Origin of the sequence: Pseudomonas sp. MAG002Y (assembly GCF_019400845.1) — a bacterium.
GTDB lineage: Bacteria > Pseudomonadota > Gammaproteobacteria > Pseudomonadales > Pseudomonadaceae > Chryseomonas > Chryseomonas luteola.
Map to the genome: position 1 here is coordinate 1 of NZ_WOEJ01000012.1, position 55491 is coordinate 55491.

Here is a 55491-nt window from a genome sequence, read left to right on the forward strand (position 1 = left end):
GCGGGCATCACGACGAGCAGGCGCGTCAACGTGATTGGCGACCGCTATGCAGAAATCCTGCGCCGTGAACGCATTGAGAAGCTATTTAGTGATGCTGAGTGGAATGCCCTAAAGGACATGCTTGCCGGTGTTTGCAGCGAACCGGCTGCGCTGATCCGTGGCAGCCTGTCCATGGGGTGGGAAGACGCGATTGAGGATGGCCTGGCGGATAAATGGGACGTTGATCCTGTAGGGTTGAGTCGCAAGCTTGCCGAGCTTAACTATCTGCAGGAAGTGTGTGTAATCGAAGCGGTTGAGCGCTGGTGGCGGAATCAGGACAATGCCGGCACCGCTTGATCTAACGGGTAGACGCTTTGGTCGTCTTCGTGTACTGGCTGCGAATGGACGAGTGAAATTCGGACGTGAGCAGACTGCGTGGCTCGTGGTGTGCAATTGCGGTCGGCAGGAGACGCTGGCCCAAAGCCTACTCACCCAGCGCGGCTGGCGCGAGTGCTCCTGGTGTCAGCGCCCGGAATGCGTGATCTGTGGTAACAAGGTCCCTTCGGATAGACCACGCAGCAATGCGTGTTCTGATGCCTGCGCTTCTACCCAACGTCGCAGGACCAATCTGGAGCACTATCACCGACGGGCTGCTGATCCTGAGTTTAATCGCCGTCGCCATCAGCGTTTGCTTGAGCGGATGGCGCGGGATACTAAGCTGGCAAACCGGGTTCGCCAGATACAGCGTACATCCGGTAAACGCTGGCGCAACGATCCCGTCAATCGAGAAACCATCAGGCAGTACATGGCGGCGCATTACGCTGCCAATCGTGTAGAGATTCAGGCGCGCCGACGAGCTCGACTGGACGCCATGACACCTGAGCAACTGGCCCATTGGCGGGTTCGTATTCGTACCTATCAGCGGCTCTATGCTAGGCGCTACCGCGACCAGATACGTCGTGATCCCGAGCGACATCGTGCCTATCTGGATCGGATGCGTGAATATCGACGACGTGGTGCGCTTGAAGCATTAAAACAGAGTGCTGCTAACGTTGACTAGGCACTGGCCCAACTATAAAAGCTTGGAGAGAAGCGAGAAATTTTAGTAGTGGATGGTTCGATGATGTCATGTCTTTATCCTTGTGGTCTGATGGCAGCTTCTGAGTCAGCGGCTCGCTCATGGCGGGGACTTCCTAAAACACAGGCAGCCAAGACTTTTCCCATTTTACTACGCCGCCTCCTTTTCCTCTTTTCAGAGGCTTGAATCTTCGCTGATACCTCTTACCTTGATATTCGACAATTTGTCTGGAAGCGGCTTCTGGGTAAAGAAGATCAAGGCTCTCCTCTAAAATCTCGTGTGGTGTTTTCGGCATAGCTCCATTGACACGTAAATAGGCAATGACATCCGCCAGTTTCGCTTCAGCCTTATCTACCTCCTCACGAGTGCCACCTTTTTCAAAGCTATCCAGTGCCCCTTCTAGGGCCTCATGTGCATCGTAGTAATCTTGTGGTGAATATTTCATGCTGCATAGTTTTCTTTTAACTCGGAAGCTCCAAACATTTGTACCATGTCCGTACAAGGGTAGGCCCTATATCTATTCGATCTCCGTGCGGATTAACCAGCTTGGATCAACATGGATGAACGCAGGGATGGCCAGCCACATGCGAATGCTCTGCGCGATGGCATAGAGTTCGTGCGTGTCGATTTCGCCAATGCAGGTGATCAACCCTGGGTAGATCTGAGTGGGATCATTCTGGCCGGGTATGCAGTCAGCCCATACCAGCTCACCGCGGCTATTGATCCAGAAAAACAGCCCATCCTCTACATTGGCCACGGTTCCCGAGGGCAACGTCAGGAGTGCTTCTTTCAGTCGCAACGCCTCTCGTTCCATCTGTTCACGGGATGCCGCTGTAACGGCCATAACCTCAGCCACTGTCAGCTCGATCCTGGTAGCCTTTTTAACCCTTGCTTCGAGTGCTTCGAAGCTCTCGCTGAACGGGGCGGGAAGGGTAGCTGAGCCTATCTGGATACGGCAGTGGCTGATATCACCTCTTGGACTCAGGACCTTTTGGACGATTACGGCGGGGCGTGTGCACATGATGTTCTCCTTGGCTTGGCTGTATACCCAAGGTCTCACGAGTTCTCGATGATGCAAGTTCGCCCACGCAGCATCGAAGCGCTGGGTTCAGACAAGCTGCACGTCCTTTGCCGCAGAGGCAGGTATCATTGGGCCGCTTGTATCAGGAGTCCCTAAACCTATGGAAATCATGTCCAGCGCCAGCCCTACACTGTCCTTAAACCTTGCCAATCACCCTGCCGAGTATCGAGCCGCGCTTGAAGCCCAAAAGGCCGAGATGTTTGCGTTCTGGCAGCAGAATCGCGAGCGCAGCTATGCCGAGGCGGGGAGGATTTTCAGCGAGAAGGAAAAACGCAAGGCGGGCTTTCGGGCCTGGGCAGACGCCCAGATCGAGGCGCTTGAGCCGCAGCAGTATCGCAACATGGTTCGCACCGAGCTGAACCGGCTGGTGAGCGGAAAGCCACGTACAGAGTGAACACGGGTTGCTTGGCTCCTGGCGCTCAGGAGCTGCCCCGTAAAATAGCTTGATCTAGATGCGAGGCATGTAATACTGTAAATGTATACAGTATTGGGTTGTACACATGGCAAAGAAAACTGCGTCGGCTCCACCTGCTCCCAAGCCCTATGAAGTGCTGGCGATGCGTCTTCAGCGCGTGATTAACAGTCCAGCGGCTCAACGCTCTAAAACAGCCCTGCTTGAACGACTGGAAAGCGATCCGGATGACGCATGGGATCGGGTCATGGAGGAATTGGGTGACACTGACAACGTGACCCTGGCTTTTCGCGATGATGGCAATGTCCAGATCTTCTGGACAGTTCCACAGGAAGGCTGACCGTACATTCTCTCGATCTTTGGTCGAAGCTACTCTCTCAACTACGCACCGTCCAAAGCTGATCCAGCCGGGTGGTGTAGCTCTGGCTCATCAGCTCGCGCCGCATGGCCCAGCCGGGTTGAGCCGTAATACGCGCAGGGCGGAGCATGCCTTTGCCGAACTTGCGGTTGATGGTATCCATGGTACTCATGAGGCGATCGGCACCTGCTGACTGCTCGGGCTGGAACAGGTCCATGGAGTATTCGCCACGCTGCTTGAGGTCCATCAGGAGGATCTCCGATTTCGCATAGCCATAGCCTTCGCGGTAGATGTGTTTCAGGCCGTGCAAGGCGTACTGGACCAGTACACGGGTGTCATCGGTGGGGTAGGGCAGGTTCAGGATGACGCTATTGGAGTAGCGCTCCTGTGGCGGGCCGTGCATACCCGTCTGGATGCCTACACGCATAACCTGGCAGAGCGACTGCTGCGCTCTTAGTTTTTCTGCCGCCCGAGCCGTGTAACTGGCCACCGACTCGGCCAGAGCGGAAAAGGTGTACTGGCGCTGACCAAACATTCGGGACGTGCAGATCATCTGCTTGGGTGGTGCCACCTCTTCCAGATCGATGCATGAGATGCCGCGCAGCTCGCGCACTGTCTTTTCCAACACGACGCTAAACATCTTGCGAATCGACCAGGCGTCGTACTGGGCGAGGTCCCATGCCTTCTCGATGCCCAACAGCTTGAGCTTTTCCTCAAGCCGTCGCCCAACGCCCCAGACGTCACCGACATCGATGTGCTGCAGCGCCCGGTTGCGGCGGTCGGGGTCTCTCAGATCCAGTACACCGCCAGTGGACTTGTACCAGCGTTTGGCTGCATGGTTGGCCAGCTTGGCCAGTGTTTTGGTAGTACTGATCCCAACACCTATAGGGATGCCGGTACATTTGTACACCCGCGCCTTGATTTCCCTGCCAAGCTTTTCAGGACATTCCTGTATTCCTGATAGATCTAAAAATATTTCATCTATAGAATATATTTCGCAGGCCGGGCTAATAGATTCTATGCATGACATGACTCGTGCGCTAAGGTCGGCATACAACGCGTAATTGGAGCTAAACACTTGAACTCCAAGGCGTTTTAGCTCGTCCCTGATCTGGAAATAGGGCGCACCCATCTTGATCCCTAATTTCTTGGCCAAGGCGCAGCGGGCAATAACGCAGCCATCGTTGTTGCTTAAGACGACAATCGGAGTGTGTTTTAAATCAGGCCTGAATACTCTCTCGCACGATGCGTAAAAGCTATTGCAATCTGCCAGACAATAGATTTTATCAAACATGACCGCGATGTGTCCGCAGACTGCATCGCACAACGCCCCAGACCTCAAGGTCGTCGCCTTCAAGGATCAGCCGGGGCTGGTAGAGAGGGTTATCGGAAAGAAGCGCCAGCGTTTCGCCGACCTTACCGAGGCGTTTAACAACTGGCTCGCCATTGATGGCAGCAATGATCACATCACCCTGTACCGCATCTGCTGATCGATCAACGACCAACAGGTCACCGTCGTGGATACCACTCCCAATCATACTGTCGCCATGGGCACGCACCAGATAGGTATGGGGTGCCTGGATCTCAAGCAGATGGTCCAGCGATATGCGTTCCTCGATGTGGTCCTGGGCGGGACTGGGAAAGCCTGCCGGAACGCGATACCCGTAAAGCGGGAGGGTTAAATCCGTGGCCGAAAGCGGGCCTAAAAGGGTGATGTGGTTGGGTTGCATGACGACATCCGAGCGACATGGTTATGTGTATTTATATACAGCATGTACATGCGAACAGTTCCCGTCAATGTTTAGACAAGTGTTTCAGAGCCTCCGAGTGTAATCCGCTATGCCTAAAAGTGAATACTTGATGAGATTTAATGTAGGTATCAAGACTGATGGCGTCTAAATGACATCAAAATAGCGCACGTGCCAGATTGCTCTCGGTAATCGCATTTTTTGAAGACACCGACCATAGGATATCTGTATGTGCCGGCTCGACAGATACCAAAATACCGGGCTTATAGAAAATATCCTAATGTAGGTAGTAGCCCTATATCCTCATAAGTTGAAATATGCTTATTCTTGGATAGGCAGGAAAGCTGTCTATGCGCCCAGATGGAGTTTGGCAATGAAGCTGCATAGTATCCGACTAAGTAATTTTCAATCCTTTGGTGAGCCCACGCTAATCACGTTTGAGGATGCAACCTATCTGATCGGGCCTAACGGAGCAGGTAAAACCGCAGTATTGCAGGCTTTATGTCGACTTTTCTCATTCGACCCTTTACTTCGCAGAGTAAAGCGATCCGACTTTTATGTGCCTTGTGATGAAGTGGAAGTGCCAGAGGAGCGCTCGTTGTGGCTTGAGGCTGACTTCCAGTTTCCAGAGCTTCTTACAGAAGAAGTTAACTTTACAGTTGCTCCTCATTTCGCTCATATGCGCTTGGATTCAGCAGACGGTATTCCGCGAGTCAGATACCGGCTCGAAGCAACAATGGGGATCGCTGGGGACATTGAAGAATCATTATTCTACGTCCTAGATGTCAATCATGACGGTAGTCCTTTGTCTACCGTTGCCGTAACCCGTGCTCATCGCAACGCGATACAAATGCACTATCTGCCAGCACGACGCGATCCTGCAGACCATATAGCCTATGGAGCTAATGCGCTACTTGGACGGTTGCTACGCGCTGTGAATTGGGAGGCAGATCGTGAGGCCGTAAAGGCACTCACAGATCAAATCAGCGAGTCACTGTCTGATAATTTGTCCATCAAAGCTTTCAGCGAAATATTGAAAAAAACTTGGAAGAGTCTTCATCGAGGTACGTTTTTTTCAGATCCTAAGCTTACTTTTATAACTTCAGAGATAGAGTCGTTACTTCGCCACATGTCCGTCTCCTTCACCCCTGGACATGATGAAAGTTTGGTTGACTTCTGTCGATTGAGCGACGGGCAGAAATCGATGCTCTATCTCTCGCTGGTGCTTTCATCTCATGCTATAGGACGAGCTGTTTTAAACGGTGAGTCAACAGCATTTGATATAAGCAGGTTGAAGCCGCCTTCATTTACCTTGATCGCTATTGAAGAGCCCGAAAACAGTCTTTCTCCACATTATCTTGGACGAATTGTTAATGCGTTGAACACATCGATTGGCGGAGCGGACTCCCAAGCACTAATCGCCACCCATGCTCCTTCAATGCTTCGTAGGGTTGAGCCCGAACATATTCGTTACTTACGTCTTGATACCAATCGAGTCACCAAGGTGACGACAATTCAGCTACCCGAAAATGATGGAGAAGCGCGTAAATTTGTAAGGGAAGCCGTACAGGCATTTCCAGAAATCTATTTCTCCCGTTTAGTCGTCTTGGGAGAAGGGGATAGCGAAGAAATAGTGCTTCCCAAGATTCTACAGGCTAAAGGTGCTCCTGTAGATGAGTCGGCGATCACTATTGCTCCCCTGGGCGGACGGCACGTCAACCATTTTTGGCGACTGCTAAGCGCGCTGGGAACACCTTATTTTACGCTGCTAGATCTAGACGTTGGCAGGTATCAGGGCGGTTGGGGACGTATCGGCTACGTTGATGACCAGTTACGTCTCCATTCTGAAGCAAATCAGCTTCCAGACTGGCCTCTTCCAAAATGGAATGTCGATGGGTTTTCTGTGAGAACTCATAATTGGTTCGAAGATAGAAAGGTCAGCTTATTTGCTGAACTGGAAAAGCGTAGGGTGTTTTTTTCTGAGCCTCTTGATCTCGATTTTTCCATGATGAAAGCTTATCCCAAGGCTTATGGAGTAGATCCCGCTGCTCCAGATGAGGCGACTCTAAAAGCTGTACTCGGCAAAAAACGACATCAGCCGGAACAATACAACACCGAAGAGCAGGAGCTTTTTGCCAGCTATCATTCAAAGTTCAAGCTGGGTAGTAAACCAGCAGCACACATCGCTGCTCTTGCTGAGCTGACTCCTGAGGATCTGCTAGCAACCTTGCCCGATTCGCTTAATCGCCTCGCAGATGCAGTGATAGCAGCGCTGGAGGAGCTTCCAGAATGACACGCCAAGATGCATGGATGCCGGCAGACGGTCTGACGCTGGAGAAAAACGCATTGCTTGCAGTAATGGAACCTCACCGCTCTCTAGCCCTAACGGCTGGCCCTGGTGCAGGTAAGACAGAAATCCTTGCTCAGCGAGCAGATTTTCTGCTGCGTACAGCGCTGTGTCCGTATCCCAAAAGAGTTCTTGCTATTTCGTTTAAGGTAGATGCAAGCCAAAACCTTAAAGATCGGGTGCTCAAACGTTGTGGATCTGATCTGGCGTCACGATTTGATAGTTACACGTTCCACGGATTTGCGAAACGAATTATTGATCGTTTTCGGCCGGTGCTTGAGGGAGCTGATGCGCTTGATGCTAACTACAAGATTGGATCTGAACATATAGAGCACAGTCAGATAACTTTTGCTCAGCTCATACCGTTAGCTACTAAAATACTGTCGGCATCATCTATAGCGCGTAATGCTGTATGCCAGACCTACAGCGATGTGTTCCTCGATGAGTTTCAGGACTGCACAACTGAACAGTACCGCTTGCTCAGGCTCGTCTTTATGAACAAGCCGATTCGCTTGACTGCTGTAGGTGATGTTAAGCAAAAAATCATGGGGTGGGCTGGCGCCATGGATGGGATCTTTGCCGACTACGCAAATGAGTTTAATGCTGTCCCCCTTCACCTTTTCAGAAACTTCAGATCAAAGCCGGCTCTGCTCCGCATGCAGAATGAGATTATCCGTGCGCTTGATCCTGCAGCTGTAATGGCCGGTGAACTTATCGCAGGTGAGGAAGGAGACATCTGGGCTCGTAACTTTGAGAACTCGCAGCTAGAGGCAAGCTACATAGCGGATTTGGTCTACAAATGGCATACAGTAGATCTAATTCCACTACGAGAGATTGCTATCTTGTTCTCTAAGCAGGTCAATGATTACGGCGCGTTGATCATGCAACACCTCGATGCGAAAGGGATTCCTTACCGAAACGAATATGAGTCGCAAGATCTAGTCAACGAACCTGTTGCCAGACTCATTGTTGACTACCTTTCATGTCTCTACCGCTCTCGTCAGCCCAAGTGCTGGACTCGTCTTATAGAGCGGCTCACGGTTATTGACGATGAGAACGCAGACTTAAAAGCGCAGGATAAATTTGAAAAGATGTATTCAAAACATCTCAAACACGTCAGAGCCCGAGCATGCTCTGAGAATCCTTATTTGGGCTGGTGGGAAATTGTCCAAGAGTTTATGGATCAGGTAGGCCTACCCATGTTAACTACATTGTCAGCTGATTATGAACAAAGATCACGGCTTAATGAGGTTATCGTCCAGGTTAACCAACAGCTCACCGCTCACTTTGAAAGAGGTTCTGATCTCTTGGCAGCGCTAAATAACTTTTCAAGTGACGAAACGATACGGCTTTTAACGATTCACAAGAGTAAAGGTCTGGAATTTCATTCAGTCATAATGCCAGCGATTGAAACCCAAACATTTTGGGGGAAAGCTTATGACGAGCGCTGCGCGTTCTTTGTAGGAGTGTCACGAGCCAAGGACCGACTTATGATTACCAGCTGCGACAGGCGTTTTCGTCCGCTTGGTAATCCGCCGCGTTGGCAGGAGCGGCGTAGCCCTCATGGTGAGTTCATAAGCTACATTACTCCGTTTTTATCGAAAAATGCCTGAGCTATGGCCAGTAATATCCAGCTCAGTCTGTTCGCTCAACTTGTCGGCCCTTGCTAAGTTACTGGGGTACATTGTTCTTCATTGATTGCGGTCCACGAATACTGCCAGCCCTTGCGCTGCATGAACCAGCCTACACCGACATCACTGCGGCCCTTGAGCCATGCCAGTGTTGGGTCTGCCTCAATGCACGTCCAGCCGTCCGGCCTCTGTTCCCACACAGCGCTGGCCACAAAGTTCGAACCTTCGACTTTCAAAACCTTCCTATGCAACACCTCTAATCCCGCTCATGTTTCAAACAATGTGTATTGTGCTTTTTCTCTTTCAGGGCGTCATTCAGGGACGGCCAGATAGCACAGGAAACCAAATGCCATAGCTGAGGAAATACCCATTCCAGCCAAGAAAAATGCTAATGCCATTTCTGGCTCCAATTAGGTGCTGGTTGGACACATGAGTCTTTTTAACCTGCTAAGGCGCATTCTTCACGATCTCGCCGGTTTCCACAAAATGATGCAAATAGGGTAGTAACTCAGCGACCTGCTCACGTGTTAAGTGCATTCGCGTGTTAATGACAACATCATCCGGTAACGGGAAAGGAACCCATCCAGTTGTTTGGTGTGTGTGTATGCCGTACTCCATTGCCCGTGAAGCCATGATCTTCGGGTCGCTATCGTCACAACCCAGCCAGATAGCATCTTCTTCGGCAAGGCTGCTCTTTTGCAGGCTGCACTTGACGCCGTATCGGTCTTCAAACGTGACCAGATCAAAGCCCCGTAAGGTATGCTCAATTTTCATAGCTCAACACCATGTGAGTTTAAGGAAACCCTGCTGTCATCTGCTCACCCGTTTCCAGATTGACCGACACGCAGTGCTTGCTGGTCTGCCCGTAGCGCAACAGCTCCCACACAATACTCATGCCTGCCGTGGTGACGGCGCGGTTAATCAGGCAGTCCTGTGTGGCAATCGACTCGGCGGCTGAACAGGATTTACGCAAGTCGTCTTCCAGCGTAGCGATCTCGGGAAAAACGTCCACCACACACGGATAGCGGCGGCGGTTCTGCTCATGCAGCGCCCCGAAAACAGCCTGCCCGTGCCGGTGGCCATTGCCAAGGTCCAGCCACATGCACAGCCGCTTGCCGTACCCGATTCGGGATATATCACGGCGAGCCGAGGGCAGGTCTACCGCCGAAATAATCAGGTCAGCCCCTTCAATGGCGGAATAGGTCTGTTTGCAGGGGAAACGGTGGGGAAGGCCCGTCCATGACAGGCCCAGCATCAGGTTGTAGCGGTTGGCAAGGCTTATGGCCTTGTTTTGCCCTAGATCACAGGGCCAGAAGCGCTGGCGCACCAGATTTGGCTCACGCACAACGCTGTCGTCAATAATCGTGACGTGCAGTCCTGCGGGATGACCCAGCGAGACCAGCGCGTGATGGAATGCAGCAAGGGTATCCACGACCTCACTGCCATTGCCGCCCGCGCCAATGACCACGATACGCGGTGCTTTCGAGCACCAGTGATCGGGTGTCTTGAACACGGTGGGTTCAGGATATAGAGGCGTAGCAGCACTCATAGGGTAGCCTCCTGTGTGATGGCCTCACGCAGGGTGAGCACCTGCATGTTCTGTCGGCGCAGTACCGGCACCAGTTTGGCGGCTGGAAAGGTCTTCTTGCATGAGAGGTCACGGTAGAACTGGATCAGCTTGGCAAAGCTATCAAGCCCCTTGATCGGACAGAGACCGCCCTGATGAGTGTTGGTGCTTTCCAGTACAAAGCGCTGCCACTGCGGGATGTTGGAAAGCTCAATCTCTCGCGGCAGATGGACGTTGCCGCTACAGAATGTGCCACCGGAATACACATTGCCCAGCGGCGGGTAGAACAGCTCGGTATCCAGCGTTGGGCGGTTGCTGCCCTTGAACGCAAAGCAGCGCAGTTCGACTCCCGCCTGTGCCACATAGATCAGGCCGGGGAGGGGGGCGCTAATCATCTCGTTGGGAAAGGGGATATCCAGTACCTGCCGTGGGGTATACCAGACGATCAGGTTGCGTCCACGCATGAGGATGCCCGGATCAATGAACTCGGCCTCGCCGGATTCCTCCTGCAACAGATTCAGCAATGCCTCCTTGTCCGATGCACTGAATGCCCGACCTGCGCCCAGTGTGAACTGTTTGCCGCCTTCCAGCGCCAGCACTTCATGGCTGGTGAGGTCGAGCCTGCCGGTTTCCTTGTGGTGATGAACCAGCAGGGCCTTTGAACTGATCTGCTCATGAAACATGCTTGAATTCCTCCAGTACGGTATCGAGTTTGTCCAGCAGGTAGAGGCATTGCTGGGTTCGTCGCAGGACGGGCAATACCTGTATTTCCAGACTCTCATGGGAAAGCGGGAATGCAACAAACAACCCGCAGGCGTTCTGCGCGTACCCTTCGAAGTGATCGCGGGCATCGTCTTCCAGCAGGGAGAATCGGCCACCGGCTACCGAGGCGTAGAGGGTCTCGAAAAAGCCTACGCTGTCTTCGGCGGAGGTCTCAAACTCACGTTCGTTAAAATCAAAGCCCGACTCTGCCGCTGCGATGCACACTTCAAGCGCTTCCCTGAGTGTGGCCAGCACTGCTGCATAGGCGGGGGCGGTGGCTAGGGAGTCGTCTATCTGCCGGATCAGCGTCTGCATCTCGGCCTTGTGGTCACAGCCTGTACGGTGGTCCAGACGGAAATTGCAGTGCTGATCAAAGTCATGCAGCTCAAGCAGAATCGCGGCGGCACGCGCATAGGCGTCTTCGTCAGGCTCGCCGTCCAGACCCAGTGCCCAGTCTTCAAACGGCAGGTTTTCGCTGGGCGTGTCCTTGAGATAATCCAGCAGCTCCGCCTCTCCCCACACGGCAAGGCTCTCCTTCAACGCCATGTAGGCTTCGCTGTGCAGATGCGAGTACACACCCTCGGGTCCGATAAAGCTCATGGGGGTATGAAACGGCACCAGAAACCAGCTCATGGCATCCAGCGTCTTGAAGATCAGGACATTGAGTTCTCGACAATCCTCACGGTCCAGCGGAATGGACAGGTCGATCTCGTTGAACTCGCTGGCGTACAGGACGAACTTTTCGTTCTCGATAGTGGCCTCGAAGTGCCACCTGAGCTTTTCCCCCTCAGTCATCAGTACATCCTGCAAAGCCGTCTGACACAGCGCCAGCAGTTGAGGCATACACGCTGGCCCGTCTGCAAGCTCAGGCTCTACATCCTCAAGCTCAACCAGCTCCTGCCGGATGCAGGCAGCGGTCAGGCGAGCAACGAAAGGCTCATCAATGACGGGCTGGCTCAGTTGCCTGACGCGCTTTTTGATTCCTGGAATCAATCCCTTCTTCTGAATCAGCATCCGCTGCTCAATGGCCGTGACCGCACGCTGCGTGAGCAGGTGCAGACCATAGGTGTTGGGGTACACCGCCAGCACTTCCAGCGCCTTGACGTCGATCAGCCCGCTGTCAAAGGCATCACGACAGAGCAGGGCATGGCCTTGACTATCCACCCGATAGGATTCATGCGTCTCAAACGCCGTGCTGACCGCCTCGCGCATGGCCAGCGAGACCGCTGGCAGCATGAGCGGCGTTAGCGTGGCAGCGGGGAACGAATAGTGCCCGGTACTGATGGAGCGTTCAGGAGTGCCCATAGCGTTTTCATCTGCTGGTGAGTAAGAGAAGGTCCATTGGTTCGTGACGCCATGTGGGCAGCGAGATCGCCGCTGCCCCATGCGTCCAAGATTTCCAGTGGATCAACCTTTGGCTCCAAACGATGCTTGCCGGAACTCGTAGACATGGCGGTCTCCCTCGATGATGGGTTCGACGATCTTGGCCCCTAGCAGGCGCGGGTAGCTTCGAGCGTAATGGCGCAGGACTTCTTCGGGCGAAAGCTCAGGGTTCGGGTCTGGCAGGTCTTGGCCGCTGGAACGGAAAATGCGGGTGAGCGTGAGAATGGATGCAGGCATGGTCGGGTCCTCAGAAATGGTCGGCAATGGAGAAGGGGGTGTCCGCCACTGCGGGTGGCGTGACGGATTCACGTTCATCCTCACTGGCGTCATCAACTGTTGCTGCTGCTGTTGCTGGCGAGGTTGCGGCGGGGGTAACAGGTGCAGGAGCCGCTACCGCCTTGCTGCCTGCCTGTTCCCTGATCTGGCGCAAGGCTTCAAGCGTGGCGGTGCCTTCGGCTACCACGGCGCTCACCTGCGCGAGCTTGGCGGTTAGCGCGGCTTCCAGTTCTTCCGGTGTGCCGGTAGCTACCAGTGGGCGGGTCATCAGCGCGTGGACTTGTTTGATCTCATCGCTGGCGTTGTCCTCGACAGGGCCGAGGTTGGCTGACAGGACCAGCCGAACGCGGCCCTCGCCTGCACCGGAGGCTTCGATGTTGATACGACCTTGGGCGGTGACAGCACTGGCAATGGAGGTGAAAAAAGTCATGTGAGGCTCCTTTAGTTATGGGTTCAGGCGGCTACGGAGGGGCTGCTGTCAGCCGCTTTTGCCGGTGCGGGCGTGAGGAAGACGGGGAGGTAGCCCTGCCATGAGAAGCCGTCTAGCGGAACGAGCATGGCCTCGACCAGTTCCTTCCGCTTGCTTGAGGTGAGCTTCTTGAATGCCCCCTTGCCGTGTGTGTTTTCGTAAGCCGCGATAAACCCTGAACGCTCGCAATCCGCTACCAGTTCGTCCTTGGTCAGAATGTCCAAGTATTCGCGGGTAACGCTGAACGTCTGGCGCGGATCAAGGCTGTGGCGTTTGATCAGCTCGCCTGCCAACAGGCCGGATTCATGGTTATCGAACTCGTCATTGGTAACGGTGCGACAGAAGGCGAGACCCGAAAGCTGGACCAGTACGGCCAGCAATTTGGCTTCGTCATGCTGCGCCAGCTCGGCTATCCATTTGACGCGCTCACGAACCATCGAAGGGCGTGGGGGAAGGCCCTCGGACTTGAGCATCTTGTCTGCAAGTCCTGCTTCAATGTCGCGGCTCAGGTCATTTACCACGCTTGAGATAGCCTGTGCGTAGCCGTAGGCCGGAGCACTGGTAAAGTGCCCATGTGCGAGTTTGACATGGGCCTTGTGTGCCACGCGGCGCAGGGCTGTGCGAAGCGTCTTGGGCTTGCTGGATGAGGGCTTGGCCTTGGGCGCGGTAGTGATTGACGTTGCGCCAGCCGTGCCCGTAGTTGTCGTGGGTACGGGTAGGGGCTGAGTTGCCGCCTTCACTGCCGCTTGGTAGTCGCTGACTTTTTCTTCATGACATGCGCTGTTGAAGCAATAACGGCCTACCAGTGAGCCTTCCTTGCCGTTGCGGGTATCAAGGATGACGCCGTAGCTGGCGCAGGACAGGCAGGCTGTTGCCTGCTCTTGCCCCACACCCTTGCTGCCGTCCGTAGCAATAATCTGGTAGCTGTTGGCCGGAACCTGATCGGCGCGGTGAACGGTGCCGTATTCAGCCTTGGCCTCTTCGATAGCGGCATCCAGATGAGCCTTTACCTTGTCACCCCAGCAGGTGAGGTTCTGGCACTGGCCTGAACCTACGCTGGTATCAAAAAGGTCTGCATAAGAAGATGAGTTGTGCGAGCAGCCCACGCACTTGGCGGTATCGAACACTGCCTGATCGAGCCTGCGGGTGAGCTTTATCAGGCGGTCCCGCGCCTCGGTTACACCGACATTGCCTTCTATGATCTTGGCCAGCACCATGTCCTGATCGTGGTGTTCCAGGGGGCACAGCAGTTCGGCATGGCCGAGCTTGATCTGGCCGTCCAGTAGCGCCTTTTCCACCGCACCGCTGGCATGGGTTAACAGGATACGGGCGCTGAGTTTGGAACGGCTCCATCCGAGCAGCCGCATCACCTCGTCGTGGTCGTTCTCGCACTGCACCAAGAGCGCCGCCGCCGCGTTGGCTTCTTCAATCGGCGTCATGTCCGAGCGCTGTACGTTCTCGGTTACAGCCGCCACGCGAGCTTCGTCGTCGCTAAGCACACGAACGAGACAGGGAATCGACGCCACGCCCAACTCACTGGACGCCAGCCAGCGTGTTTCGCCTGCCACCACTTCGTAGTCGTGGTCTGGATCATTGCTGACGGGACGAACAAGGATCGGCTGCAAGACGCCTTGTTGCCGGATGCTTTGCTTGAACGCCTCGTAGCGCTCGGCATTACGCCCCTTGCGCGGCTGGTTGGAGTTGCGGCGGATACGGGCAACCGCGAGGTGCTTGATTTCGACCGATTCAGACATGGCTGACCTCTATTCAGACGGTGGGTTTGTTCCTGCTTCCTGAATCCAGCGTCTCATCGAAATCGGGTTATGCAAGTGCCGAAAAGGCACTTTAAGGCATTAATTTTTAAAGTTTTTTGGGCTTCCAAAGAGGATTTTTACGGGTACAGGCTGTACAGCCAAAAATACCCTTTAGGGGCGCTTTTAATCGGGGCGGCAAAAGGTTTGTGCATTCTGTACAGCGCCGCTTTGGGTAAGGCGGTTAGCAGGTTATCTCAGAAAATCAAGGTATTTATTTACTACCAATCCGGCTACTGCCTACCCGCGCGGGTAGGCAGTACGCCGATGGCTAGGGCTTACCTCGCTTTACACTGGCAGTCCTTTCCATCCATGCGTGAGGGCGGGTAATGCCATTCATTCTTGTTGCACTGCTGGCGTGGGGTATCTGGCTCTGGAGCGGCGATGCAGAGCAGGCTGCACAGGTGAACTACTCGGCCCAGCGCAATGAAGCGCAGGACAGCATCCTCGTCGGCCTCACTGCCTTGAACGATCCAGCCGTCAACGCGTTCGTGAACGAATGGCGCAGCGCCTATCCCTCGCCAACCCCTGAGCAGTTATCGCGGCTGCGTATCGCCGAGCAGAACATCCGCAACAACCCCAGCGTGGCCCTGACGTACACCGTGAACTGGAAAAACACCCATGCGCTGTGCGGGCAACTGACCACGCCGCTTGGCGATATCGAGTGCACACCTGGACTCTAACAGGAGGGTTTAGTCATGACCGCATCACGAGAACTGATCTGGACCGTGCTGGTTAATGGTGTACAGGTTGGCCAGATTGAGGACAGCCGCTATCAGTGGCTGATCCAGCAGAGCCGCCGTGACCGGCGCCTGTATCTGGCTCAAGCGGTAGAGGTGCTCAGGTATGCCTTACGCATGTTCACCCTGTTTTTCCGGGCTGTGCCTCTCTTTGCCTTCTGGGCGCTGCTGGGCCTTGGCCTGCTGGCGCCAGACGACTTCCAGTTATTGATCTCCCGTGGCCTGCCGGCTCTGCTGTCATCCCCGCTGACATCTGTCGTCATGGTGGCCGTTGGGCTTTCATGCGGCATCGCCACGCTGTTGCGCCGTGGTGTGCGCAATGTCTTCAACGACCGCCGCGATGAACTTCTGCGCCGGTATCTGAAAGTGGCCATCCCGGGCGAGCTGGTGCTCGTCTGCTGGGATGCACGCTCTGCACTACACCCTGTGTCACCCACCCCATAAAACGAGAGAAGGAGGATGTTATGGCTATTGGTATTGGTATTCCTGAAGCACTGACCCTGACCGGCATCTGTACGGTCATGCTGCCCATGCTCACCGCATGGATCGTTGGCGGCGAGTGATCCGCGCCATCACCAAGGTACGCCCTGCCAGCAGCCGTATCGCTGAACAGGGCATCCCAACCCAGCGAGGTATTGTCGTGACACATCTGAACAAGCTCGATCCTCACTTTCGAGGAAAGGAACCGGCCTGTTTTCTGCTGACGGGGCCAACGGCCTATGGCAAGTCAACGCTCCTGGCACTTCTGGCTGATCCAAAGGTTGCTCTACTGGTTGATCCATTAGGCTCGAAGAACCGGACGTGGTCGGAGCCTGAGCACATCGGTGTGCGCCTCATTGCATTTGATCACGTGGCCTATCTGCCCAATGCCGCCGAACAGGTAGAAGCTGCTGCGCGCTGGTGTGCTCGCCATAACGCCACTCTTCTCCTGTGTGAACAGACGCGAAGCGTGATCGAGGAGCGCGGTATCACGCTGCCTGACAATGTGGTTGAGCTGCATCTGTGCGGCACGATAGGGCAGGCTGATATTGAGTTCCGCCAGGGTACGCATGCACAGCGTCTAACGCCTCTGCAGGCTCGGCCGCGGATCGAGGCCTTGTTTGCCTGAAAAGCTCCCGACGAGATGACTTGCATCCCGAAAAACCCGTGAGAGGGTGGTTTTACACCCACTGCTCAGGAGGCCCAGCTATGAGCATTCAATGCAACGCAGAGCTTTTTCCGGAAACGCTGGAAGCTCTCGTGGATCCGGTCGTGTTTGAAGGCGAGCACCGCTGCAAGTTCGGCCATTCCACTGTTGTGGTGAAGCTATTGCCATCCTGGAGCTCCGACACGGGTTTATGGACGGTGGGGTGGTTCTGTCTGGTTGATCGCTCCGTGGACGAGTGGATGCCGGGCCAGCGAATACATGCCGGCTGGCCATGGTACAGACCTGCCCAGCAACCCTGCTCCCGCAGCTACGACATCGCATGTGCGGTAGCGGCAAGAGCCGCAAAGATCGTACTCGAGCAAATGCTTGAGTTCACAGGCAGTGAAGACGTGAACACTTCGGTCAGGCAGCTGCAGGACCGGATCGAGAAGCAGGCGATGCAATGGCTACAACCTGAAGCGTACGGAGAAAAATGATTATGAGCCTCTTTGACAGGATCACCGAGACCGAAGACAAGCCGGACTATTTTGATCGCAACCGCAAATGGCTGTATCCGCTGGCAGGGTCAATTACGTTAGTGGCCGCATCTTTGACTCTTTCCATGTGGCAGATGACACCAGGTGGCGAGCTGAACCTGTTTATCCCGGAATGGCTGATTGCGCTTTTTGCCTTGCTGGGCATCGTCATGGCGGGCTTTGGTTTGGCGGTCACCGACACGCTTTCCGCCGCCATCATGCGCTGCGTACTGACAGTAGCCGCCTTTGGCCTGGTGGCCTACGTGCTCTCAACCGTGGATACGCCTGACCTGGTTCGCTATCTGATCGGCCTGTTCATCGCGACCTGCTTCTACTGCATGACGCTGAAGACACGTAGATAGGAGCAGCCATGTCCACTTTTCGATACATCTGCATCGGTATTGGGACGCTGGTGGTCTTCATAGCTGCTCTATGGGGAGGCTTCCATGGATTGTATGGACTGGGCTACCTGATTACCGCTACTGCCAGCCACTTCGGGATCAACGCCGCGCAACTGATCATGAGTTTTTTCGGGGGCGCATCGGAGCCGGGCCCTGTCTTTGTTGCGGTCACCAGCATCATGGCCATAGTGCTGTTGGGTGCACTTCTAGCGCTTTTCCTTCTATGCATGGCCGCACTGGGCAAGACAGTTACTGAGCGGTTCGATCAGGCTAGAAATCAACAAATCCAGAGATAATCCCAGCCACTCCAAACGAGGAGTAACCATGAACACTAAAGCATCTGTGGGTGAGATATCAGCCGAGCCGGCTGAACAAACGAAACTGGTTCCGCTGCGCTTTCCTACCATGCTGCGCAAGATGTGGTCCGGTGGGGATGTGCAGGACTGGTTGGACCGCCATGGTCCTGTTTATGTACTGCACGTGAGCAAGGAAGCTGAGCAACATCCGGACGATATGGCAGTGGAAAGATTTGCTCGGGTCATGCAAATCAAGCTGGCGCAAAAGCGCACGCAAGGCAGAGGCGGCTGGGAAGACAGGTCCCAGTGCAGCAATGCCATGCTTTCTCAGATGCTCCGGGAACATGTCGAGAAAGGCGATCCTGTTGATGTCGCCAACCTGGCCATGATGATTCACCAGCGCGGCGAAACCATTGCCAAAGCCAAGCCGCTCAAGGAGTGACCAGGCCTGAAAGAGCAGTAGCACTCACCGATCAGTCGACTCGAAAACAACTTAAACAAACCACCGGGAGTAATCATGAACAACAGTGCAATTTCGGCTTTGCCAGTAGGAGACATCTCAATTCAACAGCATGGCAAGTCTATCGCTCAGGTCAGGCCAGTCAGCTTGAGAGTTGCCGAATTGGAGGCTGAGTGTGCACGGCTCCGATTGGCGCTTGCACGCAAGGAACAGGATCTGGAGCAGAAAGAGAAGGAACTGAAGGCTCACTACGAAGGGCGAGAAGGGTTAAGGACTGAGCTTGCCAACTATCGGTGGCTTCGCAGCAATGCCACGCTGCATCGCAGCATCATCAGGGGTAGCTTTGAAATCCGAGTTCAGGCTCCGTTGGAAGTACCAATCGGCCTCGACGATCTGGTGGGTCAGATCCGTACTCAGCATCAATCGCCAGCCTGAACGAAGGCTTGAATAGACAGAGGGATTGCAGCCTTGAACGAGAGCATTGAGCACAAAGCAGAGCAGGCTGATACCAGCAAAACAGGGTCAGGCCCCTTTCTGGCATTGCTCATTCTGACGCCCGTTGCGTTTTTCGTATGGGAATTGGCCTACTACGAAACCATCTTTGCCGTGCTGGCTGAGCAGTCTCAGGTCTGTGACAGTGGTGCCTCAGGTGCAGTGGACTGCATTGAGTTTGTGTTCACCTGGTTAATGTCGATGGGCCTTCTTGTGGTGCTTAACCTCGCCGCAGCGCTACTGCTGCTGGGCACTATTGCCCTGGCAATCAAAGATCAGAAATAGGGAAATACAGCGTACCTTCTCGCTTGTTCGATCATGATGGGCGCGTCCGTCACCTACCAGTTCAACCTGATATTCACAAACAGGCTGTGGCAAAAGGCCGAGTACATGGCGCTCCTGTTTTTGGCTACTTGTTTGATGGCTGCGCCAGTACTGATGACGGTCTATCAGGGGGTTATGGTAGCGCGTGGTAACGAGATCACCATGGGTTCCGGAAAACTGGTCATCTGGCTGGCGCTGGCAGGCTCGATACTGGTTGCAGGGATTGGCGCATTCAAGCTACGAGGCTTGAGCCAGCGCAGCTCCTTCTCAGCGGTTGGCTTTGCTGTAATGCCCATCCTGATCGGCCTTGTCAGCGCCATTGCTGTCGTCAAACAGCTCGCATTCATGGATGAAAACAGCGGCATGGTGAACTACGGCGCCATCAAACAGATAGCCGAGATCACGGACATGCCCGACTGCAAGAGCGATATCGTGCTGGCGCACTACGAAAAGGGCCTGCCGGTGGTGTATCGCTGCCCCAAGGCCTACGTGCTCAACCCAATGACCTCAAATCCCTTCGTGCCATGGCCGGACTATATCGAAGGGACCAGCGTACAGCTGGGCCAGGCAATGGATCAGTTTAACGAGCAGGCAAAGAACGAACAGTGAATTTGATCTTGCTACACAGGAGTAAACCACTATGCAGTCAGCATAGTTACAGCAGGATTCACCGTGGCTTTATTGGATCATGCCCGCCGGGACGGTAGGTACTACGGCGTTGTAACATCTAGGACTCATCGAGAGCAGTCCTTTTAGCTGCTGGGCTTGCCACCTGAGCAACGACGCTCCTTTTTTCAGAACAAATACAACGCTGGCTGTGGCACTCTCATTTAACTAATTATCGGAAGGAGAATGAAGCTGCTCTTTAGGCGCTGATTGGATCTCGTATCACGACTGCACGACATTAAACAATCTGAGATAGACTGGTTGAATTCTAGTAGCGAATATTGTTTTTATAAAGTTAGATGTGGGCCAAGATAAACTACAAAAATACGCTTCTCAGCAGTATCGGGATAAAAATGCATACGGTACCCATGAGGCAACTTGACATGATTCTCACAGTAGACCTGACGCCCATCATCCAGCCAGAAAAGGCGTTCTTTCTTCTTTTTCGGGTCGTTGTTAACACTTGTAGACTCGCCACTCACTTCAGCAGCCAGACCTAAGTCCCTTAAATACTCATGCCGATAGTCACAATATTCGTTTGCTTTCCACTTTGCACAAAATAACTCTAAAATATCTAAAGCATCTCTAGACTTTGATAGAATATCTTGGCGGGCTGACCACAATTGGAGAGCGGCACCTATTTGATTTGCAAGTAATGTGAGATGAGGAAATAAATTATGTCTTTGCACCCAAATTTCTTTCGCACTATCAAGTAAAGCGTTGCGGCGTTGCTTGAGTTCTTCACCATGTGTCAGCAAGCTAGCGCTATCACTCAAATTTAGTATGATTTCTTCTCTATGTTCTGGTATTGCGTCAAGTTCAAGGACCCATACATCAATATGGGAGTTCGCCCAGCTTGGGAAAGCAGTAAAGCTAGCAAGAAATGTTTTTAGATGAAAAGCTGCTAACAGGACTAACCTACCGGAGTTCTCGCCGGGAAGCCCGACCTCAATGGTATTTCTAATGTTTTCAATATCAATACTTTCAAATAACGGCTGCCTTGTTTCTAAAGACTTCAAAAAACGAAGCCAATCAGCAAGCTCAGCAACCTTTTGAGCTGAAGAATACCAGTCGCGGACAAAGTAGCCACTTGAAAGCTCCAGCCCCATAAGCGACCTATCCTGGTCTTCATCTACAAGCAAGATTTTTAAACCAGCATTCCGGCATATCTTCAATGCGTTGAAAAAAAATAATAGTCCATCGTCTGCCTCCTCTTTACAGGTGAAAGGCAAGGAGTGATGATTAAGTACAATCCCATTATTCATAGCAACTGATCCAGTTCCTTATCCCATTGGTCAAAAAAGCCATCTGGCCAACAATCAATACGTCCTAGATCATCTATATTTGGGTACATCACCTCTGAAGCGTGGATTGGGCTATGAACATCTCGCTGCAAGAAAAAAAGCTTTACATCATTGGCCTCAACAATGTTTTGCTTCACCGCAACTCGGACGCCGTTTAAAAAGTGATCAGAATGAGACTCTATAATTAACTGCACACCGTTTTTCGCTGCTATGGCGCACAGTCTCCCCATAAGAGACTGACCAGCAGGATGTAAATGTGACTCGGGGTTTTCGATGATAAGTAAATCGCCTGCTGCAGAGCTTAGAATACTGGTAATAACAGGCAGTACGTAACTAAGGCCGAAGCCGACATTCTGAGGCTTAAACTCTTCGGTTGTATCTTTTCCTTGATTGAAAGAATAACTTAGGCTTACCGAATTAAACTGTGGCTGAGCTACAGCTTTTATTTTAAGACCGGGGGTTATGTCAGACATCCAGGCCTCGATATTTGCAAGCAAGGTTTCAGATACCGATTTTGGGTGCTGCAACGCTGAAATTTCAAGATCTTTAGCGCCATTCACTGCTATGAAATGTGCAGCGAACTCTCCATGGTGGCCAAGGGATTTCAAGTCGCGAATATGAAATTCCGATAATTGATGATGGCTTTGCGGACCTAATCTGTTTGCGCTTAAGTACTGGAAGTTTGAATTAAACAAACTCAAGTTCTCTGAGTGATTACCTATTTCTGACTTGAGAAGCGGCAATAAATCCGAACCAGACTGGTATGCAAATTGAAAACTTACAGGCTGGATTATTTCATTCCACTTAATGGTGAATACTATTTCTTCTTGGTCGCTGAAGCTCGACAGTGCATCTTTGCCGGTGCCAATACTTACGTAATCGCCGTTTAGCAATAATCCTTTGTTCTGCAAAGTATTTCGCTCATGCGATTGTCGCAATAGGAGTAGACTTTGTATTAAAGTTGACTTGCCCATGCCGTTTAGGCCTGAGAACAGGTTTAAAGCTCCGAGCGGAAAACTTGCATTTAAGAGAGTCTTGAAATTCTTTATATTGATAAATTCAATCATGTAGCACCATTTGGATTAGATTTTCAATTTTTTCATATCGGATAACTACGTGGTCTTTTTTATGCGTGGAGTAGGTGATTGCATTTAAGAACTCACTGTCCTTAAGTAATTTGTTTAGCTCGTCGCGTAATTTTAGTTTATTATTAAGTAGAGTGTTGAAATCGGATTCGGTGATTTTTGCCAGCTTGATCATCCAAACTTCAAATAACGTTGAGTTTTTTGAACGCCTGCGAGAGTTAGTTGTAGGATCCTTCTCAAATCCAGACTTATCAAGTAATTGGTAGCAACGCTCGATGGCAGTTGAATACTGTTTTTTGAAATTTTCGCGATATTGTTCATCGCCCTTTTTTATATCTTCCATTGCTTTGTCTAAAAATGAAGCTATCTCCTTTTTGTTCTCGGGATCAAGGTAGTCAAAGCGATAAAAAGCCCAAAAGCGCAATACCAGTTCTTGGTCTTTCATTCTCTTAGATAGATCGCCCAGCATAGCTCTCGAACATTGAAGGTTCGCTAGTTCTTCTAGCAACTCACGATCCCTAGGCTTGGCAAGCGCATTGCGTATCTCTTGGTTATTGAGCGTTAGGCCGCCAGTATTGATACGGCGAAACACAGAATATTTAACGTCATCTGGCGTGCCCGGTTTAATCATATAAACAGTTACTGGGCACTCCTCAATTCGACGTTGATATTGACGATGTAGCTTGTCAAACGTCTTTCCGTTAAGCTCGGTCAGGAACTCGAGTCCGTTTAAGCGAAGCTTCTTATCCAAGACAAATTTTCGAATGGTTGATAGTCTCTGTAATCCATCTACGATCAGCCAATTATTTTCGTCTGAGGCATCAAAGTAAAAAGCAGGCAAAGGGAATCGTATCAATATCGACTCAATTAGCCGACTCATCTTACGATTATCCCATAATTCAGCATGTCGTTGGAAATCGGTATTCATATCGATTTCGTTGTGCTGTATTCGTTTTATCAGCGCGTCCAATGACTTCGGCTCAACCACTATGTCAATATCTGTAGGATTGAACGGATGCATCACTTCGTCGAGTAATTCTGGTTCTTCTTCAAAGCCCGATACAATCAGATCTTCATCGAGAGTAGTTTCTTGATAGCTATCCATTTTTTTCCTTTAGCCTAATACGCGTTTTTCCATAAGCACTTTTTACATCACGCGCTGTTTGATGTAGGTAGCTTTATGCATGAAGTCGTCAAATAATCCAGCCTCAGCCTATAATATGCCCGTTGCGAACTTGCGTACAGGCTGGTAAGTACCGTTTAGCTGTTGCTGCCGAGGAAAAATTGACTCCTTAGCTAGCAAGCAACCAATAATGGCAGATTCTTGCTTAACACTATTGGCGGTTTGGATTGATAATCGGCTTGGAAGTTATCATGCCTTTTAGGCCTACCGCGGCAGTAACATCTGATCACTATCGTCTGGGCGTAGCGATAAATAGGCAAGGGAACTTAAACGCCTACACTTTGAGCATCGCTTTACCGACACTCCACATCCCTCCTGAAACCATCTGCCTGAGCCTCGCGCTCGGTCCGGTAGGCTACCCGGATACGCGCCGGAATAGAGTGGTAGGAAGGGCAGAGCGTCGGTATAAAGTACGTTCCTGTGCGGCGTGAGGCATACACCATCCCATCGGTCCGGGTTGGATCAAACGGTTCGATTTCCTCTTTTTCAACATCATTCGAGGCAGATGCCTCCTGCAGGTCGGGGAAGAGTTCCTTGACCGTCTTGTCGCGCCGGATAATGCCGGCAAGCCCTGGCTTTCGATCCAGCGTCCAGCTGGCCTGCCCGGTAACAAACGGATTGTAGTGCCCCATGACTTTCGCTATACGGTTGTCCCGCTCCCTTTCCCATTCGTTGACCGGAAAGCGCTTGTCCCAGCTCATGAACAGCTTTTGCTGAAGCCTGGACAGGGTAATGCCGTAGCGGTCGCTCATGTAAAAATGCGTACGGGCAATAAGGCCCTTTACGGCGTCACGCGGCTCGACCGTGCGCAGCGCAGGATCGATCCTGAGATCACAGCGCCCGTAACGGCTGGCCGTGCCCGGCAGTTCACCGTACAGATAGCTGCCTCGGTCGGCATTGGCCTCTCCAATGGCGGGCGCCAGGTTGTGCAGGTCGGCATCGATTCGGTTGAACAGGGGATCGGCCCGGCAGGCTCCCGAGCCGCCCTCGCGCCAGCACTGGAGCTGATGGCCAAAGGACCAGACGCTCTGGATGTGCTCCCACTCAAGGCGAATGGCGCGATCGGGCAGGGCGCGGGTCTGGTAGCCGCAGGACTCATGATCCATGACGCCGCCACTACGACCTACCCACTCCCACTGGCAGCCGCAGTAGAGATCACCCGAGGCCTTCTCGCCAGCATTCTGATCACCGTAGATGTCGTTACGCAGGAAGTGCTTGGCATCGTAATAGGTTTCCGGGGCCGCCCATGTCACTCCCGAGAAGGTTAGCGCCAGCAGGACCAGAGCGGCTCTCATGGCTCGATAGCCTCGGGGTTGGCGACTGGCTTGCGGGTGAGCTTGTGCCAGAGCGCGACGGCAAGCGTTGGGATCACTACAAACAACACAGCCGACAGCACCGCCGCCACACACAGCATCAGGCTGCTTACGGCTATCCATTGCACCGCTTCAAAGGTCCACGGGATCAGCCAGCGTTCAATCTGGATGAACAGGCCCTCGATATAGGGGAAATGAGCCGAGCGGATAAACCAGAGCAGGGCGCCAATAAACAGGGCAATGGGGATAAAGGTAATCAGCCCATAGCTCAGCCGGTAGAGATCCGTCAGCGTAGGTACCGCATGAAGAGATACAAGGAACAGAGCAGTGATAATGAGCAGGCTCAAGGGATCGCTGTCTGCCTCGGTCCACAGGCTCCATAGGATTTCCTCAATTGCTGTCGGTATCCAGACGAGGATGTCTATTGGATTCTGAGGTGGCGCAGGGACGTCATAGGCGATACCCGTCAGCAGACACAACAGCACGCAGCCCACCGCGCAGGGCGCGAGGCCTTCCAGTGCTCGCCCCATATAGCTGAGCGGCCCTGGGAAAAAGGTGTAGTCCACATAGCCCAGCGTACCGTCTACATCACTGCGCTTGTACAGCGCTATACGGGTGAGCTTGAAGCCCATGCACAGGCAGATAACGGCGCGGGCGGTTTCACGTATGGGTGAGCCCACCATGCCGGTAAAGGCATAGGCGGGCCACGTCGGTAGTCTGGGACTGGCAATCAGGAAATGCTTGGCAAGGCCGGTCAGGGCCAGCACAGCGGCGGTCACACCCAAGAGAGCAAGTAACTGTGTCATGACGGTTTTCCTGCTAAACAGGCACCTGCACAAGCGGACTCATGCAGGGCCACATGGCGGAGGGTTAAGGAATCATCAACCTGACGGGTGAGCTGTAGCCTTGCTCGGTGTGTATACCCAGCGCCTCCTGAAAACTCAGCGAGATGCCCTTCTTGAAGTCAGCAAACGGGCTCAGGCGCGGCGTGTAGTTTTTCATTTTCAGCTTGCCGTCATCATCCGGTACCAGCCGGCGCACCAGCTGCTCAAGGGTCAGCTGGTCATCAATGATGCCGATGTTCTTGGCCGTACCGGCTTCCCAGACCAGTCCTTCAAACATGCCCTCGGTGGGCTTGAGACGATCGCCACGGCCCTGCTTTACGTCTGCGATAAACCGCTGGTGAGTCGCGCCCAGCACGGTCTTCCAGTACTGGACCTGCTCATCCCTGGCCGGTGAGAACGGGTCCAGCATCGACTTGCTGGTGCCGGCGGTATACACGCGGCGCTCGACATCAAGGAGCTTGATGGTCCTGTCAAAGCCAAAGCCGGTACTGATCACGCCAATCGAGCCCACAATGGCCGTAGGCGAGGCATAGATCTCCTTGGTGGCCGAGGCGATGTAGTACGCACCGCTTGCGCCAATGTCCTCGATCACGGCAAAGATGGGTTTTTCCGGATGACGCTGGCTTTCGTAGCGGATCTCGTCATAGACGCGCTTGGACTGGACCGGGCTTCCGCCGGGGCTGTTGATGCGGATGGCTACCGCCACGGTATTGGGGTTTTCCATGGCCTGACGCAGGCCCTTGTTGATGCGATCGGCATTGGCCGGTTGCTGGGCATCGATCGGTCCCATCACATCCACCACGCCAACATGGCTGGCCCCTTCGTTGACTTCCGAGGCCTCATCAAACAGGCGCAGGAAGTACCAGGTGTTAAAGGCGCTGAGCAGGACGATCAGGAGCAGCATGCCCTTGAAGATCAGGGTCCAGCGGTGCCGGGCGCGGCTCTGCTTGACGGTGCCCGACACCCACTTGTCAAAGGTGTGGATCTGCATGAGACGCTGGCGCTCCTGCAGGACCTCGATGGAGTCGTCCGGGGAATAGGGCGGTACATCACTACTTCGGTTGCGTTTAAACCAACTCATCGTCATGCCTCCAGTGGATCTTTCTTGGGTTTGGTATAGGGCGCAATGGCGCGGCACTCGGGATAGCCTGAACAGCCCCAGAACCGGCTGGCGCGTTTGGCATCCCCTTTCCTGCCCATGCGAAGGTTCATCGGGCGACCGCAGTCGCCGCACAGCGGGCGGTCCTCATCGCTGATGGGTTTTTGCGGCAGGCCCTTCTGGTCGGGAAAGGTCTTGTTGCAGGTATCGCGGTTGGTACAGCCCCAGAAAAAGCCCTTCTGGCCCTTGACCCGGCGCAGCTCCGCCCCGCAGGCGAAGCATTTATGAAGCGTGCCCCGCGCTTCGCTAAAGGTCTGCTTGAGCGCTGCCGCCTGAGTACTGCCCTGTCCCTCAGTGGCCGCAAGGCTGGCTTTAAAACCATGAACAATGCGCGACACCCAATCGGTGATCTTGCGCATGAACTCATCCTGACTGACTTCACCGCGAGCAACCCGCTCCAGCTCCTGTTCCCACGCGGCGGTAAGGCCGGGTGATTTCAGAGCAGGGGGAAGGGCCTTCATCAGCGCTACCGCCTTGTCGCTGGCGTGCAGCTGGCGCTTCTTGCGGATCAGGTAGCCGCGATCTACCGCCGTCTTGATGATGCTGGCGCGTGTGGCCGGTGTACCCAGCCCTGAGGTCTCCTTGAGGATGCGGCGGAACTGTTCTTCGGTGACGTAGCGGCTGATGTGCTCCATGGCCGAGAGCAGGGTGGCTTCGGTGAAGTAGGGCGGATGCCGGGTGTGCTTGCCGGTGACTTCCGGCCCGCTGATGATGGCCGGTTCGCCCTGGTTGATCAGGGGAAGCGCGCTGCTCTGCTCCTCCGCGTCATCCTCTTCATTGCTATCGGCTTCACTGAAGGCTTCGGTGTCCGGAAACAGGATCTTCCAGCCCTGTCGAGTCGGCTGGCGCCCCTTGGCAATGAACTCGTGCTTACCGGCCCTGACATGAATCACTGTGCGGTTGAATTCGTGGTGTTCGTAGAACTGGGCGATGTAGAAGCGGCGGATGGCGTCGTAGAGGTTGCGCTCGATTTCACTCAAGGCGCCAAGGTTTATCTTTTCAGCGGTCGGAATGATCGCTTCGTGGCTCTTGCCTTCGAGCTGCTTGTCGTTAAAGCATCGGCCCTTGCGCTTGAGGTCAGCGCCAGCCACCAGCCCAGAGATAGAGGCATCACTCAGGATAAGGGCCTGCATCACCTCGGGCGCTTCGGCGTGCATGTTTTCCGGCAGGTACCGGCATTCGGTACGGGGGTAGGAGATGGCCTGATGGTTCTCGTACAGGGACTGAGCCGCGGCAAGTACCTCATCGGCGGTGTAGCCAAAGCGCACGTTGCCGTACTGCTGAAGGCTGTTCAGGTGGAAAGGTAAGGGCGCACTTTCCTTTGACGCCACTACTTCCGCCTTTTCAATAACCCCACCGGTGCCGGTCAGCTGAGCGGCGACCTGCTCGGCCAGCGTCTTGTTGATGCAGCGTCCGGCCTCGTCCGTACACTCTTCCGGCGGTACCCACTTCGCGCTGAACTGGCCACGCTGTACGGCGACATCGGCCCACAGGTCCCAGTAGTCCCTGGGAACAAAGTTGGCGATGGCCTGATTACGGGTCACGACCAGATTGATCATGGGACAGACCACACGGCCGACATGCAAGGTTTCCTGAAAGCCTGCGCCACGGGCAATGAGGGTAAACAGGCGTGTCCCGTTCATGCCAACCAGCCAGTCAGAGCGCTCACGGCACACGGCGGAGTGGTAGAGGTTGATGGTGTCCTTGCCCGGCACAATGGCATCCAGTGCCTTGCGCAGTCCCTTGGGGTTCAGGGCCTTGATGCACACCCTGTACAGCGGACCCTGATAACCGGCGTAACGGATGACATTACGGGCAATGGCTTCGCCTTCCCGGTCAAAGTCGGTGGAGATATAGACCTTTCCCGCCTTCCTTAACAGTTCAGAGACAACCTTTAACTGGTCAAGGGTCTTGTCATTGGGCTGGTGCTTCCACTCGCCGGGCACCATGGGCAGGTGATCCAGCTTCCAGCCCTTCCAGTCCTCGGAATACTCATCGGGTTTTAGCGCCTGCAGGAGATGACCAATGCACCAGGTGACAAAGGTACCTTTGCCATTGTGCATGCAGCCCTTGCCGGTCCTGTCACAGCCCAGTACCGCAGCCAGCGCGTGGCCCTGCTTGGGCTTTTCGGCCAGATAGACGTCCACACTCATAAATCACCCCTTGATCGTCTGATCGAGGCCAGTTGGCGTTCGGTGGGAGGCTTGCCTGCGCCAAAGTGCAGCACGATCTCGGTGAGCTGCTCGCGCTGGCGCGTCGTCATGTCCTTGAACTGGCGATAGGGCTCGCCCTTGCGGATGGCACGACGCAGGCTGTTATCAAAGAAACGGTTTTCGGTGGAGTACAGCGTCTCGACCGCCGCGACCTTGCCGCTGTCCTTTAAGGTAATGGCCACGATGGCATAGTTCTGGGCATACAGCTCGTCGCTGATGCGCCAGTTAAGCCCGATCTCCTCGGCAATCTCGGCGGCCACGGAGCGTACTTCCTCGACATCGGCGTTGCGGCGCTTCTCCTCGGCCTCTTCCTTTTCCGGGCCGGTAAAATCCGTGACATGGGTGCCGCTGCCATCCTTGAGCTTGCCCAGCAGCTCCTGATTGACCAGGTTGAAGGCCTGGGCAATGTCTCGTCCGCCCGGGCTTTGCTGGCTGGACTCGGGTGCGTTCCCCTCGGGAATATCGTCCTTGTTGAAAAACAGCACATTGGTTGAGTAGAGCAGCGCCACAATGACGCCCAGCGCCACCAGCTGAGGAATCATGAGCGCTTCTCCGTGGGTTGAGGCCTTTCCTTGTGCAGGGCATAGAGCAGCTTCCAGTCCCTGACCACCGTTTCCAGCTGTGGGAGGCGGTGGTTCTGCTGGATGTCCTGCAGCATGACCGTAATCAGGCATACCGCATCCAGCGGGCTCTGCGCGTTGGCGGCTTCGGAGAGCATGACCAGAAGGTCTCTGTAGGAATCTTCATCTACCTGCACGGCGTCCATCACTGGCCTCCGGTCATCGCATGGCTGGTTTCAAACATGGCCTTGAGCGGGTCCTGTACCTGGCGCGCGGCCATGGGAGCTGCGGCCAGAGGCCCGCTTGTGACGTCCTCAGCTTGAGCCTGCTCGGGCAGATCCTCAGGCGAAGCCGACTCGTTGGCTGCGCTGTGCTCGGCATCCGAAATCCTGCGACCAAAGTTCAAGGTGAATTCGGTGACGACATCCCGATCGGCTGCGGGCAGGGTCTTGATCTCGATAAAGGGCGAGGCCTCGACGGCAGCGCTGATGACGGATTTGTTGTAGGCGTCGTTATGGGAAGAGCGGATCACTTCGAACCCGGTCAGAACGCCGTCCGGTCCCACTTTTACCCGGACCTGTGCACCATGCTTTTCGTAGTCCTCGGGTGCTTTCCAGTTCTGGCCCACCCGTATGCCCACCGCTGTGACCATATTCTGGTAGGCCGGGGTCTGCGCCAGTGCTGCCAGTCGCTTCTGGTGTGCATCCTCAGCTTCGGGAGGTGTGCCTACCTGACTGGGCTTGATGCTGTAGCCAAAGCTTGCGAGGTCTTTTTCGGGCGGGGATACCTCATCCTGACCCTGAGCCAGTCCCGCTTTTTCTACCTCATCCTGACCTGAAGGTTTTGCCCCTGCGTCAGTGGCGATGCTGGGCGCAGCAACCTTTGATGCGGGAGATGATCCGGGTCCAGCTGATGCGCCAGCGGTCATCTCCTCTTCAACAGGATCCGTGGTAGGCGGAACCGTCTCTACACCCTCGCGGGTGATCTTGTGCTCAGGCGCCTGGATGGGCTGGGGTGGAGGCTCGCCTGAGAATTCATCCTCTTCAAAGTCGGCGTCCGGGTCGATAGCGAGGGATGCAGTAGATGGAGTGGCGTCGTCCAAGCCTGTTGTGGCTATTGAGGGGGAAGATCTATCCAAATGAGCCGCGTCTGGTTTGAGCGGCGAATCTACTCCGCTGGCCTGTGTCATCGGCACATCACTGCTGACAGGCGTCTGTGGGGTCAGGTGTTCTGGCTTGCTCTTGTGTGTGGCTACATAGGAGATGCCCAGTCCGCAGAGGATGGCCACGGCCAGAAGCGTCATCCTTTTAGGTGACTTTTGTTTCTTCTCCTGTTCAGGTTCGCGCTCTGCCTTGATCTCGGGAAGTACTGTTTCATCAGTAGGTGTTGTCATGGTCCGGCTCCGTCAGGATCAGTGGATGTTCAGGGCCGCGCAGCCGCCAATGGATTTGGGCCGCACACTGCTTTTTACGATGGCGCGGGTCGGCGCCGAGAGGTCTGCTCGGCTACAAAAGCCCCGCCATGCCGCCAGATAGCTGTTGTAGTCATAGGTGGGCGCGCGGCACCGTCCGGTGAGGTAGTCCGGAATGCCCAGCTGCTGGCCTTCATCGGTCACAAACTGCCAGTCGGCTTCATCCATGCCCTTGCCGTTGTCGCAGTAGCGTACCCAGCGGGAGGTCTCGTAGATGGAGTAGCCACGCGCACGGTCTGGGCGTGCCGCAAAGGTCTGGGTGTGTACTACCGGCACCATGGGTACGGAGGGCGTCCGGGCACGGGTAGGGTCGTAGACGATGCCCCGCCGTGGATCGAGCGCCGCGCCATTGCGGGTCTCGGTGTTGAAGTCACCGCCCAGCGAATGGACGTAGGCGGGCTGGCGCATGGCGGCACCGGCGCGGCCCGTATTGATCCATGCCAGTGACAGCGAGCGGTTGACCCGGCCGGCCCTCAGCTCAAGCTCCTTGTAGTAGGCCGCATACATCTCCAGACGGTTAAGCGCGGCCCGGTTTTCCTCGGTCGGGTATTGCTCAGTGATGCGCTTGAACTCGGGCAGGTTCATCTCTACCCATTCGCGCGAGGGCTCGTCCGGTATCTCAGGCAGTGGGTGCAGCCTGGCTTGCAGGCCCATGCAGCCGGACAGGGCAAGGGAGAGCACTGCAAGAGAGATAAAGGATTTATTCGTCCTCATCCGTCCACTCCTCTTGCTTACCCAGCGTCCTGAAAAAGAGGGTGCCCTCTATGCACTGCCCATAGACGCTTTCCAGCAGGGCGCCGGCGTCGTGGGGTTGTGTATTGGGGAACTCGGAGGTGACCTTCGATATATAGGGCAGCAACACATCAAGCAGCCGGGGCTCGTCAGTGCTTGCGCTGTCGCAAAAAATGGCGCGTAGGGTTTGAGTGGTTCCGCCGATGGAACTGGCGATTGCCCAGACTGCGTCGATTTCGGCCTGATTCTTTAAAACAAGGTGAACAGTGCCGTCGGGTTTGGAATATGCCTGCATGTGAAACTGCTCCGTGGTGAGGTGGAAACAGTCTACGAGCAAAAATAAGTGGACCATCGGCGTACTCCCTACCCGCGCGGGTAGGGAGTACGCCGATTGATAGTAAAAAAATCTGCGACGATAGCTCTCAGGATCGATTGACTGGGGTCGCAGGTCGTTATGTTCAGTTTTTTGCGTGGCCTTTTAGGAAGGCAAAAGAAAAATCCGGCCGATGGCTCCAGTGCCCCGCTGTATTTTGTCGAGAACATCTACCTGCCCGACTTCGAGGCAGACCCCGGCACGCGCTATCCACCCTTCCCCGAAGGCTGCGAGATCATCGAGCCGCGCAGGCTGCTGGCAGGGCATCGTACGCAGATTGCGCGCCTGAAACAGTCGCTGGGGCTTTCTGAGCATGAATTCAGAGTCATTATCGATCCGGTCCTGGTGCGCTACGCTGAATTCGTTCATCTCCTGCCAGCTTCCCAGCACCATCACCACAAGGGACGCGGCGGCCTGTTGCGGCACGGACTTGAGGTCGCCTTTCACGCCGCGCGCATGAGCGGTGCGGTTATCTATGACGCGGATGCCACGCCTCGTGAGCGGCGTAATCGGGAAAAGGTCTGGCGTGTGGCAACTGCCCTTGCGGGTCTGCTGCATGACGTCGGCAAGCCGGTGTGCGACATGAAGATCACCAGCGACACGGGCCTGCTCTGGAACTTTGCACTCTACGAGCATGGGTATCGACTGGTGCCCTGGGCGCGGGACAACAAGATCCAGCGCTACTTTGTGTCATGGCGGGAGGATCGTATTCATAACCGCCATGCCTTTCATGGACCGGGGATTGCGCGCCTCCTGATTCCCAAACAGACGCGCGCCTTTCTGACGCCCGACAACACCATGGAAATGCTGGACCAGATCGACGAAGCCATTGGTGGCTACGCGGTGCAGTCCAAGATTGCCCACGTGGTCCTCAAGGCGGATCAGGCCAGCGTCACACTGGACTTGAAGCTCAACGGCGGAGGCGATGGCTCACAGGCGTTCATGCCCTCCGTTGAGCGCTACCTGGTGGAAGGGACTCGCCGGATGATCAAGTCGGGCCGCTGGAAGATCAATGAGCCCGGCGCGATTGTGTATGTGTTCAAGGAAGGCCTGTTCATCAACTGGAAGGCGGCTTCACGCGATGTACTGACTCGTCTGAGTGATGACGGCATTCAGGCCATCCCAAAGGAGCCGGCAGTACAGGCAGACATGCTGATTCACTGTGGGGTAGCTGTACCTCGTGAAGTTGCAGGTGGCCCAGGGGAGCCGGTAACGACCTATCGGTACTGGGCCATCAAGCCCGTGTTTAAAGACGTGACCGGCCCTACGCTCCAGGGAGAGCTTGCACTGCTCAAGATTCAGGAGGCGGACCTCTTCTTTCCCATGGGGCTACCGGCCGCGATAGAGGGTGTGATTGGCAATGAGCCCGAGAGAGAGAAGATACCGGCCAAAACCCCAGGCATCATCACGCCTGCCGCTACCCTTGATAAAGAGACAGACAGTACGAACGCAGCAACGGAACTGATACCTGAAAGTACTGACAAGGACGCTCCCAAAAGAAGAAAAAAGGGGAAGGCTAACGCAGCAGAGGAAAACGGTCAGGGTACTGAGGCAGATACAGGGAATACGGCTACATCACCCTTGGCTACTACAGAATTTGATGCCCTTCTTGAGCATGTCACGCAGGGGCCACGCGTCGCAGGGCAGCCTGTAAAGGCAATGACAGAAGAGGAGGGCTCGCCAGAGCCTGCGGCTGTCTCGGAAAGCCCTATCGGTATGGATATTGGAGCTGATTTCTTTGGTATGGCTATCGGATCGACCGAAGAAGGGCCACCCCTTGATGCCTATGAAGAGGATATGGCGGTTCTACAGGCGCAAGAGCACCGCTCGGGCGAGAAACCCGTCATCCATCTTCTGGAACCTGAGAGTAGTCGCAAGAAAAAGCGTGCAGGCAAGAAGTCAAGGAATGAAGATCCTGGCAGGGGATCGGGCCTTGAGGGGGAAAGTTTGCCGCTAATGCCTGACCTGCTGAGCTTTGCTGATGAGGAGCTTGCTCCCATCGCACCGGCCGTGCATGCCGATGATGCCTGCTTTGAAGTCATGGATATGCCTTTTGCCGTATCAGAGGACCATCCTCATATTGTCTTTAAGGCAAACGAACGTATCGCCTCTGAACCTGAAATAACGCTTGGGCGCCAGAGCGCTGGTCATCAGGCGCTGGTTTCCCCCGCCAGACCCAAGGCGAAACAACGCCGCACCCGAGCGGAAGAAAAACAACACAGTGACGCGCGTTTGCCTGCCTCAATAGACGATTTCAAGCCGTTCGAGGTCAAGGCACCTGACCTGCATCTTGAACGTTATGTTGAGGCTAACAAGCTGGCCGACCTAAGACCTGGTGCTACGCCAGAGCCTGTATGCGTCACCCTTGAGCGTGTTCAGTCTATACCGCCGAAATACCTGCACACCGTAGCGGCTGTTACCAAAGCTGGCACAGTTGGGCTAAGCGCTGCCCCCTCGCAGGAGGAGGTACCTGCCGAGAATGAGTCCGCTGATGAGCGGGATGCCGAGGCTGAGACCATCGACCTGGATGTCAAGTTTGTAAAGGGTGCGACACCCCAGCAGTGCCTTGAGCAGTTGGCGCAAATGATCAGGCAAGGTTATGGACGATGGATTCCCGGCACTATTCACCGGAGCAAAAGAGGATACTCCCTGGGCGTCGAGTGCCTGGACCTTATTAACAATGACTGTCCAGAGGTCAAGCGTCGAGACCTTGAACGGCTGCTTCGCTCATCAAGGGCGATCAAGGCCCTTGGCCTGAAGAAAGAAGGGGATCAAATCATTTTTGTCGACAGTCAGGAGGGCTTCTAATTGAGAGACAACTATGAGATGCCCTTTCGGCCCAATTATGAATTTATGGCCTGCATGGGTTGGGTCGCCGCGTCTTCGGTCGCCTATCTGGTCAATCAGGTCACTGATATGCCACCTGAGCCGGTGTACTGGATGAGTGGCATCTGCTCGATCATGGCCATCAGCCGTCTGCCCGCGGCGATCCGCCTGCACTACGTCAAGCGCAACCTGCAGGGCAAGAAACTCGAATTCATCACCCTTGAGCAGCTGAACAAGGCCATCCGAAAAAATCCTGATCAGTTATGGCTGGGCAAGGGCTTTTACTGGGAGAACCGACACTGCCAGCTGGTATACGAGATCCTCAAGCGCAATCTGTCCGAGATCGTCAATCCCCGCGCCAGCAAGGGTATTGAGGGCAGGGATGAGATGCAGATGGGTGCGCCATGGATTCATGGGCTTGAGCCGCGTGAAATCCAGATCACGCAGCCGATTGCTCACACCGAAGGGCATGTGCTGATCGAGGGCACGACCGGCGCGGGCAAGACCCGCCTGTTTGACCTCCTTATCAGCCAGAAAGCGCTGCGCGGTGAGGCCGTGCTGATCATTGACCCGAAGGGTGACAAGGAGATGCGTGAGAATGCCCGTCGCGCAGCGGCGTTTGTGGGACGGCCCTTCTACAGCTTTCACCCGGCCTTTCCGGATGAATGCATGCGCATCAACCCGCTGCAGAACTTTACCCGCGTCACCGAGATTGCCTCTCGCATCGCCGCCCTGATTCCTTCGGAAACCGGCTCGGACCCGTTCAAGAGCTTTGGCTGGCAGGCACTGAACAACGTCTGTCAGGGGCTGTACATCATCGACAAGCGACCCACACTCAAGCTGCTGCGTCGCTACCTTGAAGGCGGCGTGGATAGCCTTGTGATCAGTACCGTCTCGGCCTATGCCCGGCAGGCACTGGGTGAGGACTGGGAGTCCATGATGGTGGCCCTGTTTGATAAATGGCTGGAGCCACTGCCAATCCGCAAAAAGGCAATGATGGCCAATGCGTTTTATAAGCAGGTCATTCAACCGGTACGGGCCAGTTCAGAACTGGAAGGGCTGCTCAACATGTTTGAGCATGACAGCGCGCACTTCTCCAAGATGGTCGCAACGCTCCTGCCCGTCCTGAACATGCTGACCTCGGGCGATCTAGGCGCACTTCTTTCGCCTGACCCTGAAGACCCTACCGATGACAGGCCTATAACCGATAGCGCCTTATTAATAAATGAGGGCGCAATTACCTATATTGGGCTGGATTCTCTTACTGATAACATGGTTGCGTCAGCCATTGGTTCTATTCTACTTTCGGACCTGACCGCTGTTGCCGGTGATCGCTATAACTTTGGGGTGGATAACCGTCCAGTAAATGTATTTGTCGATGAGGCGGCCGAAGTTATCAATGAGCCCTTTATCATGCTGTTGAACAAGGGCCGGGGAGCCAAATTGACATTATATGTAGCCACCCAAACCTATGCGGATTTCTGTGCGCGACTTGGCAGTGAACACAAGGCGCAACAAGTACTGGGCAATGTTAACAATACCATTGCCCTGCGCTTAAAAGATGCTGAAACACAGGAACAGTTTGTAAAGGATATCCCCGAAACCCGTATCAAATATGTAGTACGGTCTCAAAGCATGAATTCGGGAGGAGAAGATCCGCTGCTTCATGGTGGAGGACAGGGCGAACGACTTATGGAAGAGTTGGTGCCACTGGTTAATTATCAATTATTAACCATGCTACCGAATCTGGAATATTTTGCGAAGTTATCTGGCGGGAAGATTATCAAGGGAAGAATCCCGATCTTACATTAGTTGAGCCCTGGACAAGAATATGAATACTTCCAATTATTACACCTTAAACCCAGAAGTTAATCTGTTAGTTTTAAAACATGGATTTCGGCGAAGATTCAGGGCGCTCAAGTCTTTAGAAAAACATCTGCACTATTGGCGGATACTGGATATCGATTGGCCTCCAGCGATCGATTTTATGGAGAGTATCTATAACCACATTGGCGAGGGAATCCTGCACCAGAACCGTCCGGTCATCTGGTCGGTTGTAGACAAAACCATGACCGAATACACCGACGCCGTTCAAAACGTAAATGGCGATCGAAAGTTAAATGACTTTTACCGCTTTGCCGTTATTATAAATGCAACTATCTCCAATGCTGTAAAACTCTTAAGTGTCAATATTTCAGATGAATCGGGAAACGTCTGGAATCTGCTTTCTGATAAGACTCCCTGTGAAGTTTTAAATACTCATGATCAGCTCACCACCACTCCCTTGACCTCTGATCAGATCATTGAAGCGCGGCGCATCCTGCTCAATTTGCTCGAAGAGCGTTATCTCGGAATATTGCGGGATACTCGCCATGAAAACAATATTGTTGCAGGTACCCTTCCTCGCCTGTTTTGAAAAATTAACCAAGTGATGCTGGACGGAAACATGATGAATTCCAATTACTACACCTTAAGTCCGGAAGTAAATCTTGTAGTTAAGCCACTAGGATTCAATCGAAGATTCAGGGCAATTCCTTCACTGGAAAAACATATTCATTACTGGGGATTACTGGATGTCGATTGGGCACCGGCCATAACTTATATGGAACGTGTCTACAATCATATTGGCGAGGGTATCCTGCACCAGAACAGGCCGGTTATATGGTCAGTTATCGACAAGACCATGTATGAATACACAGCAGCTATTCAAAATGTAAATGGCGACGGAAAACTTAATAACTATTACCGCCTTGCAATTATTATCAATACGATCATATCCAGTACTGTAAAACTTCTGAGCGTGACTCTTTCAGACAACTCCGGCCATTCATGGAATCTCTTGTCAGACAGGACTGCCTGTGAAGTGCTCAACAGTAACGATCCCCTGACCGCAACACCGCTGACTAGAGATGAAATCACGGCGGCCCGTCGCCTTTTGCTGGGCCTGCTGCATGAGCGCTATCTTGGAATACTGACGGATGCAAAGTATGAAGACTCCATTGTGGCTGACACTCTTCCTCGTCGCTATTGAGCTGTTGCTGGTTACGGTCTTTATTCCGGGCAACTGGACCGAACGGGTGATTCGGGAGGAGTCGGCCATGGTGCGTAGCCACCTGGGCGAGGAATCGCAGGCCTACGTCAACACCAAGGCCATGAACTGGTACAAGGGCGCCGTGTTTGAAACCGGCGTCTATCCGGCGCTGCATCGCCTGATGATACCCAGTGCCGAGGAAGCCGCTCGCAGCCGGGGCATGGAGCGCATGGGCGATTTTCTCTTCTCGTGGATGGAAGACCGCCTCGATGCGCTGATGCACATGGTCTACCAGATCTGCGCGCGGCTGGCGCTGTTGTCGATCTGGCTCCCCTATATGGCGCTGCTGCTGATCCCGGCCATCTGGGACGGGTTCATGCGGCGCAGGGTCAAGCAGACCAACTACGATTATGCCTCTCCCGTCTGGAACCGCTACGGCATGCTCAGTGCCTCGGTTGCCGCGCAGGCGGTGCTGATTGCCTTTATCAGTCCCATTGCCATCAACCCGGCCATCCTGCCAATCGTGATGATGTTTGTGTGCGTGATGATGGGTGTGTTTGTAGGCAACCTGCAAAAGCAGATTTGAACGGTTAACACCTCTTTTTCTGCCTCCAGTTGAAATTATTTGACCCCTATTGTGCTACTCCCTACCCGCGCGGGTAGGGAGTACGCCGATGGAACCTCTATCACTTACCTCACAATAAGCCCTGACCTGGTAACAGACTGAGGGCTCTACCTGTGAAAGCCATAAACATCCCCACGCGTTGTGATGATCCGCTTCATGTTCTGATCTGGAGTCTTGATGAGCTGGTTCCGATAGGGGTCGGTCTGCTCTTTGGCATGGCCATCGGCAAGGCACTCCTGTGCGGCGCAATTGGTTATGCCGTGACGTTTCTCTACCAGAAGTACAAGGATGGTCATGCCGATGGCTACCTCATCCATGTGGGCTACTGGCTGGGCATCCTGCCATCTCGCTCTACCACCTTGCCGAACCCCTACGCGCGTCGGTGGCTGCCATGAAAATAGGACACATGCTGAACAAGTGGAACTGGGCGCTCCTGGAAAACAAGTACTCCCGCTACGCCGTTGTGGGGCTGGTTGCCTGTCTTGCGATAACACTGGGCATGCTGGTGTTCAAAAAGCCGGTCGTGATCCTTCAGCCCTACACCCTCAAGCAGGAGGCCTTTGTTACCGCTGACGAGGCCGGGCAGTCCTATCACGAGGCGTGGGGCATGTTTCTCTCGCTGCTGATGGGCAACATCACCCCCGGCAACGTGCAGTTTGTGCGTGAGCGCCTTGAGCCGCTGCTGTCGCCCCGGATCTTTCAGGAGGCCATGGAAGCGATCCAGTCTCAGGCCGAGATCATCAGAAAGGACCGCATCAGCATGACCTTCGAGCCACGCAACGTGGTGTTCGAGCGCGCCTCCGGCAAGGTCTTTGTGTTTGGCAACAGCTCGGTCATCAGCCCCAACGGCGAGACCCGTCGTGACCGCCGTACCTACGAGTTCAGGATCAAGATCGACAACTACCTGCCTGTCGTCACGTTCATGACGACCTATGCCGACCGTCCCCACACGCTTGATGTGCTGGAAAAGCAGAGCAAGGCCGCCGAGCGTGCGGCTGAGCGCGCCAGCAAAGCCGGTAAATAGAGGAGCCACCTGTGAAACCCATCCCTTTCATGACAGCGCTGGCCCTTGCCCTGGTCAGCATGCAGCAGACGCAGGCAGCCGGTATCGATATTCCGGTTATCCCCGCCAACCACGCCGAGGGGGGCGGCCCGGCCATTTCCGTACAGGCGCCGGTGCATCCGTCCTCGGTTCGCAGCACAACCCCCGAGATTCCCTCGGTCAGCCGCAGCGTAATGACCGAAGGCGTACCGCGGCCCATCACGCTGTCGCAGGCGCGTAGCGGCCAGACCCCTACCAATCCCGCCAGCATGGAGCTGAACCATGCCTCGCATATCCGGCTCAAGTCCGGTGAAAACGTGCTGGTGCCCATCGCTCGCTACCAGCTCAACCGGATAGTGACGCCTTTTGGCAAACCCGAGGTCAAGACCACCTCCAGTGCCACGACCGAGATTCTTAACAATATCGTCTACGTGGCCTCCTCGGATGAAGCACCGGTGACCCTGTTTATCAACGACAAGGGCAATCCCGGTGTTGCCCTGTCCATTACGCTGATCCCGCAAACCATCCCGGCGCGTGAGGTCTCCTTTGAGCTGGATGAGCAGGGTCTTTCCGGCATGCGCCTGCCGCAGGCCAGCGAAGAGGCCGAGAAGTGGGAGACCAGCCAGCCCTATGTCGCCACGATCAAGGAGGTCATGCGCGACCTGGCGCTGGGGCAGACGCCTAGTGGCTATTCCATGAAGCCGGTGGGAAACAACACCTATGACCTGCCGCGCTGCGTACAGAATGGACTGGCCTTCGACTTCTCCCGTGGCCAGCAGATGCTGGGGCATAACCTCAAGGTCTTTATCGGGGTAGCCAAGAACACCTCCTCACAGCCGGTCGAGTTCAAGGAAGCGGCGTGTGGCAACTGGGATGTGGCGGCCGTCGCGGCCTATCCACGCAACATCCTGACCCCGCAGGAGCGCACCGAAGTGTTCGTGATCATGCGTAATGCGCCGGATCGCACGCGTACCACGCCACGGCCATCGCTGCTTTCCGGAGGGCAGTAAGTATGAATACGCTCACTACGGTTAAAGCGCGCTGGGATAACGTGAATCCCAGATATCGACGCATAGTTATGGTTGGTGCAGGCGTGCTCGTCATGGGGGTGGTGATATCCATCTTTGCCGGGGAAGGCGAGCGCACTCCCAAGAACACCGTACCGGACAAGCCTGTCACGACTGGCCTTACCGACCAGAACCTCAAGGACATCACCCTCGACTCGCTGGTGGCGCAGCTGCAGAAGTTTGACAAGGACAAGGACGACCTGTCGCGCAAGCTGGACGTGCTCTCGCGCGAAATGGAAGCCAGCAACCGCCCCGGCCTGATTGATGAAAAGATCAAGGCGGCGGTAGGCGGGCTTCAGTCACAGGTGGACGAAATCCGCAGCAGTGGCGTTGGCGGGGCTGCCCCAAACTACTTTGCACAGGCACCGGGGGAATCCTCTGGTCAGGAGTCCAGAAAAAGCACCAGCCGCGAGCGCTATGTGCCTGAACGCAGCAAGGCCGATCCTAATCCTGTCCGTGAAGCCTTTAGCCGCAATCCGGCTGTAGCCACCGGACCGGACAGGCAGGGGCCGGAGATTCGCAGCACCGGTCGTGGCGAGCGCCAGCAGAAAGCACCCGAACCCATGCAGATCCGGACCTATCAGGAAAAGGAGGACGACGCGGCCAAGCCCAAGGCAGCCGATGAGGAATCGGTGTATCTGCCACCCGCCTCAATCGTGACCGTGGCGCTGATCAACGGCATGGACGCCCCGACGTCACAGGGCGCACGGCGCGATCCCTTCCCGGCCATGGTGCGGGTGCAGTACGACGCCATCCTGCCCAACCGGTTCAAGGCCGACATCCGGGACTGTCACGCCATTATCAGCGGCTTTGGCGACCTGTCTTCCGAGCGCGCGTACCTTCGCGGCGAGCGGATCTCCTGTGTGCGCAACGATGGCCAGGTGGTAGAGGCTGCGCTGGATGCCTATGCAGTCGGGGAGGATGGCAAGGCCGGTATCCGTGGCCGTCTGGTCTCCAAGCAGGGCGCGATTGTGGCGCGCTCACTGCTGGCCGGTGTGGCGTCTGGTGCGGCCGAAGCCTTTAACGTTAGCCCCATCCCGGTACTGCAAACCGGAAACGTGGGCTCAACCAAGCAGTACCAGCAGAACTACTCCCCCGACATGGCGCAGGGCGCGGCCGCCAGTGGCGCATCCAGTGCGCTTGAGCGTATTGCCCAGTTCTACATCGACATGGCGGAAAACATCTTTCCGGTCATCGAGGTGGATGCGGGCCGCCAGATCGAGCTGGTGCTGAGCAAAGGGGCGGAACTCAAGTTCTCGCAGGTCAAGAAGCGTAACCCACGTGAGCGTCGCTAGTACCGTTTATCGGGAAAGGCCCTAAAACAGCCAAAATTCCTAAAGAAATTTCACTTAAGTGCCCGCGCGGGTAGGCACTACGAGGATGGGTACCGAAATGATCAAGTTAGCATTCGTTCCAGTTGCGGTGATGACAGCGTTCCTGAGCGGTTGCTCATGGATGCAGGTAGGCGAGAACGACTACAGCTGTCCGGGTATGCCGGGCGATGCGTTGTGCAAGTCGAGTCGCGATATCTACAGCGCGACCGACGATGGAAATGTGCCCTTGCCCATGGACCCGTCAGGGGAGGGCAGGGAAGGCAAACATGAAGGACACGCAGAAAGCCGGGAGCAAAAACTCTCCGGCCGCAGCGAGAACCCGCAGGACGTGGTGAGCACCTTTGTGTCACCACGTCTGCCGGATCAGCCGGTTCCGGTACGAACCCCCGCACAGGTCATGCGGGTCTGGCTCGCACCCTGGGAAGACGACACCGGTGATCTGGTGGTGAGTGGATATATCTACACGGAGATTCAGCCGCGTAGATGGGTTATTGGCGAAGAGGCGCCGACAGCCGCCCCGAGGCTCAAGGCACTCTCGCCGGTAAGCAGTGGGAGCAACACCAGCAGTACCAACAGTACCAGCAGTCACGGTACCGAACAAAAACCGGGGATCTCGAACGAAACTAAACGTACGGAGCGATTGCAATGACCAAGAACTTCCAGCTGGTTGATGTAGTAAGCGCATTGAAAGCCAAGGCCACTCAGGTACGCAGCAAAGTATCAGGGCGAGCACTGAGCACCGCTGCGGTCATGGGAGCCATGGGCGCGATGATGGTTGTACCGGAAGCGGCCATGGCCGGTACGGGCGGTGCCGAATTTGATGAGGTGTGGCAAACGCTGGTGGACTGGACGCAGGGAACGCTGGGCCGGATCATTGCCATCGGTATCATCCTGGTCGGTGCGTGCGTTGGCGTTGTTCGCCAGTCGCTGATGACCTTTGCCGTGGGCCTTGCCATGGGCATGGGCCTGTACAACGCGCCTACGGTCGTGGAATCGATCATGGGCTCCACCCTCTCGCACATCGCGGCCATGCCGGCCACCATGCAGTTCATCTCCAACGGACTGAGCCTGTTCTAACCCTCCCTTTAACGCCCTCTCCTTTAAGCGGTAGCCCTGGAGCTACCGCTTTTTGTTTGTGGCTCTTTATGACCACTAACACTTGCATCCCTGAAAACCCGTGAGACGTTGGTAGTACACCCCTTGAGATGCGCGAGGACACGTCCATGCAAACCGCTACTGCATTACACCTTTCTGATCAGATCTGGCTGGCCCAGTACCACTTGAACCTTCAGACCTGGAGTGCCTTCTTTCTGGCGCGTCTTCGTGGGCTGGATTCGATACGGCTGCGGGTACTGGCAGGGCAGGTACCGGTCTATGAGGCGGGCCGTTATATCGATGCCTTCGACCTGTATCACGCCATTGAAAAGCGTGCCCGCTCTTCGCAGATTGCCGAGCAGTGGGAATACGAGGTGGCCTGTGAGGTGCATCGGGTTGCTGAAGGAATGTCGGCCTCGGATGCCGAAGTACTCCTGTATGCAGCAGGGCTCAATGGCGTCTCGCTCGATGAGCTGGTTCGTAGCGCTGGGGCTTCAACTCCACAGCGTAGATAATTCTTCCAAATACATATATCAGTCCTCTAGAAAAAATCACTTCTATGCATCGCCTGGAGAACGATTTATTAATCCCAATAAAAACAGATACTTACGTCTGATAATGTCCTTTATCAAATGCTCTTTTCGGCTATTCTGAGGCAAAGGGTCGTTTGGGCTCTTGTATGAAAATTTCTAATCAGAAAGACGAGATCAATAGATTCCATGTTACCCGGCCTGCTTTCCACCTCATCACTGCCTCCGTTGCCAGCACTCATCGATGAGGCGGGGGATCGCGCGCAACTTCGCTTCCTGGAATTCTTTACCTCGAATATCCGTAATCCAAATACTCGACGCGCGTATGGGCGAGCAGTAGCGGATTTTCTGCAGTGGTGCCAGGAGGTCGGAGTCGGGTCTATTACCCAGGTGCAGCCGCTACACGTGGCAGCCTGGATCGAGTTGCTTTCACAACAGGTGTCGGCACCCACGGTCAAGCAACGCCTGGCGGCACTCAAGCATCTCTTTGACTGGCTGGTAACAGGACAGGTAATTCCTACGAATCCCGCGGCCTCGGTGCGCGGGCCACGGCACACGGCGCGTCAGGGCAAGACGCCTGTGTTAGACGCCACGGAAGCGCGGCAGCTATTGGACAGCATCGATATCAGTACACCGGCCGGGCTCAGAGACCGCGCCCTGATTGGGCTGATGGTGTTTTCCTTTGCCCGTATCGGCGCCGCGCTGGCGATGAAGGTGGAAGACCTCTATATCCAGAACCGCCGGCTGTGGGTGCGGCTGAAAGAGAAGGGCGGCAAACGCCATGAGATGCCATGCCATCACTCCCTGGAGGAGTACCTGCACGCCTATCTAGACCAGACCGGTATCGGTAATGACCCTAAAGGGCCACTTTTTCGAACTATAAAGCGTGGAACTGATCAGCTCAGCAACACGCCGCTGCATCAGTCCAATGCCCATGCCATGGTACGCCGGCGGGCCAAGGCCGCAGGGATCGGTACTCAGATCGGCAATCATACTTTCCGAGCCACGGGAATTACGGCATATCTCAAAAATGGGGGCACGATTGAGATCGCCGCGGCCATGGCTAATCATTCATCTACCAAGACAACTCAGCTGTACGACCGACGCCGGGATGAGATTAGCCTTGGCGAAGTGGAGCGCATTCATATTTAGTTAGCAAGGCTAGCTATAGTTTTTCAAATTATCTTTAAAGAATACGTGTCCGTGGACGATACATTCCCTTATTAGGTGAGCCTTAGCTTCAGTCAGATGCGGTTGTCGCCAGGAAGAGTATGGTAATGGAAGATGTACACGGAAACTATAAAATCAAGGTTTTAAGCAAGATAGGCCAAGGGGGATTTGGTTATGTTGAGCATATAGAGCTTTACAATGTAGCTGGGCATAAGTGCGGAAACTACGCAAGAAAGTTGCTTTCTCCTGAGCTAAATGATGAATTTAGACGCAGATTTGCACGCGAAGTAACCTACCAAGCCTCATGCGTTCACAACAATATAGTTCATATTTATCTGTGCAATTTAAGAGCTGAGCAACCTTGGTTTGTCATGAATTTAGCTGAAGGAGACTTACTTAAAGATCTGGAAGCGGGAAATCTTAGCTTTACCGAAAAATCTGATATTTTAAGAATGATATTTAACGGAGTGGCTTATATCCATTCACGAGGTTTCTTACATCGAGATATAAAACCAAATAATGTCTTAAGATTTAATAAAAGTGTTTACAGAGTATCTGATTTTGGCCTAGTTAAGAATCTAGACAAGGACGCTGAATCTGAAGTGCTCACTAAAATTGCATCGGCAATGGGGACTACACGATATATGGCTCCTGAGGTCCTTTACGCAGGAGATTATTCTAAGCAAACAGATATCTTTGCGCTCGGACTACTAATTGAAGATCTTAACCTAGTAGAAGCGCCTGGAATCCAGCGAGTCATAGACAAAAGCACTGCTCGCAGGCCACTTGATCGGTATGCCGAAGTTAGTGATATGTTAAAGGATTTAAACTTAGCTCTTGAGGGAAAGGGAAAATGATAAAACTTATAGGCTGTGGAGCGTTCTCCTATCCCAAAACCTTTGATAGAGATAATCAAGACTCATTTTTAACTCCTCGCAGCATTGGTAATGGATTTTTACTAGCAGTAGCAGACGGTGTTGGAGCTTATTTTGGAGCGGATAAAGCATCCAAAATAGCGATTGATGTTTTAGCTAAAACTCAAGTTTTGGATGGGAAAATCGATGTAGAAAACACATTTAAGGCTATAAGGTCTGAAATAGCAAAGCTTTCAGTCACGAACGAATCATTTAAAGATGCAGCTACAACCTTAACCTTTTGCTATGCCAGCGAGAAAGGCTTTCAAATAGGGCATGTTGGTGACTGCCGTATATATGTAAGGAAAAATGACAAGCTAATCCAGCTCACCAAAGATCATACACAGCACCAAAAGCTTCTTGATGAAGGTATTTATAGAGCATCAGAACTTAAAAAGTTATCGGGGAAAAGCACTCTTTTTACCGCCCTGTCTAAAAATATAGAACTCCATTCTCAAGAAATTTATATACCGTACCATGACATCACTAGCGAGAAACATATAGATTTATTTATAATGTCAGATGGTGCTCATCATTTTTGGGAAAAGAGACCACGATTTTTATTAAATACTTTAAGTGATCCCAGCAGCTTTGCGTCAAGTCTACATCGAAGAATTAAGAGGTTCCAGCCAATAGATGATTATACCTTAGTTGCAGCTAAGTTTAGATTCTGCTCCGACAGAGCGGACTATACGGACTTTCAGGCAGCACCTAAATAAATATATGAATCTTTAGGCCTATGAATATCAAATAAATATTCTATGCACCTTAGATTTTTAGCGTCTGCGATTAACACCGCTACGACTAGGTCCTATCGCCCAGATGATTGCTGGTCATATTTTATGGGTGCACGAGTTATGCAGATAAATATTGACCGAAATTCCAAATGCTCCATCGTCACGCTTCAGACCTAGAGAAAACTGCCTTAGTTATGCTGCAAACAAGAAACTTCTTTGCAAGGAACAAAGACAGAATTTTTATTATCTTCACATTAGAGCTTTTCCGCACACTAAAACCCACAAACTAAAGAGGGAAAGCTTAATGCGATACATATTTATTGAAGGACTTCTAGGAAGAAGATATATAGCATCTAGAGTTCTTAAAAGAGACGATGGATCATCCAAACAAGGACATAAATGTCTTATAGACCAGCTAGGTAGCTAGCTACTAAAGCTGAGTGTTTTATTTTTCCTTCAGTAGCTGTAACTGTCTTTGTTGTCCGCTCAACACTTACCTCTAATGTATAGTTTTCACTATATGGTCGGTTTCTAAAAACATCGACTAGCTTGGTCGCGAAGCTTTGTGCCAAAACTTCACTATCCAAGTACAGAATTTTGTAAGTGAGTCGTCCGGAGGGAGATACGTAAAGACCTTTAACTATATCCTCGTCTTCATAACCCTCTTGTTGGAGATTTTTCGGTATAAATTTATGTAGAGCTTCTACCTTTATAGTTGCATACTCAACTACTGCTCTATTCGGAAAGTCTCCAGCTTTACGCAAATCACCCATCAGAAAAATCCTCAAATTCCTCACAGTACTGAAGAAGCAATGTAACTTTTCAACCGCCGATAAGTATAACCTTAAGAATCGACGCACATGTACGGTCCAGATTCACGGTTGACGCACAGCAGCCAGCTAAACGGCTATTCGTCCTTTAATCCTCTCAAGCATGGCAACCATAACTAATCTAAGGTGCCACTCCAACCACTACCGCTTCTTCAGTAACGTTTACTAATTGGCTTTGTGATTTCCTGCCTCACTCCATAAACCAATTACATTGAATTCGAACGTACAGCGGTTAGCGAAGTCTTTACCTAGGAACATGCCTAAGGCTCGCTAGAATTGGCTTTTCTCAGTTATTAATCTTTGAACTAAATATCGATAGCACGCTTTGCTACGAGCGGTTCAATGTCAAGAGGTCTGTGGTAGAATTTCACCAACTGAGGTGATCATATGAACGAAAAATCTAAACCCCGTAAACCAACTGCCAAAGGTCAGCCTCTATTTAGGGACGCTGGAAGCGGTCGCTTTGTGACGCTCGCATTTTTCGGTGATACCGCTCATTATGAGAAAACTGAAAAGATTTCTTCAGGCAATGTTTCTGTGAAAACGTACGATCGTATTCGTAGCCGTGTGGTAAAGCCAAGGAACGCATCCGGTCGCGCAGAAAAACTATCCTTGGCATCTATGCAGAAGCAGCTTCAGGAGCTTCGCCAGCAAATGGAGGCCATCCTTGAGCATGAGGCCGAGCGTGCTCAGGAAGCCGTCGTGGTTGACTTAGTAGATCTCGAAGGCCTGACCGTCATGAAATCTGATGTCGTCAGCGACATGTTAGATAATCCACCTCCTGCAAATGCCAAATTACAGGCTCTTCTCGCGCTGCGATAAGGATGGGGAGGCATGGATTTTATCACCATTCCTTACGATCGATCGGTAGATCGTAGATCCTTTGACTGCGGTCTACATCCTGCTCTTAATACCTATATCGCACAGCAGGCTACTCAGGACGAGAAGCGAAACGTTTCCCGAACGTTCATGCTGATCGAGGGCGGCACGCTGATCGGCTACTACACTTTAGCCAACGCTTCGGTGGTAGAGTCCGATCTCAACGAAGAGCAGATGAAGAAGATGCCCCGGTATCCGATGCCGGCAGTGCTTTTAAGTCGGCTGGCCGTTGAAAAAAGCCAGCAGGGTAAAGGAGTCGGCAAGCGATTAATTAGCGACTTCTTTCGCCGCGTGTACGCGATTTCCAAGCACTCCGGTGTTGCCTTTGTGATTGTCGATGCAAAAGACAAGGACGCTGCCAGCTACTATAAAAGCTTGGGTTTCGTAGAAACAAACACATCGCCTCTTCGTCTAGCTCTGTCGACTGGAACTCTGATTCAGGCCTACAAAGCTTAGTAAACAAAGGAAGCCATGTAGGCCGAAGCCCAAGCAGAATGTGCGGTATGGTTAATCAATGGCAATCGGCCGGCCAGTCGAAATCTTGCTGGAGAAGCTCAGCTCACGAAACGGAAAACTTGCACGTTAAGCTCCTTCCGATGTTTTCAACGATCTGAACTTGCTTGATATCTCAGCGACTATAGGTCTAGTTGAGCCAGATTTACCATAATGTCCGTTGCGCGTAGCGTACGTCGGAGGCAGGTTGCCCAGCCTTAACGATCAGGCTCAGAAACCTTATTCTAAGCGCTGTTAAACGCTTATGTGGGTTGAAGCTCTGTTTTGCAAAATGGGCAGAGCCAGGCAAGAGTGTCACTTTCAGGATGAAGCGTGTAATGACATGGCCTCATCTCGCCGCATTCCTCGCATTCGACACGACGAACAAGGGCATCCTCTTCATCGGGCAACACAGACACAAAGACCTCCACCTAATGTGTTTTGTTAAAAGACGATTATAAGGAGGCTACCTATAGCAGCCTCCTGTCGTCTTAAAAGCTCGAAACACCACTAGCGCTTGGTGCGATCGGTAAGGTCGGTATCTGAGTCATGAGTACCGCTCAGGTGCGAGCGAGTACCATTCTTCTCGATATCCACATCAGTACGACGTACGGTATCGCGTACCGTTTCGGTGTGCTGTGTGGTTTCCTTGCCCACTACCACTTCTTCAACGACTCGTGCAGTCTTGGCCACAACAGCTTCTTCAGCGGTTTCCTGAATCTCAACCGTACCCTCACGGAATGCAGACACGTCATCGGTTGAGACCGGACGATCTACCGGGCGACGCTCGATAACTGCATGCTCCTCACGCAGGTTTACGGTTTCCTCAACGGGACGTTCGGTCATACGAGATACCACACGCACTCGTCCCAGGTGATTCTCTCGCTTACCTACTTTCAGGTCTTCTTCCATCACTGGAATAGCGGTTGTTTCAGCCGGCATCTGATTGGCCAGAGGGGTAGCGTTTACGCCCATGGTAGCTGTAGTGGTTGAGGTGGCTGTTGGTGCCATGGTGGCATCACTGGTGACTGCGCTATCGCCCATGGTATTGGTGTAGGCCGTTGCGCCCTGGCTGGTCCAGGTAGCGCTGCGCTCATCGATATCGATTGCACCGTTACGCTCGAGGATGTCTTCGACTACCGGGACCTGAGCGTCATCATTAACGGTCACAGTTACTACGGTAGAACCTCGACGAACTGCTTCGGTGTAGGTATCCCGATAGCCTTTGTGCTCGGTGTCATCATCACTAAAGAGTGAGCGGAAAAAATGGCCCACTTTTTCAGAGACCGAGCCATCATGGGTATCGGTGTGGGAAGCGTCTGTGCGCATGGACGTATCGGTTGTGCCATCTATCACGCCGGTTTCGTTGGCAGCGGCAATCTGAATGTTGGTCTGGGAAACGCCCTTGGCCAGGAGTTCGCGTTTAACCAGTTCAGCTTCGTTATAGCGATCAAACGCGGCTACTAGAGTATGTTGCATAGGTCACCTCTGTGTGCTCTTCAACAGCCTTGGCTGTGATAGGTTTAAGTGGTGTGCTTTGCACCACGCCTGGTATCTGGCATCCAAGCTAGTCAGTCTTTAAGCGCAACGGATCTGATGTCATCGGGCTGTCCAGATGCGCTGGCTGGCATCATTGCCACTATAGGTCTGGAGTCGGGGCTTGCCGCTTTAGTTCAGAGAAACCTACAAGCGGCAGGGCTTTCCCATGGCAGACCTTGGCTTGGTTCAAAGTCTTATCTGAAAGGTTGCATTCAGCGGAAACCTAGCAGGCTAGCAATACTCACAGTCGTGAACGGTGCTTGCCAAGCGTGGAGCGCTACCCTAGCCAAGACGTCGCGGACTTCCTCTTTTTAAGGCTTCTTCATGATCAAGCACGCCTATGAACGCAAGATCACTATTACCCTGACAGCTGATACACCGGAAGAGCTGGATAGGATGTTTAAGCAGGCAGCCCAGATGATCAGCCAAGGTAAAAAAGAGGGTGGTCGGGAAGGTCCCAGCAGCAATGTTCAGTTCCTGGTAGACACGGTCTTCAATGAGGGTATCCGGGATATCAAGCAGGAACTCACTGTGATTCTGCATCGTGACCCGAGTCATGAGGAGATCCAGTTTGCTGAGGTCCAGATGCCCCGGTATCACATGAACCAATCAGTGATCGTGGCTACTTCTACCGGGACAGGGATTACTGATGGCAAGATCATTGGCCTGACATTGGGTAAAACAGCAGACGCGCTTTACTGGAGCTATAACGTGACTGATGAGATCCAGCCCGAATGGGTACATGAAGCAGAGCTTGAGGCTGTGTCAAAACCCACCTCTGCTCTTTCATAGCAACCATAAGGCAAGCTTGTCACGCGATACTTATAAGCATATGGATAGTATCAGGCCCACTGGTGACCAACGGTCGAAACCCAGTCAATGGCGAGGCGGTCTTTCTTATGGGAGCAATGGATATTGCTTTTCTTGTGTGTAACTGCCGCAGGTCCTCCATTACTCCCAGCCTGCGGCAGTCCTTTTTAACTTAAAAGCCCTGCTCCAAGCATCAAGAGGTAGCCCATGGCGACAATTAACAATTGCCCTTCATGCGGGACCTCTGACCTCGCACGTATGTATACCCTTCGCCTTTTGTATTGTCCCGACTGCAACCTCTCGTTTGTATGGGCCACGTATAGCTGACCTCGCCAACGCATGCCTTTTCTTTCACGGCACTCCTGGTTCCTGGCGTCAGCTCAGGCCAGACTGGCCTGCTCCTGTAAGCGACGAGATGCTTTGATCGTTATTATTAGGGACTTAGAAGAAAGGGGCATGAACTCACGCAGTGCACGTGGAACACTTCAGGCTGTAAATGAGCATATAGAGATTCAGAGCTATCATCTGGACACGTTACTGAGGGCTAGTAGGGCAAGTTCTTCCGATTAATTCCAAACCTTAATCACCATAGTGTGCATGTAACATTTTAATGTAGCCATTAGGATATACCTCAGCGACCACACCAAAAATGGGCTTCCCGTCAGACTCGATAAATAGGTAGACTGGTCTACCTATTTACGGCTGAGACCATTGCCTAAATGACTCAATCAACGTTGGGCTCTGTTAAGGAGCGGCTTCTTATTGCTGCGTCTGTACTGTTTTACAACGATGGAATTGGCGCAACGGGTGTTGACTCCATCATCAAGAGAGCTGGCGTAGCCAAGATGAGTTTCTACAACAACTTTGCTTCTAAAGCAGAGCTTGTGTCGGTCTTTCTGGAGCGCAGGCATGCTGAGTGGCTCGCCTTGTATGATGAGAGAGTCCAGCGAGCCAAGACGGCTAAAGAGCGCGTTCTGTCGATATTTGATGCCTACGCCGACCATGCCAATTGTGACTACGAACGCGGATTTCGCGGTTGTGGTCTTTTAAATGCTGCGGCTGAGCTTCCTGTTGGAGATCCCGGTCGTAATGCGGTTCGACGCCATAAGGAAGAAGTCGAGGGGCTATTGGCCAAGCACCTGAGTGAGTTGCTACTGGACCAACCCGAAACCGTTAAGCAATTAGCTGCACACCTGGCCTTTCTTCTAGAGGGATCTATGTCCCGTGCAGGTCTCGAAGGTAATGATTCTCGAGTCCAGCATGCTCGTCAGATCGCAGCCCTCCTTCTGGAGGCCCAATGAGTACTCCGGCCAATACGGCAATCAAAGGAGAAGGTTTTGGAGTTTTCTGCGTGCTCGGTGCAGCAGTACTGTGGGGCACAACAGGAACTGCAGCCACTTTTGCACCTGAAGTCAGTCCGCTGGCTATCGGTGCAGCTGCTATGGGGCTTGGTGGCCTACTTCAAACCCTGATGGCTCTAGTGCAGATAAGAAATGATCGCTCCCGCCTACTGGACCATTGGATCTACGTTCTTATCGGCGCAGTGGCAGTCGCGATTTATCCTCTGGCTTTTTACACATCAATGCACATGGCAGGTGTCACCGTTGGCACAGTTATCACTATTGGAGCAGCACCGCTTTTGTCAGCGGTCATTGAACGAGTATTTGATTCAAAGCCACTGACGCAGCGTTGGATGGTAGGCACCTGCCTGGGCATTATCGGGGCGATTATGCTGTGCATCGCAAAATCTAAAGGCCATACCGACTCCGCTGTAAACGCGTCAGCATTCGAAAGTGTAGTAGGCGTATTTCTGGGCTTGCTTGCGGCTGCAACCTATGCCCTGTATTCCTGGACGGCTCACAGGCTGATGCGACACAACATTGCCTCCAGTGCTGCAATGGGAGCTACTTTTGGCATAGGTGGGCTTCTCCTGATGCCTGTATTACTTATGACAGGCAGTACGCTGCTAGCGACCTGGACCAATGCTGCTGTAGGCGTGTATATGGTTTTGGTCCCCATGTTTTTAGGTTATGTCCTGTTTGGCCTGGGCCTCGCCAGAATACCTGCCAGTATGGCTACAACCCTATCCCTGATCGAACCGGTTGTTGCAGCCGTTCTGGCTGTAATTATCGTTGGCGAGCGTCTGCCTGTGCTTGGCTGGTTAGGCGTTGCGCTAATTATTGCCTGTCTTTATGTACTGACCAGTCGTACAGAGACAGTGCAAAAGCAAAGTCACCCACAAAACTCGTTCAATAAGGGTTAAGCATGCAAGTCACACGGAGCATTAACACGGTTGAAGTTCATACCGGCGGTGAGCCATTTCGCATCATAACGTCAGGCCTGCCTCGCCTTTCAGGCAGAACTATCGTTGAGCGTCGGGCCTGGGTACGCGAGCATGCTGACGATATCCGCAAAGCACTTATGTTTGAACCAAGGGGCCATGCTGATATGTATGGCGGTTACCTGACCGAGCCGGTCTCCCCTGGAGCAGACTTCGGCATTATTTTTCTTCACAACGAGGGCTACAGCGACCATTGCGGGCATGGTGTTATCGCCTTGGCAACCGCTGCAGTAGAGCTGGGCTGGGTGGAGCGTACAAGCCCCGAAACCCGAGTAGGCATTGATGCACCCTGTGGCTTCATTGAAGCGTTCGTCAAATGGGATGGGCTGCATGCAAATGGCGTTCGCTTTATCAATGTGCCCTCATTCATTTTCAAGCGTGATGTTACAGTCGAGACGCCTACGTTTGGGGCTGTCACAGGTGATATTGCTTATGGAGGGGCTTTTTACTTCTATACCAGCGGTCAACCCTATGGGCTTGAAATAAGGGAATCTTTAATCGAAGAATTGAAATCTTTTGGTGCAGAAGTCAAAGCGGCAGCCAACGCGGAATTTCCGGTAGTGCATCCAGAAATCCCAGAGATTAATCATATCTACGGGACGATTATTGACGGCCTACCACGGCATACTGGCTCGACTCAGGCCAACTGCTGTGTTTTTGCGGATAGAGAAGTCGATCGTTCTCCAACAGGGTCAGGAACAGGCGGACGTGTTGCTCAGCTATATCTAAAAGGTGAGCTTGGTCGTGATGATGTTCTGATCAATGAGTCGGTAATTGGCTCCGTATTCAGCGCGAGAGTGGTTAGTGAGACACAGGTGGGAAGCTATCCAGCCGTTATTCCAGAGGTATCAGGTAGCGCTTACATCTGTGGCTTTTGTAACTGGATTATCGACGATCGTGATCCACAGAAATACGGCTTTCTCGTTCGCTGATTGAAACCTATCTGCTGATTACCTAAGGGTTGTTCAAAAGGGTCTATTTAGAAAGCTGCATTGTCCCACAGCAATAGCTTTTCTTGTGTAGTCACTAGAGTATACCCCAGCGACTACATGTCAGGCAGGGGATGCCAGATATTCGGAAAGATACGAGAATGATTAGATGATCAGGATGAGTATCGCCTAGCTAAGCCAACCTTCAGCCTGGCCGGTAAAGATCATGGTTATCAGATCTTGAAACTGGCCTTGCTCAAGCCCGCCTGCATGCCAGATACCTTGAAGAATGGCCTGAAGCCTTAATAACGCGGTAGGGTCGGTATTGATAATTCCTGCCCGATGACTCTCTACAAGCTGTGCGAGGTAGCTTCCCTCCCCTAGGTAACCGTGGGCCTTCGCAAAAATCTGATCAATCTGGTGTTCACGGAATTCGGCGCTGTTCTGCTTATGAGGAGGGTTCATCAGATAGCCTTCAGCAGGTTTTTACTAGATAAGTCACAGCCATCTGAAAGAGAGGTTGCAATCGGGACAATGAAGCATGCTAAGGGTAGGCATGCATACGAGTTCGAAGGTGCCGCACTTAGGGCAGCAGCTTTTTATCGTCATTGTGGTATCTCTAGAAACCGGATTTGGGAAAAAGAGCTGCCGCAGGCTTGGGGTCGCGCTTGTACCTGCGGCAGCTTACACAAGAGTAAGCAATATCCATTGCTCCCGTAGAACTGACCTATATAGTCTCTAGAGGGTTGCGACCGTTTATCGGTACTTTGATAGAAAGGCTATTCCAACAATAGTTGACCAGTCATCGTCTTGTATCAGTAACCTATTTCCAGAATGGTAAATTAGCTACGCGGCCCGCTCTTCCTGGGCTACGTAGCTATTGCTCTATCTGGAAAAGATTAACTTGAGTGACCATTTCAATACTACGATGCAACGTGTTGCTCGTGAACTGTATCCGCTGCGCTGTAGATATGAGTTTTTAACGGAAAGCAGCATCTGCCTTTCGATATATCACGCAGTAGAAAGCATGTTGATTTACTCCTGCTCTCTTTCCTTCGACGATCTGAATGACTCAGGCCGTATAGATCATTTGATTCAGCAGATCCTTGTCCAGGCGGA

General features: G+C 53.3%; 64 protein-coding genes. 37 read left to right on the forward strand and 27 right to left on the reverse strand.

All coding sequences use genetic code 11. From position 1 onward, the window contains the following. Together GM154_RS16900 and GM154_RS16905 are read left to right on the forward strand one after the other, a co-directional pair. Nucleotides 1–336, forward strand: a 336-nt coding sequence (locus GM154_RS16900; protein ID WP_219652869.1) for a hypothetical protein, incomplete at its 5' end; no start/stop codon positions are given. Continuing rightward, entirely contained in the window at nt 320–1039 is a 720-nt protein-coding gene (locus tag GM154_RS16905) for a hypothetical protein (RefSeq protein ID WP_219652870.1), read from the forward strand. The genes GM154_RS16900 and GM154_RS16905, both read left to right, overlap by 17 nt. A gap of 133 nt (nt 1040–1172) precedes the next feature. Here the strand turns inward: GM154_RS16905 and GM154_RS16910 are convergent, their stop codons facing one another. Both GM154_RS16910 and GM154_RS16915 read right to left on the reverse strand, forming a co-directional pair. Beyond that, complete coding sequence (locus GM154_RS16910) at nt 1173–1502, reverse strand: hypothetical protein (RefSeq protein ID WP_219652871.1); 330 nt, start codon at nt 1500–1502, stop codon at nt 1173–1175. Between the two features lie 72 nt (nt 1503–1574). Beyond that, entirely contained in the window at nt 1575–2078 is a 504-nt protein-coding gene (locus GM154_RS16915; protein WP_219652872.1) for a hypothetical protein, read from the reverse strand. Between the two features lie 160 nt (nt 2079–2238). Between GM154_RS16915 and GM154_RS16920 the strand changes: the two genes are divergently transcribed. Then, complete coding sequence (locus tag GM154_RS16920) at nt 2239–2532, forward strand: hypothetical protein (protein ID WP_258019887.1); 294 nt, start codon at nt 2239–2241, stop codon at nt 2530–2532. A 106-nt stretch (nt 2533–2638) separates the two neighbouring features. After that, a complete protein-coding gene (locus tag GM154_RS16925; RefSeq protein ID WP_125889994.1) occupies nt 2639–2890 on the forward strand; it encodes a DUF1654 domain-containing protein in 252 nt (83 codons plus the stop codon). 37 nt (nt 2891–2927) lie between these two features. On the opposite strand, the gene umuC is transcribed toward GM154_RS16925, so the two are convergent. Next, entirely contained in the window at nt 2928–4202 is a 1275-nt protein-coding gene (gene umuC, locus GM154_RS16930) for a translesion error-prone DNA polymerase V subunit UmuC (protein WP_125913127.1), read from the reverse strand. After that, on the reverse strand, nt 4195–4638 hold the full coding sequence (locus GM154_RS16935; RefSeq protein ID WP_125889996.1) for a LexA family transcriptional regulator: 444 nt from the start codon (nt 4636–4638) through the stop codon (nt 4195–4197). Before GM154_RS16935 ends, umuC begins: the two co-directional genes overlap by 8 nt. Nucleotides 4639–5029: 391 nt before the next feature. Here GM154_RS16935 and GM154_RS16940 point away from each other — a divergent pair, with 391 nt between their 5' ends. Beyond that, a complete protein-coding gene (locus tag GM154_RS16940) occupies nt 5030–6949 on the forward strand; it encodes an ATP-dependent endonuclease (RefSeq protein ID WP_125913128.1) in 1920 nt (639 codons plus the stop codon). Then, nucleotides 6946–8616, forward strand: coding sequence for an ATP-dependent helicase (locus GM154_RS16945; protein WP_125913129.1), 1671 nt, complete (start codon nt 6946–6948; stop codon nt 8614–8616). The genes GM154_RS16940 and GM154_RS16945 overlap by 4 nt, the downstream gene beginning before the upstream one ends. Nucleotides 8617–8669: 53 nt before the next feature. Here GM154_RS16945 and GM154_RS16950 read toward each other — a convergent pair whose 3' ends face one another. The 8 genes from GM154_RS16950 to GM154_RS16985 all read right to left on the reverse strand — a co-directional run bounded on the left by GM154_RS16950 (nt 8670) and on the right by GM154_RS16985 (nt 14845). Beyond that, nucleotides 8670–8870 carry a hypothetical protein gene (locus GM154_RS16950; RefSeq protein WP_219652873.1) on the reverse strand — a complete coding sequence of 67 codons (201 nt, stop codon included), beginning with the start codon at nt 8868–8870 and terminating at the stop codon, nt 8670–8672. A 211-nt stretch (nt 8871–9081) separates the two neighbouring features. Continuing rightward, nucleotides 9082–9408 carry a hypothetical protein gene (locus GM154_RS16955; RefSeq protein ID WP_073450571.1) on the reverse strand — a complete coding sequence of 109 codons (327 nt, stop codon included), beginning with the start codon at nt 9406–9408 and terminating at the stop codon, nt 9082–9084. Nucleotides 9409–9427: 19 nt separating this feature from the next. After that, nucleotides 9428–10183, reverse strand: a complete 756-nt coding sequence (locus tag GM154_RS16960; RefSeq protein ID WP_125913225.1) for a PRTRC system ThiF family protein — start codon at nt 10181–10183, stop codon at nt 9428–9430. Beyond that, entirely contained in the window at nt 10180–10884 is a 705-nt protein-coding gene (locus GM154_RS16965) for a hypothetical protein (protein WP_125913224.1), read from the reverse strand. The genes GM154_RS16960 and GM154_RS16965 overlap by 4 nt, the downstream gene beginning before the upstream one ends. Then, on the reverse strand, nt 10874–12268 hold the full coding sequence (locus tag GM154_RS16970; protein WP_125913223.1) for a hypothetical protein: 1395 nt from the start codon (nt 12266–12268) through the stop codon (nt 10874–10876). The genes GM154_RS16965 and GM154_RS16970 overlap by 11 nt, the downstream gene beginning before the upstream one ends. A gap of 102 nt (nt 12269–12370) precedes the next feature. Further along, nucleotides 12371–12583 carry a PRTRC system protein C gene (locus GM154_RS16975; protein ID WP_010799322.1) on the reverse strand — a complete coding sequence of 71 codons (213 nt, stop codon included), beginning with the start codon at nt 12581–12583 and terminating at the stop codon, nt 12371–12373. 10 nt (nt 12584–12593) lie between these two features. Continuing rightward, nucleotides 12594–13052, reverse strand: coding sequence for a PRTRC system protein E (locus GM154_RS16980; RefSeq protein ID WP_125913222.1), 459 nt, complete (start codon nt 13050–13052; stop codon nt 12594–12596). A 23-nt stretch (nt 13053–13075) separates the two neighbouring features. Continuing rightward, a complete protein-coding gene (locus tag GM154_RS16985; protein WP_125913221.1) occupies nt 13076–14845 on the reverse strand; it encodes a PRTRC system ParB family protein in 1770 nt (589 codons plus the stop codon). 386 nt (nt 14846–15231) lie between these two features. Between GM154_RS16985 and GM154_RS16990 the strand changes: the two genes are divergently transcribed. From GM154_RS16990 to GM154_RS17035, 10 genes are all read left to right on the forward strand, one after another. Beyond that, nucleotides 15232–15585: a hypothetical protein gene (locus tag GM154_RS16990; protein WP_219652874.1), complete on the forward strand. Its 354-nt coding sequence runs from the start codon at nt 15232–15234 to the stop codon at nt 15583–15585. Nucleotides 15586–15600: 15 nt separating this feature from the next. Further along, complete coding sequence (locus tag GM154_RS16995) at nt 15601–16086, forward strand: hypothetical protein (protein ID WP_219652875.1); 486 nt, start codon at nt 15601–15603, stop codon at nt 16084–16086. A gap of 97 nt (nt 16087–16183) precedes the next feature. Further along, nucleotides 16184–16750 (forward strand): hypothetical protein, encoded by a 567-nt coding sequence (locus tag GM154_RS17000; RefSeq protein ID WP_219652876.1) that lies wholly within the window; start codon nt 16184–16186, stop codon nt 16748–16750. A gap of 80 nt (nt 16751–16830) precedes the next feature. Beyond that, nucleotides 16831–17265 (forward strand): hypothetical protein, encoded by a 435-nt coding sequence (locus GM154_RS17005; protein ID WP_219652877.1) that lies wholly within the window; start codon nt 16831–16833, stop codon nt 17263–17265. A gap of 2 nt (nt 17266–17267) precedes the next feature. Next, entirely contained in the window at nt 17268–17666 is a 399-nt protein-coding gene (locus GM154_RS17010) for a hypothetical protein (RefSeq protein ID WP_196122176.1), read from the forward strand. Nucleotides 17667–17674: 8 nt separating this feature from the next. Beyond that, entirely contained in the window at nt 17675–18001 is a 327-nt protein-coding gene (locus GM154_RS17015) for a hypothetical protein (RefSeq protein ID WP_196122180.1), read from the forward strand. A 28-nt stretch (nt 18002–18029) separates the two neighbouring features. Continuing rightward, the gene (locus GM154_RS17020; protein WP_219652878.1) at nt 18030–18443 is read left to right on the forward strand and encodes a hypothetical protein; all 414 of its coding nucleotides are present in this window, start codon (nt 18030–18032) and stop codon (nt 18441–18443) included. Between the two features lie 75 nt (nt 18444–18518). Beyond that, nucleotides 18519–18896 (forward strand): hypothetical protein, encoded by a 378-nt coding sequence (locus tag GM154_RS17025; RefSeq protein ID WP_219652879.1) that lies wholly within the window; start codon nt 18519–18521, stop codon nt 18894–18896. 33 nt (nt 18897–18929) lie between these two features. Further along, on the forward strand, nt 18930–19238 hold the full coding sequence (locus tag GM154_RS17030) for a hypothetical protein (protein ID WP_219652880.1): 309 nt from the start codon (nt 18930–18932) through the stop codon (nt 19236–19238). A 105-nt stretch (nt 19239–19343) separates the two neighbouring features. Next, nucleotides 19344–19886, forward strand: coding sequence for a hypothetical protein (locus GM154_RS17035; RefSeq protein WP_219652881.1), 543 nt, complete (start codon nt 19344–19346; stop codon nt 19884–19886). 344 nt (nt 19887–20230) lie between these two features. On the opposite strand, the gene GM154_RS17040 is transcribed toward GM154_RS17035, so the two are convergent. The 12 genes from GM154_RS17040 to GM154_RS17095 form a co-directional block, all read right to left on the reverse strand. Next, a complete protein-coding gene (locus GM154_RS17040) occupies nt 20231–21208 on the reverse strand; it encodes a hypothetical protein (RefSeq protein WP_219652882.1) in 978 nt (325 codons plus the stop codon). After that, nucleotides 21205–22314, reverse strand: coding sequence for a DUF3696 domain-containing protein (locus GM154_RS17045; protein WP_219652883.1), 1110 nt, complete (start codon nt 22312–22314; stop codon nt 21205–21207). Before GM154_RS17045 ends, GM154_RS17040 begins: the two co-directional genes overlap by 4 nt. Then, entirely contained in the window at nt 22307–23437 is a 1131-nt protein-coding gene (locus tag GM154_RS17050; RefSeq protein WP_219652884.1) for a DUF262 domain-containing protein, read from the reverse strand. Before GM154_RS17050 ends, GM154_RS17045 begins: the two co-directional genes overlap by 8 nt. 371 nt (nt 23438–23808) lie before the next feature. Beyond that, a complete protein-coding gene (locus tag GM154_RS17055; protein ID WP_219652885.1) occupies nt 23809–24810 on the reverse strand; it encodes an endonuclease in 1002 nt (333 codons plus the stop codon). Continuing rightward, entirely contained in the window at nt 24807–25634 is an 828-nt protein-coding gene (locus GM154_RS17060; protein WP_219652886.1) for a hypothetical protein, read from the reverse strand. The genes GM154_RS17055 and GM154_RS17060 overlap by 4 nt, the downstream gene beginning before the upstream one ends. Before the next feature lie 64 nt (nt 25635–25698). Further along, the gene (locus GM154_RS17065; RefSeq protein ID WP_219652887.1) at nt 25699–26754 is read right to left on the reverse strand and encodes a S49 family peptidase; all 1056 of its coding nucleotides are present in this window, start codon (nt 26752–26754) and stop codon (nt 25699–25701) included. A gap of 2 nt (nt 26755–26756) precedes the next feature. Continuing rightward, nucleotides 26757–28985, reverse strand: coding sequence for a DNA topoisomerase 3 (locus GM154_RS17070; protein ID WP_219652888.1), 2229 nt, complete (start codon nt 28983–28985; stop codon nt 26757–26759). Further along, nucleotides 28982–29587 (reverse strand): TonB C-terminal domain-containing protein, encoded by a 606-nt coding sequence (locus tag GM154_RS17075; RefSeq protein ID WP_185755848.1) that lies wholly within the window; start codon nt 29585–29587, stop codon nt 28982–28984. Before GM154_RS17075 ends, GM154_RS17070 begins: the two co-directional genes overlap by 4 nt. Next, nucleotides 29584–29811, reverse strand: a complete 228-nt coding sequence (locus GM154_RS17080) for a hypothetical protein (RefSeq protein WP_010799350.1) — start codon at nt 29809–29811, stop codon at nt 29584–29586. Before GM154_RS17080 ends, GM154_RS17075 begins: the two co-directional genes overlap by 4 nt. Then, the gene (locus GM154_RS17085; RefSeq protein ID WP_125913192.1) at nt 29811–30998 is read right to left on the reverse strand and encodes a TonB C-terminal domain-containing protein; all 1188 of its coding nucleotides are present in this window, start codon (nt 30996–30998) and stop codon (nt 29811–29813) included. Before GM154_RS17085 ends, GM154_RS17080 begins: the two co-directional genes overlap by 1 nt. An 18-nt stretch (nt 30999–31016) precedes the next feature. Further along, entirely contained in the window at nt 31017–31790 is a 774-nt protein-coding gene (locus GM154_RS17090; RefSeq protein WP_125913191.1) for a hypothetical protein, read from the reverse strand. Beyond that, nucleotides 31777–32103: a hypothetical protein gene (locus tag GM154_RS17095; protein WP_125890158.1), complete on the reverse strand. Its 327-nt coding sequence runs from the start codon at nt 32101–32103 to the stop codon at nt 31777–31779. Before GM154_RS17095 ends, GM154_RS17090 begins: the two co-directional genes overlap by 14 nt. A gap of 159 nt (nt 32104–32262) precedes the next feature. Here GM154_RS17095 and mobH point away from each other — a divergent pair, with 159 nt between their 5' ends. The 15 genes from mobH to GM154_RS17170 all read left to right on the forward strand — a co-directional run bounded on the left by mobH (nt 32263) and on the right by GM154_RS17170 (nt 46534). Then, nucleotides 32263–34989, forward strand: coding sequence for a MobH family relaxase (mobH, locus tag GM154_RS17100; protein WP_219652889.1), 2727 nt, complete (start codon nt 32263–32265; stop codon nt 34987–34989). Further along, nucleotides 34990–36819, forward strand: a complete 1830-nt coding sequence (traD, locus tag GM154_RS17105) for a conjugative transfer system coupling protein TraD (RefSeq protein ID WP_125913189.1) — start codon at nt 34990–34992, stop codon at nt 36817–36819. It abuts the gene before it with no gap. A gap of 19 nt (nt 36820–36838) precedes the next feature. Beyond that, nucleotides 36839–37423 carry a hypothetical protein gene (locus GM154_RS17110; protein WP_125890161.1) on the forward strand — a complete coding sequence of 195 codons (585 nt, stop codon included), beginning with the start codon at nt 36839–36841 and terminating at the stop codon, nt 37421–37423. A 30-nt stretch (nt 37424–37453) separates the two neighbouring features. Next, entirely contained in the window at nt 37454–38038 is a 585-nt protein-coding gene (locus GM154_RS17115) for a hypothetical protein (protein ID WP_125913188.1), read from the forward strand. Further along, on the forward strand, nt 37995–38624 hold the full coding sequence (locus tag GM154_RS17120; RefSeq protein WP_185755847.1) for a DUF4400 domain-containing protein: 630 nt from the start codon (nt 37995–37997) through the stop codon (nt 38622–38624). Before GM154_RS17115 ends, GM154_RS17120 begins: the two co-directional genes overlap by 44 nt. A 152-nt stretch (nt 38625–38776) precedes the next feature. Beyond that, entirely contained in the window at nt 38777–39058 is a 282-nt protein-coding gene (gene traL / locus GM154_RS17125) for a type IV conjugative transfer system protein TraL (RefSeq protein WP_073450549.1), read from the forward strand. Further along, a complete protein-coding gene (locus GM154_RS17130; RefSeq protein ID WP_219652890.1) occupies nt 39055–39687 on the forward strand; it encodes a type IV conjugative transfer system protein TraE in 633 nt (210 codons plus the stop codon). The genes traL and GM154_RS17130 overlap by 4 nt, the downstream gene beginning before the upstream one ends. 11 nt (nt 39688–39698) lie before the next feature. Further along, nucleotides 39699–40715 (forward strand): type-F conjugative transfer system secretin TraK, encoded by a 1017-nt coding sequence (locus tag GM154_RS17135; protein ID WP_219652891.1) that lies wholly within the window; start codon nt 39699–39701, stop codon nt 40713–40715. Between the two features lie 2 nt (nt 40716–40717). Further along, a complete protein-coding gene (locus GM154_RS17140) occupies nt 40718–42067 on the forward strand; it encodes a TrbI/VirB10 family protein (RefSeq protein ID WP_219652892.1) in 1350 nt (449 codons plus the stop codon). A gap of 97 nt (nt 42068–42164) precedes the next feature. Beyond that, nucleotides 42165–42755, forward strand: coding sequence for a type IV conjugative transfer system lipoprotein TraV (traV, locus tag GM154_RS17145; RefSeq protein WP_167670417.1), 591 nt, complete (start codon nt 42165–42167; stop codon nt 42753–42755). Between the two features lie 101 nt (nt 42756–42856). Next, the gene (gene traA / locus GM154_RS17150; RefSeq protein ID WP_083848793.1) at nt 42857–43183 is read left to right on the forward strand and encodes a TraA family conjugative transfer protein; all 327 of its coding nucleotides are present in this window, start codon (nt 42857–42859) and stop codon (nt 43181–43183) included. A gap of 146 nt (nt 43184–43329) precedes the next feature. Further along, nucleotides 43330–43716 (forward strand): hypothetical protein, encoded by a 387-nt coding sequence (locus GM154_RS17155; protein ID WP_244294441.1) that lies wholly within the window; start codon nt 43330–43332, stop codon nt 43714–43716. Between the two features lie 204 nt (nt 43717–43920). After that, a complete protein-coding gene (locus GM154_RS17160; protein WP_219652895.1) occupies nt 43921–44883 on the forward strand; it encodes a tyrosine-type recombinase/integrase in 963 nt (320 codons plus the stop codon). A 125-nt stretch (nt 44884–45008) separates the two neighbouring features. Continuing rightward, complete coding sequence (locus GM154_RS17165) at nt 45009–45758, forward strand: serine/threonine-protein kinase (protein ID WP_219652896.1); 750 nt, start codon at nt 45009–45011, stop codon at nt 45756–45758. After that, entirely contained in the window at nt 45755–46534 is a 780-nt protein-coding gene (locus GM154_RS17170) for a PP2C family serine/threonine-protein phosphatase (RefSeq protein ID WP_219652897.1), read from the forward strand. The genes GM154_RS17165 and GM154_RS17170 overlap by 4 nt, the downstream gene beginning before the upstream one ends. Nucleotides 46535–46956: 422 nt before the next feature. Here GM154_RS17170 and GM154_RS17175 read toward each other — a convergent pair whose 3' ends face one another. After that, on the reverse strand, nt 46957–47325 hold the full coding sequence (locus GM154_RS17175; RefSeq protein ID WP_219652898.1) for a hypothetical protein: 369 nt from the start codon (nt 47323–47325) through the stop codon (nt 46957–46959). 444 nt (nt 47326–47769) lie between these two features. Here GM154_RS17175 and GM154_RS17180 point away from each other — a divergent pair, with 444 nt between their 5' ends. Then, complete coding sequence (locus tag GM154_RS17180; protein ID WP_219652899.1) at nt 47770–48204, forward strand: hypothetical protein; 435 nt, start codon at nt 47770–47772, stop codon at nt 48202–48204. A 12-nt stretch (nt 48205–48216) separates the two neighbouring features. Then, nucleotides 48217–48717, forward strand: coding sequence for a GNAT family N-acetyltransferase (locus tag GM154_RS17185; protein WP_219652900.1), 501 nt, complete (start codon nt 48217–48219; stop codon nt 48715–48717). Between the two features lie 546 nt (nt 48718–49263). Here GM154_RS17185 and GM154_RS17190 read toward each other — a convergent pair. Next, nucleotides 49264–50232 carry a YsnF/AvaK domain-containing protein gene (locus tag GM154_RS17190; RefSeq protein ID WP_219652901.1) on the reverse strand — a complete coding sequence of 323 codons (969 nt, stop codon included), beginning with the start codon at nt 50230–50232 and terminating at the stop codon, nt 49264–49266. 384 nt (nt 50233–50616) lie between these two features. Between GM154_RS17190 and GM154_RS17195 the strand changes: the two genes are divergently transcribed. From GM154_RS17195 to lhpH, 4 genes are all read left to right on the forward strand, one after another. Then, nucleotides 50617–51084 (forward strand): hypothetical protein, encoded by a 468-nt coding sequence (locus GM154_RS17195; protein WP_073450535.1) that lies wholly within the window; start codon nt 50617–50619, stop codon nt 51082–51084. Between the two features lie 737 nt (nt 51085–51821). Next, nucleotides 51822–52403: a TetR/AcrR family transcriptional regulator gene (locus GM154_RS17200; RefSeq protein WP_219652902.1), complete on the forward strand. Its 582-nt coding sequence runs from the start codon at nt 51822–51824 to the stop codon at nt 52401–52403. Continuing rightward, on the forward strand, nt 52400–53365 hold the full coding sequence (locus GM154_RS17205; protein WP_219652903.1) for a DMT family transporter: 966 nt from the start codon (nt 52400–52402) through the stop codon (nt 53363–53365). The genes GM154_RS17200 and GM154_RS17205 overlap by 4 nt, the downstream gene beginning before the upstream one ends. A 2-nt stretch (nt 53366–53367) precedes the next feature. After that, nucleotides 53368–54375, forward strand: coding sequence for a trans-3-hydroxy-L-proline dehydratase (gene lhpH / locus GM154_RS17210; protein WP_219652904.1), 1008 nt, complete (start codon nt 53368–53370; stop codon nt 54373–54375). A gap of 186 nt (nt 54376–54561) precedes the next feature. On the opposite strand, the gene GM154_RS17215 is transcribed toward lhpH, so the two are convergent. Continuing rightward, nucleotides 54562–54837 (reverse strand): hypothetical protein, encoded by a 276-nt coding sequence (locus GM154_RS17215; protein WP_219652905.1) that lies wholly within the window; start codon nt 54835–54837, stop codon nt 54562–54564. Nucleotides 54838–55491: the final 654 nt, after the last annotated feature.

Bases quoted from the DNA above. Each gene is read 5' to 3' on its own strand.
- GM154_RS16905 (WP_219652870.1), top strand. From the start codon at position 320: ATGCCGGCACCGCTTGATCTAACGGGTAGACGCTTTGGTCGTCTTCGT.
- GM154_RS16910 (WP_219652871.1), bottom strand. From the start codon at position 1,502: ATGAAATATTCACCACAAGATTACTACGATGCACATGAGGCCCTAGAA.
- GM154_RS16915 (WP_219652872.1), bottom strand. From the start codon at position 2,078: ATGTGCACACGCCCCGCCGTAATCGTCCAAAAGGTCCTGAGTCCAAGA.
- GM154_RS16920 (WP_258019887.1), top strand. From the start codon at position 2,239: ATGGAAATCATGTCCAGCGCCAGCCCTACACTGTCCTTAAACCTTGCC.
- GM154_RS16925 (WP_125889994.1), top strand. From the start codon at position 2,639: ATGGCAAAGAAAACTGCGTCGGCTCCACCTGCTCCCAAGCCCTATGAA.
- umuC (WP_125913127.1), bottom strand. From the start codon at position 4,202: ATGTTTGATAAAATCTATTGTCTGGCAGATTGCAATAGCTTTTACGCA.
- GM154_RS16935 (WP_125889996.1), bottom strand. From the start codon at position 4,638: ATGCAACCCAACCACATCACCCTTTTAGGCCCGCTTTCGGCCACGGAT.
- GM154_RS16940 (WP_125913128.1), top strand. From the start codon at position 5,030: ATGAAGCTGCATAGTATCCGACTAAGTAATTTTCAATCCTTTGGTGAG.
- GM154_RS16945 (WP_125913129.1), top strand. From the start codon at position 6,946: ATGACACGCCAAGATGCATGGATGCCGGCAGACGGTCTGACGCTGGAG.
- GM154_RS16955 (WP_073450571.1), bottom strand. From the start codon at position 9,408: ATGAAAATTGAGCATACCTTACGGGGCTTTGATCTGGTCACGTTTGAA.
- GM154_RS16960 (WP_125913225.1), bottom strand. From the start codon at position 10,183: ATGAGTGCTGCTACGCCTCTATATCCTGAACCCACCGTGTTCAAGACA.
- GM154_RS16965 (WP_125913224.1), bottom strand. From the start codon at position 10,884: ATGTTTCATGAGCAGATCAGTTCAAAGGCCCTGCTGGTTCATCACCAC.
- GM154_RS16970 (WP_125913223.1), bottom strand. From the start codon at position 12,268: ATGGGCACTCCTGAACGCTCCATCAGTACCGGGCACTATTCGTTCCCC.
- GM154_RS16975 (WP_010799322.1), bottom strand. From the start codon at position 12,583: ATGCCTGCATCCATTCTCACGCTCACCCGCATTTTCCGTTCCAGCGGC.
- GM154_RS16980 (WP_125913222.1), bottom strand. From the start codon at position 13,052: ATGACTTTTTTCACCTCCATTGCCAGTGCTGTCACCGCCCAAGGTCGT.
- GM154_RS16985 (WP_125913221.1), bottom strand. From the start codon at position 14,845: ATGTCTGAATCGGTCGAAATCAAGCACCTCGCGGTTGCCCGTATCCGC.
- GM154_RS16990 (WP_219652874.1), top strand. From the start codon at position 15,232: ATGCCATTCATTCTTGTTGCACTGCTGGCGTGGGGTATCTGGCTCTGG.
- GM154_RS16995 (WP_219652875.1), top strand. From the start codon at position 15,601: ATGACCGCATCACGAGAACTGATCTGGACCGTGCTGGTTAATGGTGTA.
- GM154_RS17000 (WP_219652876.1), top strand. From the start codon at position 16,184: ATGGATCGTTGGCGGCGAGTGATCCGCGCCATCACCAAGGTACGCCCT.
- GM154_RS17005 (WP_219652877.1), top strand. From the start codon at position 16,831: ATGAGCATTCAATGCAACGCAGAGCTTTTTCCGGAAACGCTGGAAGCT.
- GM154_RS17010 (WP_196122176.1), top strand. From the start codon at position 17,268: ATGAGCCTCTTTGACAGGATCACCGAGACCGAAGACAAGCCGGACTAT.
- GM154_RS17015 (WP_196122180.1), top strand. From the start codon at position 17,675: ATGTCCACTTTTCGATACATCTGCATCGGTATTGGGACGCTGGTGGTC.
- GM154_RS17020 (WP_219652878.1), top strand. From the start codon at position 18,030: ATGAACACTAAAGCATCTGTGGGTGAGATATCAGCCGAGCCGGCTGAA.
- GM154_RS17025 (WP_219652879.1), top strand. From the start codon at position 18,519: ATGAACAACAGTGCAATTTCGGCTTTGCCAGTAGGAGACATCTCAATT.
- GM154_RS17035 (WP_219652881.1), top strand. From the start codon at position 19,344: ATGGCGCTCCTGTTTTTGGCTACTTGTTTGATGGCTGCGCCAGTACTG.
- GM154_RS17040 (WP_219652882.1), bottom strand. From the start codon at position 21,208: ATGAATAATGGGATTGTACTTAATCATCACTCCTTGCCTTTCACCTGT.
- GM154_RS17045 (WP_219652883.1), bottom strand. From the start codon at position 22,314: ATGATTGAATTTATCAATATAAAGAATTTCAAGACTCTCTTAAATGCA.
- GM154_RS17050 (WP_219652884.1), bottom strand. From the start codon at position 23,437: ATGGATAGCTATCAAGAAACTACTCTCGATGAAGATCTGATTGTATCG.
- GM154_RS17055 (WP_219652885.1), bottom strand. From the start codon at position 24,810: ATGAGAGCCGCTCTGGTCCTGCTGGCGCTAACCTTCTCGGGAGTGACA.
- GM154_RS17060 (WP_219652886.1), bottom strand. From the start codon at position 25,634: ATGACACAGTTACTTGCTCTCTTGGGTGTGACCGCCGCTGTGCTGGCC.
- GM154_RS17065 (WP_219652887.1), bottom strand. From the start codon at position 26,754: ATGAGTTGGTTTAAACGCAACCGAAGTAGTGATGTACCGCCCTATTCC.
- GM154_RS17070 (WP_219652888.1), bottom strand. From the start codon at position 28,985: ATGAGTGTGGACGTCTATCTGGCCGAAAAGCCCAAGCAGGGCCACGCG.
- GM154_RS17075 (WP_185755848.1), bottom strand. From the start codon at position 29,587: ATGATTCCTCAGCTGGTGGCGCTGGGCGTCATTGTGGCGCTGCTCTAC.
- GM154_RS17080 (WP_010799350.1), bottom strand. From the start codon at position 29,811: ATGGACGCCGTGCAGGTAGATGAAGATTCCTACAGAGACCTTCTGGTC.
- GM154_RS17085 (WP_125913192.1), bottom strand. From the start codon at position 30,998: ATGACAACACCTACTGATGAAACAGTACTTCCCGAGATCAAGGCAGAG.
- GM154_RS17090 (WP_125913191.1), bottom strand. From the start codon at position 31,790: ATGAGGACGAATAAATCCTTTATCTCTCTTGCAGTGCTCTCCCTTGCC.
- GM154_RS17095 (WP_125890158.1), bottom strand. From the start codon at position 32,103: ATGCAGGCATATTCCAAACCCGACGGCACTGTTCACCTTGTTTTAAAG.
- mobH (WP_219652889.1), top strand. From the start codon at position 32,263: ATGTTCAGTTTTTTGCGTGGCCTTTTAGGAAGGCAAAAGAAAAATCCG.
- GM154_RS17110 (WP_125890161.1), top strand. From the start codon at position 36,839: ATGAATACTTCCAATTATTACACCTTAAACCCAGAAGTTAATCTGTTA.
- GM154_RS17115 (WP_125913188.1), top strand. From the start codon at position 37,454: ATGATGAATTCCAATTACTACACCTTAAGTCCGGAAGTAAATCTTGTA.
- GM154_RS17120 (WP_185755847.1), top strand. From the start codon at position 37,995: ATGAAGACTCCATTGTGGCTGACACTCTTCCTCGTCGCTATTGAGCTG.
- GM154_RS17130 (WP_219652890.1), top strand. From the start codon at position 39,055: ATGAAAATAGGACACATGCTGAACAAGTGGAACTGGGCGCTCCTGGAA.
- GM154_RS17140 (WP_219652892.1), top strand. From the start codon at position 40,718: ATGAATACGCTCACTACGGTTAAAGCGCGCTGGGATAACGTGAATCCC.
- traV (WP_167670417.1), top strand. From the start codon at position 42,165: ATGATCAAGTTAGCATTCGTTCCAGTTGCGGTGATGACAGCGTTCCTG.
- traA (WP_083848793.1), top strand. From the start codon at position 42,857: ATGGGAGCCATGGGCGCGATGATGGTTGTACCGGAAGCGGCCATGGCC.
- GM154_RS17155 (WP_244294441.1), top strand. From the start codon at position 43,330: ATGCAAACCGCTACTGCATTACACCTTTCTGATCAGATCTGGCTGGCC.
- GM154_RS17160 (WP_219652895.1), top strand. From the start codon at position 43,921: ATGTTACCCGGCCTGCTTTCCACCTCATCACTGCCTCCGTTGCCAGCA.
- GM154_RS17165 (WP_219652896.1), top strand. From the start codon at position 45,009: ATGGAAGATGTACACGGAAACTATAAAATCAAGGTTTTAAGCAAGATA.
- GM154_RS17170 (WP_219652897.1), top strand. From the start codon at position 45,755: ATGATAAAACTTATAGGCTGTGGAGCGTTCTCCTATCCCAAAACCTTT.
- GM154_RS17175 (WP_219652898.1), bottom strand. From the start codon at position 47,325: ATGGGTGATTTGCGTAAAGCTGGAGACTTTCCGAATAGAGCAGTAGTT.
- GM154_RS17180 (WP_219652899.1), top strand. From the start codon at position 47,770: ATGAACGAAAAATCTAAACCCCGTAAACCAACTGCCAAAGGTCAGCCT.
- GM154_RS17185 (WP_219652900.1), top strand. From the start codon at position 48,217: ATGGATTTTATCACCATTCCTTACGATCGATCGGTAGATCGTAGATCC.
- GM154_RS17190 (WP_219652901.1), bottom strand. From the start codon at position 50,232: ATGCAACATACTCTAGTAGCCGCGTTTGATCGCTATAACGAAGCTGAA.
- GM154_RS17195 (WP_073450535.1), top strand. From the start codon at position 50,617: ATGATCAAGCACGCCTATGAACGCAAGATCACTATTACCCTGACAGCT.
- GM154_RS17200 (WP_219652902.1), top strand. From the start codon at position 51,822: ATGACTCAATCAACGTTGGGCTCTGTTAAGGAGCGGCTTCTTATTGCT.
- GM154_RS17205 (WP_219652903.1), top strand. From the start codon at position 52,400: ATGAGTACTCCGGCCAATACGGCAATCAAAGGAGAAGGTTTTGGAGTT.
- lhpH (WP_219652904.1), top strand. From the start codon at position 53,368: ATGCAAGTCACACGGAGCATTAACACGGTTGAAGTTCATACCGGCGGT.
- GM154_RS17215 (WP_219652905.1), bottom strand. From the start codon at position 54,837: ATGAACCCTCCTCATAAGCAGAACAGCGCCGAATTCCGTGAACACCAG.